The sequence below is a fragment of the Amycolatopsis keratiniphila subsp. keratiniphila genome (assembly GCF_001620365.2).
Classification (GTDB): Bacteria; Actinomycetota; Actinomycetes; order Mycobacteriales; family Pseudonocardiaceae; genus Amycolatopsis; species Amycolatopsis keratiniphila.
Window position 1 is genome coordinate 173015 of sequence record NZ_LQMT02000034.1, and the last position, 52577, is coordinate 225591.

The following is a 52577-nucleotide window of genomic DNA, read 5'->3' on the forward strand; positions in this document are numbered from 1 at the left end:
CACGGTCCTCGTACACCGGCAGCAGTTTGAAGACCGCGAGGCACACCTCTTGCGCGACGTCGTCGGCCGACAGGTAGGAGAGGTCGCGCCCGCCCATCCGCGCGCGGCAATAGCGCACCAGCATCGGTTTCACGACGGCCAGCAACGCGTCGATCGCGTCCTCGTCACCGGTCTTCGCCGCCATGACAAGCGGATCGAGCATCTCTTTGGTCAGCCGGCCGGACGGACGCGGGAAGGTGTCCAAAGTGCGGTATCCCCGGACTTCGCCGCCGATCGGGCGGGTCTCGATGGTAGGCATCGGATCAGCCCATCACTTTCGCGGTGGAATCGAGCCGCCGGACCTGCGCGATGAATCCGTTCATCCGCCATCGCAGGCTGTACGCCTTGGCCGTGTCGCCGAAGATCTTCTTCTTGTGCAGTATCGCGGCCAGTTCACCGACGGTCCGTCCACCCGACTCGGAGATCTTGAGGGAGATCCCCAGCCGGACCCCGTCGATTTCCGCGGAACGGGCGATCATCGGGTTGCCGTCGTCCGCGACGGACCAGCCCCTGCCCGCGATCTTCTTCTTGAAAACCTGCCGCAGCTGCTGCCCGGTCAGGGTGGTTTCCACGCGCCGCGGCCGGAATCCGTGTCTCTTGAAGGCGACATAGCCCAGGTACAGAACGGCGATCACGACGAGGATCAGGGCACCGGCCGTGCCGTTTCCCTCGGTCGTGGTGTCACTGGCGATTCCCATGTTCCCTCTCCCGGGCGTTCGCGGTCCGAATGCCCGATAATCGAGGAAATCGGGGGCCGCGTTGCGAACCGGGGATTGTTGTCCTGGTTTTGTCCGTTGCCGTTCGCCGGAAAGCGGGCAGATCAAGGACAGCTTTCGCCACGGCGCGATCCTCGGTAGCGAAACCGTTCCCTGGATCGATCCCTGCCCTGTCGGATCGCCACGATCACGGGGAGAGCGCGAATGACGGATCGTTTCGATGTCCTGTTGTGTTTCACGCCGGCCGCCCCGGACGGCGCGGCGCTGATGGACGAGTGGGAAACCGCTCTGCGCGACGTGGGGCTCCGTGTCCTCCGGGACACCGCCGTCGACGAATCCGCCGACGCGCTCGCGAACTCACGTGTCGTGCTGGTCCTGTGTTCGCGTGCCGACCGGGTCCTGGTCGTGGATCCGGGAGCGGACGGCGAACACGCGGTCGATCCGCGGAATCTGCCCGCCTTTGTCGGGCTCGTACGGCGTAAGGTGGCCGACTCCCGCCGAGGACGTGCCCGGATGGTCGGGCGGTATCGCGAACTCCTGGCGCTCCATCGTGGCCTGCACGCCCACCCGGTGCTGATGGTGCGAGGCCTGCCGGGTGTCGGCAAGACCGTGCTGGCCGAGCAGTACGCCCGCCTCTTCCAGGACACGTTCGACGGCGGCGTCCTGCGGCTGGGCCCGTTCGGGCAGCACGCGCCGGAAGAGGTCCTGTCCCAGTTCCACCTCGCGCTGGCCCGCGCGGCCGGGGACCTGCTGGGCGCCGACCTGGCGGGCATCGACTTCGACCGGCTGCGCGACCACGTCGCCGACCGGATCGGCACCGACGGGCGTCGCGTGCTCGTCCTCGTCGACGACGTACCGCCGGGGCTCCCGCCGGACGCCCTCGAGCGGCTGCTCCTCCCCACGTCCGCCGTGTCCACGGTGCTCGTCAGCCGGGTGGGGAATTCTCCGTGGGACGTCGCGACGCTGGACCTCGCCGGGTTGTCACGGGCCGAAGGGCTCAGGTTGTTCAGCGAGTTCCGCGCTCCGGCCGACGAAGCCGAACGAGAAGCGGTGCTCCGTCTCGTCGAACAGTGCGGCGGGCATCCGATCACGCTGCGCGCCAACACTTCGGCCGCGCCACCCGCCTCCCGTCCGGACACCGCGCCGCAGGCGATCCGCGACCTGCTCGCCGGCTGCGGTCCGGTCGCCGCCGGGATCGTCCGGCTGGGCGCCATGCTGGCACCGGTTCCCTTTCCGCTCGGCATCGCCCGTGACGTGCTCGGAGCCGGTTTCGCGGACGCCGTCGGCGAACTGGAAGAACGAGGTATGGCGTCGCTTGTGGACGGTGGGTTACGGCTGCAACCCCTGGTGGCGGAGGTGGCCAGGGCCGGGCTCGATCCCGGCGACCTGTCCGAGTCCGCGGCGAAGTCCTTGCTACGGCTGCTTTCCGGCGATCGCACCGCATATCGGGACTTCCTCCTCCAGCATGCCCGCGCTCTCGCCGAGCGCACACCCGCGGCGCTCCGGATCCGGCTGCTTCGTTCGGTCGCGGACGCTCACGAACAGCACCGTGATTTCTTCGCCGCCGGTGAGGTCCACGCCGCGATCTTGTCCACCGAAGGCGCGACGAGCGCGGACTTCGCGAGTGCCGCCCGGGTGGAGATCGCCTGCGGGCTGTACCCCGAGGCCGTGCGGCATGCCCGGCACGCGTTGTCGTCCGCGGCCGACGACGACGAGCGATGCGCCGCCAGTCTGATCGCCGCACAGGCATTCGACTGTCAGGGCGACTACGCCGCCGGCGAGCGGATGTTCTGGAACGGGCTCCCAGGCCGGGGTGAAATCCGGTCACCCGCGATCGCGCAGGCTCTGCGTCTCCGAGGCCGAGCGAGGGAGGCCATCGCCTCGGTCGAGGAGATCCTGCCGGAATTTCGCGACTCGCCGCCCGCGGACCTCCTGCTGGAATACGCCCGCGCTCTGCTTCTCGACGATCGGCCGGGGCGAGCACGTGAAGTCGCGGCCGAGGTGATCGCGGCCTTCCACGCCACCGGCAAAGTGCAGCACTTCCAGTGCACCGAAGCCGAATTGCTGTGGGCGGAGGCGACGGTCACGCTCGACCTCCGGGACCGCTCCGCCGCCGTATTGCGTGAACTCGAAGCCAGGTATGGACGACGTCACGGCCCCGAGAGCCCGCCGGCCTTGACCGCCGCGGCTCTGGCAGGCCGTGCCCTCCTGCTGCGGGGACAGCCGGAGCGGGCCCTGATCGCGTTGAGCGCGACCGAACGGACCGTGCTCCGTGTCTTCGGCGGCGAAAACCGTTTGCGGTACCGGATCAGGCACGGCATGGCCCTGGCGCACGGACAGTTGCGCGACTTCGGTCGCCAAGCCGAAGTTCTCGAGGAGATCCTCCAGCCACAGATCCGTTTGCTGGGCTCGACCCATCCGGAAACCCTCGAAAGCAGGCTCGACCTCGGCCTCGCGCTGGCCTTCAGCGGACGCGACCAGTACCGGCGTGCCACCGAACTGGTGGACGCCGCCGCGGACGACATCGTCGCGACACTCGGCCACGCGACCGAACTGTCCGAGAAGGCGATCGCGGCGAAACGGGTGCTGAGGGGCGCGGCGAGTCAGTTCTCCGACGGCTTCCAGCGCACCCCATAGGCGAAACCCGGTGTCAGGCGCCGGAACTGGACGTGGACCTCGCCCGAAGCGTCCGGTGTCAAGGAGAACCCGCGCGCCGCCTCGTCACTCGCATCGTCCTGGAAGACCCGTTCCAGCAGCACGACCTCCACCGGGATCGGCAGGGCGAACCGGACGTGCAGATCGAACAGGTCGACCGGATGCCGCGGGACGCAGACGAAATGCGGATGCCTGAACTCCGCCCGGAACCGCAAGGCGATCTCATGTTTGCTCAGCCGTTTGAGCGGTCTCGGCAACCGCAACGCCAGCCCGACGCGATCGGTGGACTCCATCACCCGTCCGGTCAGCCGTCCACCGTGGAACACGTCCACGCGGAGATCCTCACTGCCGATGGCCTCGCCCCGGTAGACCGAGTCGGTCAGGGTGAGGGCGAGGTCGAGTTCGGCGATGTCGTCGGCGTCGGCGACGATCCGGCGGGATTCGAGGACCTCCGGCACCGGCTGGTCGAGCGCCACCGCCACCCGCAGTTCCTCCGTGTGCCACCTTCGGCTGGGCAGTGCCGGTTCAGGCTCGTCGGATTCGCTTGTGGTCGCCACGGCGACCTCGGCGAGCCGGTCGATGCCGTCGTCGATCCGGCGGCGGGCGGTCCGCTCGTCGCGCTGCAGATGCCTGGCCAGCCAGCGCACCCGATCCTGGTAGAAGGGATGCACCGCCTCCGGGTGCAGTCCGAGCGCGGCCAGCACGGCGGTGCACAGATCCTCGGGCAGCGAACGCGCCCAGCCGGACAGGCATTCGTTCAGTGTCCGCCGGATCGCCGCGTTCCCGTCGCTGCCGGACGCACCGCAGACCGCGCGTAACGCGGGGCCCGCCCGTTCGGCCAGCTGAGGTGCCGCGATTCCCCGGCCCCTCCGAAGCAGCTTCAATTCGCCGGCCAGATCCGCAGCGCTGACGGTCACCAGTCCTCCCCTAGTGGTTCAAGCACGGTCGTCAATAGTCGCCAGCCCGGCGGCCCGTGTCCAGCCGGTGGCGGCCGGGTATCGCCGATCGTTATTTCGGGTTTCCTTTCCCGCTCATACGGGAAACAGGAAACTCCTTGTCGCTCCCCGACCGGCGACGCATTCTTGGTGAGCCGTCCCAATTCGCGGCGATAACACCTCAACCAGCGGTTTTCCCGCGTTGTCGAGTGCTGCCCTCATGCGCTCACCGAAGGAGTCGGAATGACCGTCAAGTGCTCGCTTTCGCTGCTCTTACGGATCGCTTTCTGGCTGTGGGTGGTCGCGCTCCTCATCGGAGTGGCGCTCGGCAGCGCGGTGGGAACCGCGCCAGCGAACCCGGTCTCCCCCGAGGTCGCCACATACGGAAAGGAGGTGGACTGACCATGCAGACCCACGCCATCGGCCTGATCCTGGCCCTGCTCGGCATCGTGTTCGGCTGAGGACCCCGGCATGAAATGCGCACGCGTCGGCCGGCCGGATCCGCGGATCCGGCCGGCGGACGGAAACCACTGCCGGAACATCGTCCGCACGGCCATACTGATCCTCCGACGAGGATGGGTGCCGATGAACGAGAGAGCCACGTTCGGAGCGGAGTTGCGCCGCCGTCGCAAAGCGGCGGGCCTTTCGCTCACCGAACTCGCCGCCCGCACTCACTACAGCAAGGGTTACCTCAGCAAAGTCGAGACCGGCCTTTCCGCGCCGAACCCGGCACTCGCCGCGTTGTGCGAAACGGAACTCGGCGCGGAAGGAGAACTGAAACCGCTGCTGCCCGGCGAACCCGTGCGGCGCCGGACACGGCCGGACGTCAGACCGTCCGGCCTGCCACCGGCGACCGCCTCCTTCACCGGGCGGACGGCCGAACTGCGCGCGATCCGCGCGGCGCTCGAAGCCGACGGGGGCGTCTGCGTCGTGTCCGGTATGGGCGGTGTCGGCAAAACGGAACTGGCGGTGCGGTGCGCGCACCGGCTGGAATCCGGCTTCGCCGACGGCTGCCTTTTCGTCGACCTGCGCGACGAAGCCGGCGAACCGGCCGCGGTGCACGACAGGCTGCTGCGCGTGCTCGGCGTCCCGGCGGACCGTATCCCGGCCGAACCGGCCGATCGCGCGGCGCTGTACCGGTCCCGGCTTCGCGGCCGCAGCCTGCTGCTGGTGCTCGACAACGCGGTCAGCGCGGCGCAGGTGCGTCCGCTGCTTCCCGCCGAACCGAAATGCCGCGTGCTGATCACCTCCAGGTCCAGGCTGAGCGCGCTCGACGACGCCACGCACGTCTCCTTGGACATGCTCCCGCTCGACACGGCGGTGGACCTCTTCACCACGGTCACCGGCGTCCCCGCCGGGCCCGCGGTCACCAGGGTGGTCCGGCGGTGCGCCCGGCTCCCCCTCGCGATCCGGATCGCGGCGGCGCGGCTTCGCGCGCATGCCGCGTGGGACGTCGTGGAACTCGACCGGCGGCTGGCGGACGAATCGGCCCGCCTCGGCGAGTTGGACGACGGCGAACGCTCGCTCGCCGCCGCGTTCCGGCTGTCCGTCCAGCAGTTGAGCTCCGCCGAGTCGCGACTTTTCGGGCTGCTCACCGTCCATCCCGGAACCGACGTCGACGTCCGTACCGCGAGCGCGTTGAGCGCGCTTCCGTTCCGGGAGGCCGATCGGCTGCTGGACCGTTTGCACGAAGCCCATCTGCTCACCCAGCCGGACTCCGACCGTTACGGATTCCATGACCTGTTGCGCGCGTTCGCCACCGAATTCGTGCTCACCGACGCGGAGGACGGAATGAAAGCCTTCAGCAGACTCGCCGATTTCGCCGTGCGGACCGCCGCGCGAGCCGACCGGGAGCTCACCCCGCACCGCTACGTCCCGGAGATCGTCTTCGACCCCGGCGTGCCGGAACCGGCCAGGCTGGACGACGGCGAGATGGCGATGTCCTGGTTTCGCGCCGAATGGCCCGGCCTGGTGGCCCTGTGCCGGAGGGCGGGTGAACGCGGCGAGCACGAGAGATGCTGGCAGCTCGCCTTCTTCCTCCGCGATTTCTTCTTCGTGGCCAAGCTCTGGGACCCCTGGCTGGCGACCCATCGATGGGCGCGTTCGTCCGCCGAGGCGCTCGGGGACACCTGGGCGCTGGCCACCACCACCGCCAACCTCGGGGTCGCGCACGTCGATCGTGGCGACCTCGACGAGGCCTCGGCGTGCTACGGCGAAGCGCTCGCGCTGTTCCGGCGGATCGGCGACGGGCACGGCGAGACCACCACCCTCGCGCACAACGGCTGGGCCGAGCATTACCGGGGCCACCACGACGACGCCTTGCGGAATCTCCGGCAGGCGCACGCGTCCTACGTCCGCGACGGCAATCGCCGCAACGCCGCGATCACCGAGCGCGGGATCGCGCTGGTGCTGACCGCGCTGGGGCGGTCCGAAGAGGCCGCCGCCATAGCCACCGGGACGCTGGCCGTCTTCGACGAACTGGGGCTGGACCTCGACGCCGCCATGGCGCTCAATTGCCTGGGCTGGGCCTGGTATCACGCCGGGCGCCAGGACCTGGCCGCCTCGGCCTATCGTGCCGCCGCGGACCGGGCGGAGGCCTGCGGAAGCCGGTACGAAGCCGCGCGCGCCTACACCGGCCTCGGCAATGTCGCGGCCGCTGAAGGCTCCGCCGAACTGGCGGCCGGCCTGTGGGATCGCGCCGACGAGAACCATGCCGGCCTCGATCAGGTGATGGTGGGCGAAGCGCGGGTAAGGATGGCGTGACCAGCGAGGCGTCGCTCAACCGGCGTAACGGGCCGCGGGGCTGCTACGGTTGGCCTGTCGCGGTTCAGACACCAGCCGCCGGATCCCTTCATTCGGGTCCGGCATGCCCACGGGCGGCTGCCGGCCCCCGCACCGGCAAGGAGTCAACTTGACCGACTACCGCGCTCCCGCATCCGATCCGCCTCGTTCGACACGAAGGTTCGTGTCCCCGCTCGACATCTCGATCACGGCTTCCGCCACCGACACGGTGGTCACCGTGACCGGCGAAATCGACATCAGCGTCTCCGACGACCTGCGCAGGGCGTTGGACGAGGAGCTGCGCTTCAAGCCGGGGGTGCTGATCGCCGATCTGTCCGCGGTCACTTTCTGTGATTCGTCCGGATTCACCGTCTTCGTGCAGACCCGTGCGAACGCCGAGGAAGCCGGCGTTCCGTTCGTCCTGGTCACCCAGGAGCGGGCCCTGCTGCGCCCAATGTCGCTGCTCGGCCTCGACGCGGTGCTCACCGTGCACCCGACCCTCGATTCGGCACGGGACGTGCTCACGCACTGACCAGCTGTCATGATGGGCGGTTGTGACGGATGACAAGGATCCAGGCTTCCGTATCGGCGGCCGCCCACTGGCGGAGCGGCTGACCGAAGTCCTGCCTTCGCTCGCGAAGACGGTGCTCTCCGAGATCGTCCTCCGGATCCCGGAGTACGGCCTGCTGCCCGCCGAGGAACTCAGCGGCGACATCACACATGTGATCGAGCAGAACCTGCGTTCCTTCATCGACACTCTGCGCACCGGGGCCACGCCGTCACGGCCGGAACTCGACTTCCTCCGCGAATCGGCGGCCCGGCGCGCGGAGGAGGGCATCCCGATCGACATCGTGCTCACCGCGTACCACATCGGCATCCAGGTGGTCTGGGCGTCGCTGACGCCGGACGCGCGGCCGGACGAGGTCGCCGACGTCCTCGCCGTCAACGCGCTCACCCTGCGCTATCTGGAGGTGGTCACGCCCGCGGTCGGCGCGGGTTACCTCGACGAACGCCGGACGATGTTCGACGACGAGCGGTCGGCGCGGCACACGGTGCTCTCCGCGCTGCTCGACGGCGAACCCGCGGAAGTCGCGGCGGGACAGGCGGGCCTGCGGCTGCCGCCGTGCTACATCGTCCTCGCGGCGTCGGTCGGGGCACATCCGGACGAGGAGGTCGACGGGGTCGACCCGCTGGTCGCCGGACGCCGCAAGCTCCGGCGGCTGCGGGTCGAACTGGAGCGCCAGATCCGGGGCACCGTCCTGACTTCGCTGACGCCGGACGGCGGGCTCGCCTTGCTACCGCACGAAACCACGGCCGATGAACTGTCCACAAGGGACTGGGCGCGACTGGAGCGGGTCCTCGCCGACGTCGCCCGTACGGCGGGCGCCGAAGTCATCGCCGGGACCGCCGCGGCCGAGCCGTCCGGTGTGCCCGCCGCGGCGAGGCTCGCACAGGACGTGCTCGCGGTCGCCACCGGATCCGGGCGGCCACCCGGGCTGTACCGGCTCGACGACGTCCTGCTCGAATACCAGCTTTCGCGCCCGGGCCCCGCGCTCGACCGGCTGGCCACCCGGCTGACACCGCTGGACGGCAACGAGGAACTCCTGCAGACGTTGAAGACCTTCCTCGACCGGGGAGGCCGCCGGCAGGCCGCCGCGGCCCTGCACGTGCACCCCAACACCGTCGACTACCGGCTGCGCCGGATCGCCGATCTCACCGGGCTGGACCCCACCCGGCTCGAACACATCGCCCTGCTGAACGCGGCCCTTTCGGCTCGCGCCCTTGTGACGCGTCACAGCACGTGAAGGGTTCCGCTCGGGCAAAGACCGAGCAGGCGGCAGGCGGACCGGCATTCACCCGCGAAGACGAACAGCTCCGTTCCCGTTTCGTCGGCGAGCAACTGCGCCCGTTCGAGCGCCCGGATACCCGACACCCCGAAGAACTCAAGCTCGGACAGGTTGACGATCACCGTGGTGCCGCTGCCGTGCAGCCGCTGGTCGAGCATCTCCCAGAGGCGGGGCGCGGTCCCGAGGTCGACCTGTCCGTTCATCTTGACGACGGTGGTCCCCCTGGTCGGCCTGCTCACGTGCAGCCGCAGGCGTACCCGTTGTTCTTCGAGCGCCCGCCGTTCGGAGGCCGCTGAGAAGGCGCGCTTCTTGTCAAGCGCGCGGGGCGTTGACAGGGAAGTCATACACGAGAGGTACCCAGGCACGCGGACCGGCGAAACGGCGTCCGCTTGAAGCCCCCGGAAAGCGGGTACCACCAGCGGGTCGGAGGTGATGTCCCATGTCCGCTGAACAGACCGGCCACGGGCCGGTGGTGATCGGTTTCGACGGATCGCCCGAGGCCCGCCGTGCCGTCCGCTGGGCGGTCGCCGAGGCGAAGACCCGCGGCCTCGGCGTGATCCTCGCGTACTGCACCCACGACCGGCTTCCCCCACCCGGGTCGGACCCGGTCGCGACACCGCTGAACGAGGCGGTCCCCCAGGCCGCCGACGAAGCCGCGGAAGTAGAACCCTCCCGGCGGCAGCTCGCCTCGATGGCCGAAGCGCTGAAACGCTCCGACCCGGACCTCGACGTCCGCACGGCCGTGCGCGGCGGCATCCCGGAGCAGGTCCTGACCTCGGTCGCCGACGAGGCCGACGCGGCGATGATCGTGCTCGGCGAATCCCATACGGGCTTGTTCACCAGGGCCGTCCTCGGCTCGACGGAATCCGGCGTGACCAAGACCGCCGGACGTCCCGTCGTGGTCGTGCGCGGGGACGAGCCGCCGCCTGGCGGGCCGGTCATCCTCGGCACCGACGGCTCGGAACAGAGCGCGCAGGCGGCCGGGTTCGCGTTCGACTTCGCCGCCCGCCACGGGCTCACCGTGCACGCGGTCCACGTCGCGCGGATGCCGCTGTGGGGTCCCGCGAGCGAGCCGCTGCTCGGCGGGCCGGTGCTGGATCCGGCACCCGGGCTTCCCCAGGAGGTCGCCGACGAACTCGTCGGACGGCAGCTCGAGCCGTGGCGGGAGCGCTACCCGGACGTCGCCGTGGAGATGGTGCACGGGGTGGGGCCCGCCGCGCAGGCGTTGACCGTGCAATCCAGCGAAGCGGCGCTGCTGGTGCTCGGCCGGAGCGATCACGGCGATCTCCGGCGGCTCCTGCTGGGCTCGGTCAGCGACGACGCGCTGCACCACGCGCATTGCCCGGTGGCGGTGGTCCGGGCTCAGCCGGTCGGCTGAGCCCGGCGTCTCACGAAGAAGCGAGTTCTCCGAGCGTGCGCCGCGAAACGCGGAGCTCCGCGGCCATCAGGAGGCCGCCCGTGCGGGCCTGGGCGAGCGCGTAACCGACGTCGGCGACCTTGTCCCAGGCCTCGCCGGCCGTGTCGCCCGCGCCGACGCGGCCGGCCAGCAGGCATTCTTCTAGCTGTCCCTGCAGGCCGGGCAGGACCTGAGTGAGGTCGTCGGCGAGCTGCTGCAACGCCCCGATGGTGCGGCACAGGTCCGCGGGCGAGGCCGGTTCACCCGCGCGCAGGCTGCTCTGCAGGTGACGCACGACCGACCCGGCCTGTGCGGCCAGCAGATACGGAGGCTCCTGCGACTTCGGACTCATTGTCCTGGAATACCCCGTGCGCGACCTGCGAAAACCAAGTTTGTGCCGAACGGGCCGGGGGTATCAGCGGTTGTGGACAAGGACGTACTCACCTTCGGGGTCGAGGAAGAGTTCTTCGTGGTGGACCGGGCCGGTCACCTTTCCCCGGCGGGCGACGCCGTCGTGGACGCAGCGGACGAAGAAGAGGGTGAACTCCAGCAGGAACTCACCCGCTCCCAGGCCGAATCGGCCACCGGTATCTGCACGACCCGCGAGGAGGCCGAGCGGCAGCTGACGACCCTGCGCACCGACCTGGCCGAAGCCGCCGCACGGCGGGGCTGCCGCCTGTTACCCAGCGGTAGTGCACCGCTCGCGGAAACGGTGCTGCCCGCCATCACCCCGAATCCGCGCTACGAACGGATGTCCGAACATTTCGGGGCGACCGCGCGGACCTCGCACACCTGCGGCTGTCACGTCCACATCGCCATCCCCGATCGGGAAACCGGGATCCGGGTGATCGACCACGTGCGGCCCTTCCTGCCCGCGCTGCTGACCGTGACCGCCAATTCCGCGATCTGCGACGGATACGACACCGGGTACGCCAGCTGGCGTTACCAGCAATGGAACCGCTGGCCCTCGGCGGGCGCGCCGCCGCAGTTCGGCTCGCTGGACCACTACGAGAGCATCGTCGATGCCTGGCTCCGGGCGGGCGCCATCCTCGACCGCGCGATGGTCTATTGGGACGTGAGGCTTTCCGAGAAACAGCCGACGGTGGAGTTCCGGCTCGGCGACGTCGCGGCCACCGTCGGCGACGCGGTCCTTTACGGGGTGCTGATCCGCGGCCTGGTCGGCACGATCCTCGCCTTGGAGGAACGCCCTCCGAGGCTGTCCAACGAGGTGCTGCGGGCACAGATCTGGCGCGCGTCGCGCGAAGGACTCTCCGGCCGCTGCCCGCATTTCCGGACCGGCGATCTCGCCCCGGCGAGCGAGGTGCTCGACGACGTCGTCACCTTCGCCGCCGGCGCGCTGGCCGAGACCGGAGATCTCGACTTCGTCCGCGACGGCTGCGCTCGGCTGGCCGCCGAGGGCGGCGGCGCCGATCGGCAACGGGCGCGCTTCGAGAAACGCCGCGCCCCAGAGGACGTGGTGGACCTCCTCGCGGTCCGCCCCACCCGTGCTTGAAGCCGTAACTCGCGTGATCGGAAGCGGAACTCGCGTGATTGGAGCCGTATCTCGTGACTTACGGCTTCAATCACGCGAGTTACGGCCCCAATCACGCGAGTTCGGTTTTCAGGTCCGGCCGAGTTCCGGCGGGCGGCGCAGTGGTCCCCAGTCCGCGTTGTGCTGCGCCCGGTCCCGGAGCAGTTCCCGGGCCTCGCCGAGGACCGAGGTGGAGATGCGTCCGACGGGTTCGGGGTCGGTCAGCAGCGGCTCGTTGTCCGGGCCCGAGCCCACGATCCGGCCCGCCAGCACCCACGGCTTGGTCTCACGACGGCGTTCGTGGCTGAGGTGGCAGTAGTCGTAGAGCCGACGGGCCAGCCAGAGTTCGAGGGGCTGATCCCGCCACCAGGGTTCGGGATCGAGGGGATTCACCGAAAGCCCGGGCAGTTCCGCTCCGGTGAGTTCGTCCCGGCTCGTGCCGGGACGATGCTCGGGAGTCGGCGCCCATCGCACGTACAGGCCTTCCCGCCGCCGGACCAGCGCGGCGAGTTCTCCCAGTGACTCCAACCGTTCCATCGAGCACTCCAGGCGAAAAGTGGACGCGGTGACCGGCGCGCCGGCGTCCCTGCCCCGCCGGGGTTGCCCACGCCGGTCCACCTCACGGACGGCGGACGCACAACCTCGCTACGCCATCCGTTGTCCTCCGGTTACCCCCTCGTCACGCGGCTACACCGATTTCACCAGCGATCGATCCACGAGGTGGGAGATCTCCTCCAAGGCCAGCTTCGCCTCCGGGATCGAGGCCAGCATCCACGCGTGGATCATGCCCTCGTACTCGTGGTAGCTCAGCGGCACTCCTTGCTCAGTGCACAGCGTGTGGAGGCGCCGGGCGTCGGCGAGGAGAACGTCCTTGGTTCCGATGTAGACGGTCAGCGCCCCGAGCCCGGAAAGGTCACCGGACAGGGGACTGAGCCTGGGATCGGTACGCGGCAATGGTCCACTGTAGAGTCTCGCCGCCTCGTTCAAGCCGGTGAGCGCGAGGTACGGGTCGCGTTCGTCCAGCGCGGGTTGCGCCGGGTGGCTCATCGTCAGGTCCAGCCACGGCGACAGCAGGACGGTCTCCTTCGGCACCGGCCTGCCTTCGTCCCGCAACGCCTTGGTGAGCGCCAGCGCGATCCCCGCGCCGGCGGAGTCCCCCATCACGATCTGGTCCCCCGGCTCGACGTCCGCGGCGAACTCGTCGTAGGCGCGGCGCACGAACGCGGTGGTCTCCGGGCATTGATGGTCCGGGGCCAGCGGGTAGATCGGCACGGTGACCGAGCAGCCGGTGCGGTCGATCAGCCGCCCGAAGAACCGCCAGTGGTCGTGCTGGATCTGATGCACGTAAGCACCGCCGTGGAAGTACAGCACGTGCTTGCCGACCCCGCCGCGGCGCGGGCGGATGGTGTAGCACGGTCGTCCGTCCACTTCGGACCGCGTGACGTCGAACCGGCGCCGGATCGAGCGGATCGGCCCCTGGTCGCCCTTCGCCTGGCTGCTCTCGATGCTCCGGCGGAATCGGCCGAGGTCGGCGTACGTCCGCTTCCGCTTGGTGAGGCGCAGCCACGCGAGCAGTGACTTCGCCGTGAGACTCGTCTTAGACCTGATCACGGGGAACCGTCCGATGCCAGTTGCGGGAGAACGTCCTTCGCTCACCTTCGAAAGCGTCGAGCTGCGCGTCGATCACGAACTCGGTGGGAGTGCACGAAACCCGGGTCCGGGTCTCGGACCTTGCCTCCCAGTCCCCGCGGGCGAACGTCATCGACCACGCCGTCTCCGCCACCGGGGAACAGAAGTCGTCGGCCACCCACGAGTACCGCTCGAACACGTTCCTCGTGACGTCGAGGTCGATGTCCTCGAACCGCACCTTGCCCTCGTTCTTCACGATGTCCAGCGCGGAGTGGTAGCCGATCAGGTCACGGGAGACGGTCCAGCGCTGCTCGCCCGGTTCGACCTGCGTGGCGGGCAGTGGTTCCGTGCCTTCGGGTTCACCGAACGGCCGCGCCGGGACCTCGTCCGCTTCCGCCATCGGCCGCACCGGCAGCGTCAGCGTGCTCTGTCCGGTGTGGACGGTCACCCTGGCCGGTTCCGGCGGCGGCCACGCCAGCGGCCAGTACGACGAGGAGATCGACAGCCGGATCCGGTGCCCGGCGGGGAAAGCCTGCGCGACGGCGTTCAACTCGACGCGCACCCGGTATCGCTCGCCCGGTTCGAGCGGCTCCGGATCGTCGTGCCCGTCCCGGTGGGTCAGGTTCAGCAGTCCGTAGGTCACTCGCGTCGCCCGGCCGTCCGGCGCGACGTCGGACAGCCGGACGGCGACCTGCGCCACCGGCTTGTCCGCCGAGACCTCCAGATCCACCACCGGCGAGCCGAGGATCTCGCACGGCTCGGCGAGCTCGTCGGTGTCGAAGACGAGCGAGCCGCCGTCCTCCTCGCGCTGGTCGTACGGCAGGTCGGGCGGAGCGCTGTAGGAAGCCCACTTGCCCGCGAACTGGCCGACCGAAAGCGGCGATTCCACCGGAAGGTCCTCCGCCGGGACCTCCTCGCCGGGCCGGGCGATCCGGTGCCGCGCGAGCCGATGCTCGGACGGGTGCACATGCGGCGAAGGCCAGGACGGCTCCCCCACCCAGCGGCCGGGGCGATCCTCGTACGAGGTCGACGGCGGCACGCTGTCCTGCATCCAGGTCTGCAGCATCGGCACGTCCATGACGCCGTTTTCGACGTCCTTGAGCCAGTGGTCCCACCAGCGGACCAATTCCTGCAGATAGCCGATGGCGGGGCCGGGCCGTCCCAGATGCGGGTACTTGTGCGACCACGGCCCGATCAGCCCGCGCCGCGGCACGTCGAGGTTGGCCAGCAGCCGCGAGACCGCGTTCGAGTACCCGTCCGCCCAGCCGCTGGAGGCCAGGACGGGCACCTGGACGTCGCTGTAGTTCTCGCAGACCGACGCGTGCCGCCAGTATTCGTCGCGCCGCTGATGGCTCAGCCATTCGCCCACCCAGAGACCGCAGTTCTCCAGCCGTTCGTGCCACAGGTCGCGCCACCGCTCCCCCGCCAGCGCCGGGTCGGGCGGCAAGGTGGCGTAGGCGAACATCGTGGAGGCTTCGGCGACGTTGTCCGACAGCAGGCAACCGCCCATGTAGTGCATGTCGTCGGAGTACCGGTCGTCGGTGAACGAGGAGATCGCGATCGCGGTCAGGCTCGGCGGTTTGCGCGCCGCCACCTGCAGGGCGGCGAACCCGCCCCAGGAGATGCCCATCATGCCGGTCCGGCCGGAACACCATGGCTGCGCGGCGATCCATTCGAGGACGTCCTCGGCGTCGAGTTGCTCCCGTTCGAGGTATTCGTCGGCGAGGATCCCCTCCGACTCCCCCGAACCGCGGATGTCGACGCGGACGCACGCGTAGCCGTGCCCGGCGAGGTACGGATGGTGCACCGAGTCCCGCACCGAGGTCAGATCGCGGTGCCGGTACGGGATGTACTCCAGGATCGCGGGGACCGGCTCGCCGTCCGAAGCGACCGGCCGCCAGATACGGGCCGACAGCCGGACGCCGTCGGAGACCGGGATCCAGACATGGTCCTCCTCGGTGATCTCGTACGGCAGCGAAGCCACCGTCCGCATGGGCTATCCCTCCTCGAAGTCGAACCGCAGCGCCTCGGTGCACCGCCGGTACTTGCTCTCCATCTCCCGTTCGGTCTGCGCCGCCACGAAGATGTGCGCGAGTTCGTAGCTGTAGCTGTCCTGTTCGGGCAGATCGGAGAGCCGGACGTCCTTCTCGGCCACCAGTTCGATCTTCACCCCGGGGATCTCCGCCTCGAGGTCGGCGATCTCGGCGCGGGTGGGCACCCGGGTGACCAGGGCGTCGCTGAAGCGGCGGTAGTACCACTTGCCCGCGATCCGGTAGTCGCCCCGGTTCCGTCGCGCTCCGGGATCCTGCCCCAGGCCCAGCCGGACCATGATCTGGTGGTTCGCCACCCCGTCCACGGACTCGAACAGCTCCGCGTGGGACTGCGAATGCCGCGGGTTGATCTCCAGCAGGCAGGCCTGCCCGGATTCGGGATGACAGAAGAACTCGATGCTGAACGTCGCGTTGTCGAAGCCGATCTGCTCCATCACCCGGACGGAGATCTCCTTCATCCGCTCGACGGCGTCCACGGGCAGCTGCGACGGGTACTGATGCCGCAGGAAGGACGTCGAATCGGGATAGTTGATCGAATCGAGCACACCGTAGACGGTGACCTGTCCTTTGTAGACATAGCCTTCGGTCGCGGCCTGCACACCGTTGAGCTCCCCTTCGGCGAGGCACGCCGCTCCACCGGCGTTCGCCACCTCTTCGGGGAGGTCGACCGTGGCGAGGACCCGCTCGAAGGGTTTGCCCACCCGGTCGACACCGGCCCGAATCTCGGCCACGGCCTTGTCGAACTCGTCGTCGTCGGCGACGTGGAAGGCCAGCTCCGAGGAGAACGACTTCACCGGTTTGAGCCACATGGGGTAGTCGACGCCCTCGGGCGGGCGGGGGTCGTCCTCGTCCAGATCGACGATGCCGAACGACGGCACCTCGTCGATCACCTTCGCCTGTTCGAGACGGCTCCAGTACTTGTGCTCGCATTTCAGCACGGCCTCGAGCGAAACACCCGGGAGCCCGTACTTCTCGCACAACATCGCCACCATCGTCGAGGACGGGAAGTCCCAGTAGCTGACGATCGCGTCGATCTGTCCGGAGAAGGCGTCCAATTGGGCCTCCGCCTTCTCCACGAGTTCGACGATGGGGATTTCGCCGTGCTGGAGCTCCTCCGGCGAGAGCAGCGCATGGAAGCGGTACCGGCCGGCGCCGGGGATTCGTCTCAGCACCTCGTCGTTGGAGTCGTCGAGACCGATGACGAAGATGTTCTTTTCCTCTGGGTGCCTGGAGGATGTGGTCATAGGCCAGTGCTACCCGCTCGGATGGGCCGGAAAACCAGCGTTTGCCCGCCCTGTTCCCAGGGAATCCGGCTCGTATGACGGAGTTGCCCGGAACGCGTTCATTGTGGCTCGACACGGCTCCCGCTCCCGATCGCACCGGCACGCCGTTGCCGCCGGAGGTCGACGTCGCCGTGCTCGGCGGCGGCATCGCCGGGCTCACCACGGCGTACCGGCTGGCGAGGGCCGGGCGCTCGGTCCTCGTGCTGGAGGCCGGCCGTGTCGCCGCGGGGGTCTCCGGCCACACCACGGCCAAGATCAGCACCCAGCACGGGCTCAAGTACGCCACGCTGGCCAAGACCAAGGGCACCGAAGCCGCCGCGATGTACGCGTACACGCAGGCGGCCGCCCTCGACTGGATCGCGGCGGCCACCGCCGAACTCGGTATCGACTGCGGGTTCACCCGCTCCGACAGTTTCGTCTACACGACCAGGCCCGAGACCGTCGAAAGCCTCGAACGGGAGGCGGAAGCGGCCGCCGAGGCGGGTCTCCCGGCCACTTACGTCACCGAGGTCGACCTCGACGTACCCGCCGTCGGCGCGGTCAAGTTCGCGTCGCAGGCGCATTTCCACCCGCGCCGCTGGCTGCTCGCGCTGGCCGCCGAAATCGAGCGCGCGGGCGGGACGATCATCGAGGGGGTACGCGCGGAAGGGCTCGACGAACTCGGCGGGACCAAGGTGCGCACCAGTTCGGGTGACGTGCGCGCCGGTGACGTCGTGGTGGCGACCCACTATCCGGTGTTCGACCGCGGCCTGTTCTTCGCCCGGCTCGATCCGGTGCGCGATCTGGTGGTCGCCGGTCCGGTGGCGGGGAACCGCCCGCCTGATGGGATGTACCTGGACGCCGACACCCACCACTCCGTGCGGAGCTACCTCAATGACGGCGTCCCGTACGCGGTCGTGGGCGGCGAGCATTACCGGGTCGGCGACTCCGTCGACGTCGAGAGCCGCTACGAGCGGCTGGCCACGTGGGCCCGCGAGCACGCCGGCGTGCACCGGGTCACCCACCGGTGGTCCGCGCATGATCTGTCCACTTTGGACTCCGTACCGTATGTCGGGCGCTATCACCCGGCGAGCCGTCACCTCTGGGTCGCCACCGGCTTCGGCCAGTGGGGGATGACCGGCGGCACCGCGGCCGGGCTGCTGCTCGCGGATCTGCTCACCGGACGCGACAACCCGTCGGCGGGCCTGTACGACCCGAACCGCTTCGACCTCCGCTCGGCGATCTCGACCGTGGAGAACAACGCCACCGTGGCGAAATTCCTGGTGGGCGACCATCTCAGCGCGTTGCGCAAACCCGCTTCCCTGGACGAGCTCGTGCCCGGCGAGGCGAAGGTGACCCGGGACGGCGGCGAACTCGTCGCCGCCTACCGCGATCCGGGTGGCGAGCTGCACGCCGTCGGCGCCCACTGCACCCATCTCGGCTGCCTCGTCGCGTTCAACAACGCGGAGAAGACCTGGGACTGCCCGTGCCACGGTTCGAGGTTCGGCCTGGACGGGTCGGTGATCCAGGGGCCGGCCGTACGCGCGCTGCCGAAGAAGCGGGAGCGGTGATGACGACCAGTATCGGCATCGAAGAAGAATTCCTGCTGGTCGATCCCAGGACCGGGGTGAGCTGTCCCCGGGCCGACGCCGTACTCGAACGGCACCGGATCTGCTGTCCGCTGCCGGACGGCGCGGCGGTCCACCGGGAACTGCGGCCGACCCAGATCGAGGCCGCCACCGGCGTCTGCGAGACCGCCGACGAGCTGTACGAGCAGCTGACCGCGGGACGCCGCACGCTCGCCGAAGCCGCCGCGGGCGAGGACTGCGCCATCATCGCCGCCGGCACTCCCCCGCGTCCCTCACCCGAGCGCGACCTCGACGCCCCCGACCGGTTCGGCAAGGTCGACGCGCTGTACGCGGGCGTGGTCAAGGCCTACGAAGCCTGCGGATGCCACGTGCACATCGGCGTGCCCGACCGGGAGACCGCGGTCGCCGTGGTGAACCATCTGGGTGAATGGCTGCCCACGCTGCTGGCGTTGTCGGGCAACTCGCCCTTCGACGGCGGCCGCGACACCGGCTACGAGAGCTGGCGGATGGTGGAGCAGAGCCGGTTCCCCGGCTCGGGGGTCGCGCCGTACTTCGCCGACGCCGCCGCTTACGAGGAACAGGTCGGGAAGCTGGTGGACTGCGGGGTCCTGGTGGACGAGAACCAGACCTTCTGGCTCGCCAGGCCGTCCGCGCGGTGGCCGACGGTCGAGGTCCGTGCCGCCGACACCGCGTCCACCGTGGACGAAGCCGTCCTGCAGGGGCTGCTGACGCGCGCTCTGGTGCGCACCGCCCTCGCCGAACTGGACCACGGGGTGGAGGCCACGCCGCTGGATCCGCAGATCGCCGCCGCGGCCGTGTGGTCGGCCGCGCGGCACGGGCTTTCGGGACCGGCCGTCGACCCGGTGGCGGGAAAGCCGGTCCCGGTGGGCGACCGGGTCGCCGCGCTGCTGGCACATACGAGGCAGGCGTTGGCGGACACCGGAGACACGGACCTCGTCCGCACCCTGCTCGGCCGCCTGGAACGGGAGGGCACCGGCGCCGAACGGCAGCGCCGGGCCGCCGCCGACGGCGAGATCGCGGTGTTGCGGATGCTGACCGAAGAGACGGTTCCGCACGCCTAGATCGGGTACCCGCGCGGCATGACGACGATCGACCGTGACGTGGCCGCGAGGCTGCCCGAGATCCGCGGCCCGCTTTCCGCCGCCGTGGTGGACACCCTGGCGGGCGGACGCCGAGACGATTTCGACCCCGAAGTGGCGACCGGCGCCGACCCGTTCGGTGAAGACCTCCAGCTGGCGCTGCACGTCTGCTACGAGCTCCACTACCAGGGTTTCGACGGTGTCGACTCGGAGTGGGAGTGGGATTCCCGGCTCCTCGCCTTCCGATCCGTCCTGGAGCACGTGTTCCTCGACGGTATCCGCGCCGCCGTGCCCGGCGGCGACGACGTCGGAGGGCTGCTGGAGGAGTTGCTCGTCGAACCGGTCGACGGCGGCGGCGTCTCCCACTTCCTGCGCGACGAGGGCGAATGGTGGCACGTCGAGGAGTACTTCGCGCAGCGGTCGATCTACCACCTCAAGGAGGCCGATCCCCACGCGTGGGTGATCCCGCGGCTGCGGGGCAGGGCCAAGGCCGCGCTGGTCGCCGTGGAGTTCGACGAGTTCGGCGGTGGGCGGGCCGATCAGGCGCACTCCCGGCTGTTCGGGGATCTGCTGACCGCCGCCGGCCTGTCGGACGGCTACCTCGCCTACCTCGATCACGTTCCCGCGTGCATGCTCGCGACGGTGAACATGATGTCGCTGTTCGGGCTGCACCGGAGCCTGCGCGGCGCGCTCGTCGGGCATTTCGCCGCCGCCGAGATCACCACCGCGCCCGCCGCCCGGCGGATGGACCAGGCGCTGGAACGTCTCGGCGCGGCACCGGAATGCCGCTACTTCTACACCGAGCACATCGAGGCCGACGCGGTGCACGAACAGGTGCTGCGGCACGACGTCGTCGGCGATCTGCTCGACCGGGAACCTGGACTGGCGGCGGACGTCGCGCTGGGCATCCAGGCCACCGACCTGCTGGAAACCCGGCTGACCGAGCACCTGCTGGGCGCTTGGTCGGCCGGGGAGAGCTCACTGCTCAGGCCGCTGCATCCCTTGCCGTGACCGGCGGCGGTGGCTCGTGTCGCAGAACGGGTAGCGCTTGCTGCGGCGGCAAGCGCAGAGGGCGACCACGAAGCGATCCGAGGTCACCGTCTCGCCGTCGTCGGTGACGACCTCGACCGGCCCCTCCACCAGGAGGGGCCCGCCGGGTTCGAGCCGGACCCTGGTCCTACGGCCGGTCGGCACGGATCACCACCAGCTCCTCATGGCACTGCTCGGCCTCGATCAGGCCCGCCGCTTCGAGGAAGGCCGCCCGCGCCCGCATGACCGGTCCGAAGGGGATCGACCGGGTGGCGACCACCGACGGCGTCATTCCCGCCGCCCGCAACTGCGTCAACGACCTGTCGGGGCCGGAAACCGCGGAGTGGACCATCATCAGGTAGCCGCCCGGCGCCACCAACCGGGCCGCCTGGGCACAGACCTGATCGAGCACGATCCGGCCGTCCGGCCCGGCGTCCCACGCCCGCGCGGCCCCGGTGGCGGGCACGGGCGAGGGCACGTACGGCGGATTCGCCAGCACGACGTCGAACAGTCCGCCGCTCGCCGCCTCGGCCAAACCGCCACGAAGCGGCCGCACCGGGAGACGGCGCAGCCGTGCGTTGACCCAAACCGCGGCCAGCGCCCGCCGGGAGATGTCCACGGCGGTCACCGATCTCGCGCCGTGCGCCGCGGCCGTCAGCGCGAGGGCGCCGGTGCCGGTGCAGAGGTCGAGGACTTTAGCCTCACGGGGCATTCCCGCCGCGCTCAACGCGCTCGCCAGCAGCCACGTGTCGTGCTGCGGGCGGTAGACCCCCGGCGGCCGCAGCAGCCATGGCCGCGCCGGGGAGAGTGGAATCGTTGCTGCCTGGGAGATCGCGGTCATGTCCCCTCCGGTTCGCCGTAGTTGCTCCCGGCTACCCCGGCCGTGCGGCGCCAAACGTCCACAGTGGTCCAGCGGGTCGTGAGTGGCGTTTCGGGTTCTGGCGGACCGGCATTTTTACCTTCGAAATCCTCCCCACTCGGCATGACCTTGGCTGCCCCTCGACGATGTGGGAATTGGGACGTTCAACGTCCCAATTCCCACATCGTCGACACCTGACAACGCCGAGCAGCCAACCCTCGTCCGGGCGCGTGATTCGAGTGTGGAGGAATGGAGACATTCAACGTCCCAAATCCTCCACGCTCGACCGGGCCCCCGGCGAGCGTCCGATGTCATCGAACTCCGAGACCGCCAAGGCCCGGCTTGCGGCACCGCACTCGCGTGATCGAAGCCGTAACTCACGTGATCAGCGGCGGAACACCGAGTGTCGCCTCCAGTCACGCGAGTTACGCGCCTGATCACGCGAGTCACGCCGAGACGCCACTCACGACGTTCGACCGACCATCACTAGAACGCGAGAAAGCGGGTAATCACGAGGAAACCGAGCAAAGGAGACTCTCATGGACACCGGTCCGGCCAAGGGCGATTCCACCGACAGCGAGAAACTGGACCAGGAAGACCGCGAAGAGATCCGGGGCGAGCAAGGCACGTCTTCCGGCGACCCGCACGACGACACCGACCCTCAGTCCGGTGAATGAGGCGTTTCACGGCGGCTCAAAGGGGTACCCGGTCAGCTTGCGGCGAAACGGAGGCTTTCCGATGAACCTACGTACGACTGGCTTCCTACTGCGACCGGTGGTGCTGGTCATCGCGCTGGTCCATCTCGTGTTGGGTGTGCTCGGCTTCTTCTTCCTCCCCGAGGCGAACGAAGTCGGCGAAAACACGGTGTGGATCTTCAGCGCGACAGGCATGCTCGACGTCATCCGCACCGTGATCGGCGTCCTCGGTCTGGTCGCGGCGTTCAAACCGTCCGCGATCCCGGCCTACAGCTGGCTGGTTTTCGTGGCATTCACCGGTTTGACCGCTTTCGGGGTCCTTTCGGCGGGGACCGATTCCGCCGGTGACGCGGTCAACCTCAACTGGGCCGACAACGTCCTCCACGGGGTGACCGCCTTCCTGGCGCTCGTGGTTGGCATCGCCTCCACTCGCGTTTCCCGGCGAAAGCAAAGTAAGACAAGGGAAAACGTTTAGTCCGTCCACAACGGGCAACCTGGCGGGTATGACGAAAACGGCCTCGCTCCGGATTCTCCTGTGGCATGTGCACGGTTCCTGGACCGAGGCTTTCGTCCGGGGTGGCCATCACTGTTTCCTGCCGCTCCTCGACGAAGGCGGACCGTGGGGCCGCGGCCTCAGTGGCCGTGAGTGGCCCTCCGCCCAAGAGGTGCCGGTCGACCAACTGAAGGATCTCGACGTCGACGTCGTGATCCTCCAACGGCCCGAGGAGATCCATCTGGCCGCGCGGTGGCTGCGCCGCCGTCCCGGCAAGGAAGTGCCCGCCGTCTACGTCGAGCACAACACGCCCCGGGAGCACGCGGTCACCACCCGGCATCCGCTGGCCGACCGCGACGACATCCCGCTGGTCCACGTGACCCATTTCAACGAACTGATGTGGGACTCCGGTCTCGCGCCCACGGTGGTCGTCCCGCACGGGATCCCCGATCCCGGTGAGCGGTACACCGGGGAACTGCCCCACGGCGCGGCCTTGATCAACGAGCCCGTGCGGCGGGGCCGGATCACCGGAACCGATCTGCTCCCCGCCTTCGCGGAGATCGCGCCGGTCGACGTGTACGGGATCGGTGCCGAAGAGCTCGACGGCCGCCACCCCGCGGTGCGTCCCGGGGGTGATCTGCGGAGCGAGGAGCTGCACGCCGAAGTGGCCCGGCGACGTGTCTACCTGCACACCGCGCGGTGGACGTCGCTGGGCCTCTCGCTGCTCGAAGCGATGCATCTGGGCATGCCGGTCGTGGCACTGGCCACCACCGAAGCGGTACACGCGGTCCCGCCGGACGCCGGCGCCGTCTCGACCGACATCAAGGCGCTTGCGAAGGCGTACCGCGAGCTCGTCCATGAACCCGATTTCGCCGTGCTGGCAGGGAAAACCGCGCGTGAGTTCGCCGTGAGCCACTACGGGCTCGACGCGTTCCTCACCCGCTGGGACGCCCTGCTGGCCGAGGTGACCGCTTGATTCCGCCGGAGGCGGAGGGAAGGAGCCCGATGAGGATCGCGATGGTTTCCGAGCACGCGAGCCCGCTCGCCGCCATGGGCGGAGCCGACGCCGGGGGTCAGAACGTCCACGTCGCGGCGCTTTCCGCCGCGCTGAGCAGGCAGGGCCACGACGTCACCGTCTACACGCGCCGCGACAACCGCCGTGTCCCCGCGACCGTCGAGACGCCGGACGGCTATCGCGTCGTCCACGTCCCGGCGGGGCCCGCCAAGAAGCTGCCCAAGGACGAGCTGCTGCCGCATATGGGCGAGTTCGGCCGGGTGCTGCGGTCCCGCTGGGCCAAGGACCGGCCGGACGTCGTCCACGCGCATTTCTGGATGTCCGGCCTGGCTTCGATTCTCGCGGCGAAAGATCTCGGGATCCCGGTGACGCAGACCTTTCACGCGCTGGGGGTGGTGAAACGCCGCTATCAAGGCAAGGCCGACACGAGCCCGGCCGAGCGGATCCGGCTGGAGCGGATGATCGCCAAACAGGCCGACCGCGTGATCGCGACGTGCTCGGACGAGGTGTTCGAACTCGTGCGGATGGGGCTGCCGCGTTCGCGTGCTTCCGTCGTCCCCTGTGGAGTCGACCTGACCACGTTCACCCCGGACGGTGAGGTCGCGCACCGGACGGCCCGGCGCCGCATCGTCAGCGTCGGCAGGCTGGTCCCGCGCAAGGGTTTCGACCTCGCCATCGCCGCGCTGCCTTCGCTCCCGGACACGGAACTGGTCATCGTGGGCGGCCCGGACGCCGGTCCGCTCGACAAGGCACCGGAGGTCCGGCGGTTGCGGGCGATCGCCGACCGGGCCGGCGTCGGTGACCGCGTACACCTGCCCGGGCTCGTGTCGCGCGAGCAGATGCCGGCGCTCCTGCGTTCCGCCGACGCGGTGGTCTGCACCCCTTGGTACGAACCGTTCGGCATCGTGCCGCTGGAGGCGATGGCGTGTGGTGTCCCGGTCGTGGCGACCGCCGTCGGCGGGCTGACCGACACCGTCGTCGACGGGGTCACCGGGATGCTGGTCCCTCCGCGCAATCCCGTGGAGCTGGCGGCCGCGTTGCGGCGTCTCCTCGGTGACGCTTCGTTGTGCGAGTCTTTCGGGCTCGCCGGGGCCGATCGGGTGCGGGCGCGGTATTCCTGGGACAGGGTCGCTTCGGATTCCTTGCGCGCTTACAGTCGTGTTCTGACCGGGGAGACGGAAGTCGCGGCCGCTTCACCTTCCTGAGGGTTGTTCTTCGCCGACGTTGCGAAAGCCAAGCCACTTTCGCAACGTTGAAGGTTGCGAAAGTGGCTTTCGCAACCTGCCGGGCCCCGCGAGAAGCGCAGGACGTCACCCGACGTACCGGCGCGCCACCGAGTTCCGTTGCGACTCCTCCAGCATGACCAGCCCGCGCTCGACCGCCGCCGGGACCACCGCGCGTTCCCGCATCACCCACGGCAGCCCCCGGATCGCTTCCGCCACCGCCGCGAACGTCGCCCGGTCGAGGGGCGCCGAACGCAGCACCGTGACCATCCGGCGCAGGACGCTGCCGAGCGGGCGCCGCAGCCACAACGTCCACAGCGTGTTGCGGATGCCGAGCTGACGGCGCCGTCGCGGATCGCGGACGGGTGAGGGAGCGTGGTGGATCACCATCTCCTCGTCCCAGCACATCCACCAGCCCTTGCTCGCGAGGTCGAGGGCGAACAGCTCCTCCTCTCCCCCGAGCCACATCCGGTCGGAGAAGCCGCCGACGTCGTGGAACGCGCGGACGCGGACGGCCGACAGGCCCGCCATGACACCCAGCAGAGCGGGACCGGGCAGCCATTCCGGGCCGGGGACCGGCGAATGGCGCAGTTCGGGGGTGATCGGGTCCTCGGTCAGTGACGGCTCCACCAGGCACCGGCCGGTCACCACGCCCAGTCCCGGAAACGCGTCGAGCCGGTCGGCGGCGCGGCGCAGGGCCCCGGGCTGCCAGCGGGTGTCGTCGTCGCAAAAGGCCACATACGGCGTCTCCACGTCGCGGACGGCGAGATTGCGCGCGACGGCGCCGAGGTTCCGCGGCGCGCGGATCAGCCGGATCGAGGGAAACCGTTCTTCGACGGCGTCCGCGGTGCCGTCGGTGGAAGCGTTGTCCACCACCACGATCGGCGCCGCGTCGGGCAGCGCGGTCATCGAGGCGAGTGTCTCCAGCAGCTGCGCGCGACGGTTGTGCGTGATCACCACGACCGTGATCCGGTCCTGCACTTCATCCTCCATGGGCGTGTTCCAGTACCCGGATCCGGCGTTCCACCGAAGCGGGCAGTCGTTGCCGGTCGGCGAGCGCCCACGGCAAGCGCCGCAGGACACCGGCGAGCGCGGCCAGCACGTGTGGCTCCCGCGGCACCCTGGCCAGCGCGCGGCCGGCCTCGGTGAGGCACCGGCGCACGGGCCGTCTCATGACCGTGATCAGCATGCGGTTGCGGAGTTCGGCACGTTCCCGCCAGGACGGCGACGGCCGCACCGGGGACGGATGATGATGCGCGCGCACCGCCTCCGCGTAGCAGAGCCACCACCCGCGCGCCGCCAGGTCGTAGGACAGCAAGCGCTCCTCGGCACCGAAACGCAGCAGCGGATGGAAGCCGGCGGCCTGCAGATACGCGGTCCGCCGGACGATCGCGGAACAGGCGAGAAAGCCGAGCACGGCCGGTCCGGGTAGTCCCTCGGGCCTGCCGAGCGGGCTCGCGGCCATCAGCGGGACGACCGGATCCTCGCGTTCTTCCTCGCCCACCAGCGTTTTCGCGGCGACCAAGCCGACGTCGTCGTGGGTGTCGAGGATCCGTTCGGCCTCGGCGAGGGCGTCTTCGGCCCACCAGGAGTCGTCGTCGCTGAACGCGACATACGGCGTCCGGGCCACCGCGACGCCGAGATTCCTCGCCGCCACACCGATGTTGCGCGGCAACCGGACCACCCGGACACCGTCGAACGCGGCCGCCGTGGCCGACGTGCCGTCGGACGAACCGTTGTCCACCACGACGATCGGCGGTGGCGGCCGCAACGCGGTCAGCTCTCGCAACGTCCGTTCCAGTTCCGGTGCCCGGTCGCGGGTGGCGATCACCACCGTCGTCGCGGCGCTCATCGCACCGGCCTGGTCTTGAGCGCCTTCACCATGTCACGCAAGAGCCCGTTGTCGGCGGGCAGCGCGCGCAGCGCCGCCACCGCCCGGCCCTGCACCGAAGAACACCAGCGCCACCAGGAGTCGAGCACGTCCCGGTCACCCGCTTCTTCGGCCGGGACGAGCGCGGGCCAGCCGAGCGCGTCGGCCTGGGCGGTGACCTTGCCACCGCCCGCGACCGGATCGATGGCCAGCGCGGGCACCCCCGCCCGGAGGCTCAGCACCAGGCCGTGCAGCCGCGTCGTGACCACGACATCCAGATGCGACAGGATCGAAGAGAACTGGTCCGGTGTCTCGCAGCGTTCCCAATCCGACGACGCCAGCCGCGTGTCGAGCGGCACCCGGGCGCAGTCGACCCCGGCGATCCACTCCCGCACCGACGCGTGCACCTCCGCGTGGCGACCGGAGTCGCCGTACTCCCGTTGCGGCGGTGCCAGGATCACGCCGGTCACCAGCACCTCGTCGGTCGGCGCGCCGAGGGAGAGATCCGGTGTGCCGACCTTGTCCCGATCCCGCGCGAACACCTCGTCGAAGTCCCGGACCGTGTCGTCGTCCGGGTCGATCACCGACACCCCGACCGCGATCCGGCGGCAATGGGCGAACCTCCGGTGCACCTCCCGGACCTGCCATCCGTGCGCCGGTCCGCAGACGAAGACCACGTGGCTGTACCGGGCCGGATCCACCTCTTCGTAGTTGACGTCCCCAGGCCGGTAGACCGGGCTCCACGCCAGATCGTGCGGCAACCCCATGGTGTTCAACGCCTCGTCGACCCTGCGCATGCTGAGCACGTCTCCCGCGGTCGCCTCGCCGTGACGGAAGCTGGCCCAGCCGATAACCAATGCACGCATACCCGGGGCTTACCCGGCTTGTCCCGGTTCACACGGTTTTCCCCGGCCTCACTCCGGGTAGTCCGTCGCCATGGACAGAGCGCTGGTGACCGGGGGCGCGGGTTTCGTCGGTTCGCACCTGTGCGAACGCTTACTGGAGGCGGGCACGGAGGTCGTCGCGGCGGACAATTTCGCCACCGCCGACACCGTCAACGTGGCACATCTGCTCGACCGTCCGGACTTCCGGCTCCTCTCCCGCGACGTCACCGGGCCGATGACCGCGCCGGGCCCCTTCGACGTCGTCTTCCATCTGGCGTCCGCGGCCTCGCCGCGCGACTACCTCCGGCTTCCGCTGGAGACGCTGCGCGCGGGCTCGTACGGAACCGAGCGGGCGTTGGACATCGCCGAACGCGACGGCGCCCGGTTCGTCCTCGCGTCGACGAGCGAGGTCTACGGCGATCCGCGGGAGCATCCGCAGCGCGAGGAATACTGGGGGCACGTGAACCCGATCGGCCCGCGCAGCGTCTACGACGAAGCCAAGCGGTACGCCGAGGCACTCACTTCGGCCATGCGCCGGGAGCGGGACGTGAACACCGGGATCGCGCGGATCTTCAACACCTACGGTCCTCGCATGCGTCCCGACGACGGTCGCATGATCCCGACGTTCATCGGGCAGGCGCTGGCGGGCGCGCCGCTCACCGTGACCGGAACCGGCGGCCAGACCCGTTCGCTCTGCTACGTCGACGACACCGTCCGCGGCCTGATCGCGCTGGCCGGTTCCGATGTGCCCGGCCCGGTGAACCTCGGCAACCCGCACGAGCTCACCGTGCTGCGGATCGCGGAGGAGATCCTGGCCGTCACAGGCAGCGCTTCCCGGATCGAATACATCGACGCCGCGGTCGACGATCCGTCCCGCCGGTGCCCGGACATCTCCCGCGCCCGCCGCGAACTCGGCTGGGAGCCGGAGATCGCGCTGGCGGAAGGACTTCCGCGCACGGTCGCCTGGTTCACGCGGCAGAGGTCGGGTCCTTATCCGGCCGCCGGCGCCTGACCTCGCGAGTCGCGTTTCGGAGGCACTCGCCGCGCCGGGTGGTGACGATGTAGGAATCAGGACGTTGAGTGTCCCAATTCCCACATCGTCAACACCCGGCGCGTGACTGGATGGCCGACACCCGTGATCAGATGGACGACACACGTGTCCAGGCGGACGACACGGGGCCGGGTTCGGATCAGGCGTGTGTCGTCCGTCCAGTCACGCGTGTCGTCCGTCTGATCACACGCGCCGCCTCACCCAAATCCCCCGAGAGACGCTTCGCTCAGTAGCGACGTCCTGGGCTTTTGCGCCGCATCGTTTATCCCCGAACGCACCGGGTAGCGCTACGGGAGTAAGCGCGGGTCACGGCCCGCGGCCCCGACCGGAGAGGTGGCCCGGTGCGCATACTCGGTGTCAACGCCGTCTTCCACGACCCGGCCGCTGCCCTGGTCGTCGATGGCGAAATCGTGGCGGCGGCTGAGGAAGAACGGTTCAGCCGCCGCAAACACGGCAAGCGGCCGGTGCCGTTCTCCGCTTGGGAACAGCCTGCCGAGGCCGCCGCCTGGTGCCTTGCCGAGGCGGGGATCTCCGCCCAGGATCTCGACGCCGTCGGCTATTCCTACGATCCGGCGCTCGTCGAGCCGGGTATGGCGGGCCACGACGGGAAGAACGAATGTCTCCGCACCGACTTCGCCCGCCGGGCCCCAGGGTTCCTCAAGGCGGCCTTGCCGGGGCTGGATCCCGCGATCGTCCGCTTCGTGCGGCACCACGTCGCGCACGCCGCATCGGCCGCGCTCGCCGCGCCGTTCGGCGACTGCGCGGTGCTGGTCGCCGACGGCCGGGGCGAGAGCACGTCCTACCTCGCGGGTGAGTATCGCGACGGCAAATTCGAGGAGCTCGCCGAGCAGCGGCTCCCCCATTCCCTCGGGCTGATGTACGAGGACCTGACCGAACACCTCGGTTTCGCCCGGTCCAGTGACGAGTACAAGGTGATGGCCCTCGCCTCCTACGGCAAGCCCCGCTTCCTCGACCGGATCGCGGAAAGCGTGCACACCAACGGGATGGGGTTCCGCACCGACGAGATCGACTGGGCGTCCTTCGCTCCCGCCGTCGAGCCGGGACAGGAGCCGGGGCAGGTCCACGCCGACCTCACCGCGAGCGTCCAGCGGTGCCTGGAGGACGTGCTGCTCGACCTGACGGCCAAGCTCCACGAGCACACCGGGCACACCGACCTCGCGCTGGCGGGCGGGATCGCGCTCAACTGCGTCGCCAACACGCGGCTCCACGCCGAGGGACCGTTCGACCGGATCTGGGTCCAGCCCGCCGCCGGTGACGCCGGCACCGCGCTCGGCGCCGCCTTGGAGCTCGCCGCGGAGTTCGGCGAGCGCGGTGGCCCGATGACCGGCGCGGATCTCGGTCGCGGCTGGACGGACGACCAGCTGGAGAACGCGCTCAAGACCGCGAGCCTGCGTTACGAGCGGCCGGACGACGTCGCCGAGGCCGTCGCCGAAGCGCTGGCCGAAAACCGGATCGTGGCCTGGTTCCAGGGCCGGTCCGAGTTCGGCCCGCGGGCGCTCGGCCACCGGTCGCTGCTCGCGCATCCCGGACACGAGGCCAATCTGGAACGGCTGAACGACGTGAAGGGCCGCGAACAGTTCCGTCCGGTCGCGCCGATGGTGCTCGCCGAACGCGCGGGCGAGATCTTCTCCCGCGGCCCGCTTCCCAGTCCCTACATGCTTTTCGTGCACGACGTCGCTCCACAATGGAGGGACCGCATCCCGGCCGTCACCCATGTCGACGGTACGGCCCGGGTACAGACGGTCGACGCGGACGCCGAACCGCTCGTGGCGCGGATGCTCGGCGCGTTCGAACGGCGTACCGGCGTGCCCGCCGTGGTCAACACCAGTCTCAACACCGCGGGCAGGCCGATGGTCGATTCGCCAAGGGACGCCCTGGAGTGCTTCGGTTCGGCCCCCATCGACCTGCTCGCCCTCGGACCGTTCGTGGTCCGCCGTCCCTGACCTTTGGAGGTGTGTCGTGATCGAAGAACACTTCGCGGCTTTGAGCGAGGCCGCCGGGAAGTCCGCTTCCTGGTCGCCGAAAATCCGTGGCTGGGGTGACCAGCTCGCCGCCGTGCTGTCCTCAGGCGGACGGCTGCTCGCGTGCGGCAACGGCGGGAGCGCCGCCGAAGCGCAGCATCTCACCGGGGAGCTGGTCGGCCGGTTCCGCAACGACCGGCAGCCGTTCTCGGCGATCGCCCTGCACGCGGAGACCTCGGCCGTGACGGCCATCGTCAACGACTACGGCGAGCACGAGGTGTTCGCCCGGCAGGTGCGCGCGCACGGCCGCTCCGGCGACATCCTCGTCTGCCTTTCCACCAGTGGGAGCAGCCAGAACGTCGTCGCGGCCGCGAAGGCCGCCCACGAACTCGGCATCACCACGTGGGCGATCACCGGCCCCTCCCCCAACCCGCTCGCCGCGCTGTGCTCCGACGCGATCCCGGTGGAGGCGCCCTCGATGGCGACCGTGCAGGAGGTCCACCTCGCTTTGGTGCACGCCCTGTGCACCGCGCTGGACGACGCGCTCGGGGTGCCCACGTGAGGCCGCTGGTGGTGCTGGGCGACGCCTTGCTGGACATCGACGTCGACGGCACGTCGGACCGGCTCTGCCCGGACGCGCCCGTCCCCGTGGTCGACCTGGTCCGGGAATGGCGGCGGCCGGGCGGTGCCGGGCTGGCCGCGTTGCTCGCGGCCCGCTCCACCGCCGAAGTCGTGCTGGTCACCCCGCTGGGTGACGATCAGGCGGGACGGACCCTGAACGGGCTGCTGGAGCGCGAGGTCCGGACGGTGCCGATGCCGTTGCTCGGCACCACCGTCACCAAGAAGCGGGTGCGCGCCGCCGGGCAGTCACTGATCCGTCTCGACAGTGGTGACGGCCGGGCCGAGTTCTCACCGCTCACCTCCGGCGTCCGCGAGGCACTGCGGTCGGCGGGCGCGATCCTCGTCGCCGACTACGGCCGCGGGGTGACCGGCCATCCGGAGATCCGCGCGCTGCTCGCCGAGCTGGCGGGCAGCGTCCCCATCGTCTGGGATCCGCATCCCCGCGGGAGCGAACCGGTCGCGGGAGTCCGGCTGGCCACCCCGAATCTCGCCGAAGCCGAGCAGCTCACCGAGACCCGCGCCGATGCCGGGGACCTGGCGAAGCGGGTGCACGCGCTGTGGAAGGCCGACGCGGTCAGCGTCACCACGGGCGCACACGGCGCGGTGCTGACCGAGGGCGGACCGTGTACGACGTTCCGGCCGCCGTCGGGGGTCGTCGCCAAGGACACGTGCGGCGCGGGTGATCGTTTCGCGTCCGCGGTCGCCGCGGCGTTGCTCGACGGCGCGTCCACCGCCGACGCCGTCGCGGCCGGCGTCGAGACGGCGGCCCGGTTCGTCGCGACCGGCGGTGCCGCCACCCTGTCCACAGTGGACAACGCGCCCGAGCCGGAGTCCCACCACCACGGTACTTCGGCGTTCGACGTCGCGGCCCGGATCCGTGCGCGGGGAGGCAGGCTCGTGGCCACGGGCGGCTGCTTCGATCTGCTGCACCCCGGCCACGCCGCCCTGCTGCGGCAGGCGCGTGCCCTGGGCGACGGTCTCGTCGTCTGCCTCAATTCCGATGCCTCGGTGCGCGGGCTCAAGGGTCCGGGGCGGCCGATCGTGACCGCTCGCGACCGCGCCCGGCTGCTCACCGAACTCGCTTCGGTCGACGCCGTCGTGGTGTTCGACGAACCCGATCCGGCCGCGGTGCTGGACCGCCTGCGCCCGGACGTCTGGGTCAAGGGCGGCGACTACGCCGACACCGAACTCCCCGAAAGCGCCGTGGTGCGACGGCACGGCGGCGAAATCGTCCTGATCCCGACCATCCGCGGCTATTCCACCTCACGGCTGGTGGCCGCGGCGGAAGGAGCATGATGCGCCCTCTCGGCAACGTCCTGATCACCGGCGGCGCCTCCGGCCTCGGTGCCGCGACCGTCGACGCCGTCCGCGAGGCGGGCGGCACCCCTCTCGTCGTCGATCGCGCCGAACCGGCGGCCGACGTCGCGTTCGTCCGGGCCGACCTCTCCGATTCCGCCGCAGCCGCGCGCGCCGTCGACGAACTCGCCGAACGGGCGGGCGGGATCGACGGCGTCTTCACCGCGGCGGGCACCGACGCGTGCGGCCCGCTCGACGAAGTGTCCACTGAGGACTGGGAGCGCGTGATCCGGGTCAACCTGCTCGGCACCGCCGCGGTCGTCCGCGCGGCGCTCCCCCATCTGCGGCTGAGCCGCGGCACGGTGGTGACCTGCGCGTCGACGCTGGGACTGCGGGTGGCCGGGGACGCGAGTGCCTACTGCGCGTCGAAATTCGGCGTCGTCGGTTTCACCAGGGCACTCGCCATGGAGCTCGCGGGCCGGGTCGGGGTGACGCTGCTCGTCCCCGGCGGCATGCACACGGCGTTCTTCGACGACCGGGCCGAGCAGTACAAACCGCCGGCGGACGCGAAACTCAACCAGCCCGAGCACGTCGCGGCCTCCGTGGTGTTCGCGCTGTCCCAGCCGCCGGGTTGCGAGGTCCGCGAGCTCGTGGTGTGCGCTTCGGAAGAAGGGTCCTGGCCGTGACCGGAGGCATCCTCGTGCTGCGCGCCCTCGGCCTGGGAGACCTGCTCACCGCGGTCCCCGCCCTGCGGGCCTTGCGCCGCGCCTTCGACGGCGAACGGCTGGTCCTCGCCGCGCCGGAGAACCTGCGCGACCTCGTCGAGCTGATCGACGCCGTGGACGAGCTGCTCCCGACGGCCGGGCTCGGCGAACTGTCCTGGCCCGGCGAACCGCCGCGGCTGGCGGTGAACCTGCACGGCCGCGGCCCGGAAAGCATCCACGACCTGCTCGCCCAGGATCCGCTCGAACTGATCACCCACCGGCATCCCGACTTTCCCGGCGTCGACGGCCCCGACTGGCCCGCCGAGGCGCACGAAGTCGACCGCTGGTGCCGTCTGCTCGAGGCCGCGCGTATCCCGGCCGACCGCGACGACCTCGCACTGCCCCCGCCGCCCGGTCCCAGCCCGGCGTCGGACTCGGTGGTGATCCACCCCGGCGCCGCCTTCGCCGCCCGGCGCTGGCCGCCGGACCGGTACGCGCGGGTGGCGCGGGAACTCTCCGCCCGGCATCGGGTGGTCGTCACGGGAAGCACGCCGGAGGCACCCCTCGTCCGCGCGGTCGTGGAGGAGGCCGGGCTTTCCGGTGAAGCGGCTCTCGTGGGCGGTGGCCTCGCCGAGCTGGCCGCGACCGTGGCCGAAGCGAAGCTGGTGATCTGCGGTGACACCGGTGTCGGCCACCTCGCGACCGCGTACGGGACGCCGTCGGTGCTGCTGTTCGGGCCGACCCCGCCGCGGCTCTGGGGCCCGCCGGCCGGAGACCGGCGGCATACGGTCCTCTGGGTGGGGGATGTCGGCGACCCGCACGGCGGCGCACCGGATCCGGGGCTGCTGCTGTTGCGCGAGGAACGCGTCCTCACCGCGGCCGAGGATCTGCTCCGGACGGGAGCTCCCCGTGGTTGAGCGGGTGGGGGTGATCGGCGCCGGATACGTCGGGCTCACCAGCGCGGCGTGCTTCACCCATCTGGGACATCAGGTGGTCTGCGTCGACAACGACCTGTCCAAAGTGGACGAGCTGAACCGGGGCGAGGTCACCATCGCCGAACCCGGGCTCACGGAACTGGTCCGGGACGGGCTGGGCTGCGGGCGGCTCCGCTTCACCGGCGCCCCGCCGGAACTGTCCGATGTGGACTTCGTGCTGCTGTGCCTGCCCACGCCGAAGGGGGAGAACGGGGAGGCCGACGTCCGGATGCTGGACGAGGTCGTGGCCACGCTGCCCGGGCTGCTCACGCCCGGCTGCGTCGTCGTCACCAAGTCGACCGTGCCGGTCGGCACCGGGAGCCGGCTGGCGGAGTCGCTCGGGCCGGGCCTGCCTGTGGTGAGCAACCCCGAATTCCTCCGCGAGGGACACGCCGTCGAAGACTTCCTGAATCCCGACCGGGTCGTCCTCGGCTCGCTTCCCGGGAACAGGCCAGCGGCGGAGCGGGTGGCCGCGCTGTACGGGGAGACGAACGCCCCGGTGTGGTTCACCGATCCGGCGAGCGCCGAGCTCGCGAAGTACGCCAGCAACGCGTTCTTGGCGCTCAAGGTGTCCTATGTGAACGTCCTCGCCGAACTCTGCGAGCACTACGGCGCCGACATCCGCGACGTCGGGCGGCTGATGGGGCTCGATTCCCGGATCGGACCGGCCTTCCTCGTCCCCGGCCCCGGCTGGGGCGGCTCGTGCCTGCCCAAGGACACCGCCGCGCTGCTGCGGACCGCCGAGCACGTGGGGGTCGACTTCGGCATCCTCCGTGACGCCATGAAGGCCAACGCCCGTCAGCGGGCGGCCGTGGTGCGGAAGATCCGCCTCGCGATCACCGGGGTTTCGGACGGCTCGCTCTCGGGCATCCGTATCGGGTTGCTCGGACTGGCGTTCAAGGCGGGAACCGGGGATCTGCGCGATTCCCCCGCGCTCGCGGTCGCGCGGGAGCTCGCCAGGAGCGGCGCGGTGCTGACCGCGTACGACCCCGGCGTCGAAGCCGTCGAACCGGACACCGTCCAGGTCGTCGACGACCCGTACCTGGTGGCGAAGGACGCGGCGGCGCTGGTCGTGCTCACCGAGTGGCCCGAGTTCCGCGAGCTCGACTGGGACCGGCTCGCCGCCGCCACCGAACGCGCCGTCGTCGTCGACGCCAGGAATCTCCTGGATCCGGCGATCGTCGGCGAAGCGGGCTTCGTCCACACGGGACTCGGCACCGATCCGAACAGGAGGACAGGATGACCCAGCCGTTGAAGGCCCTCGCACTGGTGTGCTCGCTCAAACCGTCCCCGGCCCCGTCGAGCAGCGCGCTGATCGCGCAGCAGCTCTTGGACGAACTGGCCGGCCACGGCGCCACCGGCGAGCTCGTGCGTGTGGTCGACCACGACGTCAAACCGGGCGTGGAGGCCGACATGGGCGACGGCGACGCCTGGCCGGAGCTCCGCCGCAAGATCGCCGCCGCCGACATCCTGCTGATCTCGACGCCGACCTGGGTCGGCCACATGTCCAGTGTGGCGCAGCGGGTACTGGAACGGCTCGACGCCGAACTGTCCGAAACCGACGACGAGGGCAGGCCCGCGATGTTCGGCAAGGTCGGCGTCACCGCCGTCGTCGGCAACGAGGACGGCGCGCACAAGATCACCGCCGACCTCTTCCAGGCCCTCAACGACGTCGGTTTCACCGTGCCCGCGCAGGGCGGCACCTACTGGAACGGCGAGGCGATGAAGGGCGGGGACTACAACGACCTCGACGAAACGCCGGAAGCGGTCGCGTCGACCAACTCGACCCTGGCACGCAACGCCGTCCACCTGGCGAACCTGCTGCGCGAGCGTCAGTACCCCGCGTCCTGACCGCGAGGTGTAACCGCCGGCCGGACCGGGTACCCGTTTCCCGTGATCGTCAAAGCGCTGGCGTTCGGTACGTGCCTGCTGCTCGCCGGTTGTGCCGGGGCGAGCGGGCAAGAGTCGGTGCGAGAAGCCGCTGGGCGGTTCCTCGGCGCGCTCGCGTCGGGTGATCACCGCTCGGCGTGCGCGCTGCTCGCGCCCCGGGCACGGGAATCCTGGGCGCCGGAGAGCTGCGAACGCGGCCTGGCCGGCGCGAACGTCCCCGACGGCACGCCGGAGACGGTCTCCATCTGGAGCGAAGAAGCCCAGGTGAAGACCGCCCGCGACACGCTGTTCCTGCACGAGTCGTCCACCGGCTGGGTGATCACGGGAGCGGGCTGCCGCCACCGCAACGAACAGGTCTACGACTGCGCGGTGGGTGGCCCATGAGAGCGCGTCCGGTGTTCACCTTGTATCTCGTCTTCGTCGTGGCCGTCCTCGGCTATTGCGTCTTGCTGGGCCTGCTGCACCGGTGAAGGGGCGGATGATGCGAGGTTTTCTTCGGGACAACGCCCTTTCGCTGGGTTTCGGGCTGCTGTTCCTGCTGAGTCTCGCGGGACAGGCGTTCGCCGGTCTCGCGAACTACAACGACGGGCGGCTCAGCCACGCCGCCGAGGCGGTCGGCCTGCTGGACTACCTGGCGTCCGCGGACTTCGCCGTCGACGTCGCCGAAAACTGGCAATCGGAATACCTGCAGTTCTTCCTCTACGTGTTCGCGACCGTGTGGCTGCTGCAACGAGGTTCCCCCGAATCGAAACCGGCCGACCGCGTCGGGCTCGAAACGGACGAGGACCAGCAGGTCGGCCCCCACGCGACGGCCAACTCACCGAAATGGGTGAAGGCGGGCGGCTGGCGCACGGGAATCTTCTCGATGTCACTCGGACTGGTGATGCTGGGGCTGTTCCTGCTGTCGTGGCTCGCCCAGTCCGTGGCCGGGATGAGCGCCTACAACGCCGAACAGCTCACCGAATTCGGCGATCCGGTGCCGTGGTTCGACTATCTGGTGTCTTCGGACTTCTGGAACCGCACCCTGCAGAACTGGCAGTCGGAATTCCTCGCCATCGGCTCGATGGCGGTGTTCAGCGTGTACCTGCGCCAGCGCGGCTCCCCGGAATCCAAACCCGTCGGCGCGCCGCACCGGGCCACGGACGAATCCGGGTGATTGAACCGCGGGGAACGGGTATCCGTCCGGCGTCGGACTGACGACCACGGACAGGAGTGTCCATGACCACCACCACGGAACACGACCTCGTCACGGTGATCACCGAGGATCACCGTGCCTTCGAACGGATCTTCAAGGAACTGGAGTCCGGTAAGGGCGGTGATCGGCACCGCAAGGACCTCGCGGACCACGTGATCGCCGAACTCGTGCGGCATTCGATCGCCGAGGAACAGCACATGTACCCCGCCGCGCGGAAGCACCTCCCCGACGGCGACGAGGTCGCCGACCACGAGATCGAGGAGCACGCCGAAGCCGAACGGGTGATGAACGACCTCATCGGACTGGAGCCGACGGACAAACGGTTCGACGAACTGGTCGGCAAGCTGATCGAGGACGTCCGGCACCACATCGAGGAGGAGGAAAGCGACCTGCTGCCCAAGCTCCAGGCCGCCTGTTCTCCGGAAGACCTGCGGGAGCTGGGCGAGAAGGTGTTGCGGGCCAAGGAGATCGCCCCGACCAGGCCGCATCCCGCCGCGCCGGACCGGCCGCCGGCGAACCGGATCCTGGCGCCGGGGACGGCGTTCATCGACAAGATCCGGGACGCGCTGACGGACCGGGCGACCTGACCTTTCGCGCGGCGCTCACACGCCGGTCAAGTCCGTGAAGGCCTCCTTGAGGGACTCTGGGTCCCTCAAGGAGGCCTTCACGGAATGGCGCCGGCAGTGTGGGGGGTTCAATCGCCAACGCATGTTGCGAAAGCCACTTTCGCAACGCTGAAGGTTGCGAAAGTGGCTTTCGCAACACGGCCGCACCCCTGGCCGTGGGCAGAAACCGGGTCAGGCCACCGCGCGGAGGTACTCGGAAGCGGGCATGGTCATCCGGTTCCCGGCGGAGCTCGGACCGCCCGCGAGGGTGATCGCCATCGGCGCGTCGGTGGGCCGCGGGGCACGCATCGGCATCCTCAGGTGGACCCTCCCGTACCGGGTGATGTCGACGCGGCCGGGCAGCGTGCCCACGGAGAACGAGGAGGCCGCGGTCCCGGCGGCGTGCTCGGCCACCCCGATGACGGTCCATCGTCCCTCAGGGACGTTCTGGATCTCGATGTCCGCGGACAGGACGTTCGCCCTGCCACCGAAGGCGACGGGGCCGCACTGCGGGATCGACTCGGCGAACAGTCCGATGAGGACACTCGCCGGGCCCGCCCCGCGCGGGGTCTCGACCCGCACGCTGATCGTGCCGGTGCCGCTGCGCATCGTGGCGCTGCCCATTCCGGCGCTGTGCAACGCTTCCAGGGTCGGGAGGCGCTGAAAATGCGGGGCCAGCGCGACGAGCAGCTCGCCGACCTCGGGGTCGCGATACTGGGTCGGGGTCATCCCGACCGCACGGGTGAAGCGGCTGGTGAACGTGCCGACACTGCTGTAGCCGACGCTGCACACGATGTCCGACACCGTCAGCGATGTCGTCAGCAGCAGTCGTTTCGCTTCGAAGAGCCGGATCGCGGTGAGGTACCGGCCGGGGGTGACCCCGGTCGCCTTGGTGAAGATCCGCGAGAAGTGGAACGGGCTGACGAAGACTTCCGATGCCAGGTCGCCCAGGGTGATCGGGTCGAAGTACCTCGCGTGCATCGATGAGATGGCCTGCAGCACCGCAGGTTGCAAGGGGGACGCCGGCTCGGGGGGCCGACCGGGTTCGGTGACGCCTTTCTCGTTCGCCGCCATGGCGACTGTTCGTAGCTGCATCAGACCAACCTCGGATTCGCTGTCGCTTTTCCTCTGTACGCCAGCAAACGCGGTGCCGATTTCAGTGCACTCGACGAGCGATCGAGACGCAGGCCACTCAGACCGGGAGGTCGAGGACGCACTCGCCGACGCTGACCTCGGCGGGCCAGTCGAGCTTGAGCGCGCGATCGACGCGGTCGCCGGCGTCCACCGGGACGGCGTGCGCGGCCAGCCCCATGGCGCGGGCGACGAGGTACAGCGTCTGTTGCAGCGCACCGACATGCGCCAGCGTGGTGGCGTACGCGCCGCCCCCGAGGACGGACGCCATCCGCGGCATCCGCGCGGTCACGGTGATCAGTGCGGACGGCCGTCGATGGTTGCCGCCACCGATCATCGCCATGTCGAGCATCGCGTCGAGGTCGGCCTCGTCGGCGTTCACCAGGGCGAGCCGGTGCTCCAGCGGGTCGTAGTGGTAGATCCCGCGATCCAGCCCCGAGCAACGGTTGACCGAGACGTACAACTCGAGCTCGTACAGGCACGCGACGCTGAAATACGGCCGCTGCGAAGCACTGTGCGCGGGCCCGTTCGGCAGGTGCGCGGGCCCGATCGACCGGATTCTCGCGCCACGGAACAGGAACTCGCCGATCTGCTCGGCGGTCAGCACGCCCTCGGTGAATTCGGGGCAGGTGTGGTCGTTCTCCAGCAACGTCGTCAGCGTCGGATCGGTCACCGCGCGGTCGGCCAGATCCGGCCGGTACAGCGGGAGGACCGGCCCCTCGCCGGTGGCGGCCTTGACCACCGGCGGTTTCCCGAGACCGGGCAGATCCGCCGGGCCGCCGGGCCGCCAGGTGCGGCTGGTGATGTGGAACGAGAGTTCGTCCGGCGACCACAAGCCCAGTTCGGGATCGTCGTCCTCGGCGAACCGGCCGTCTTCGCCTGACACCTGCACGACGCCCGCGGCGACCAGATAGGACACGATCGCGCCGACCACCGAGGCGTCGATCCCGGTCGTGGACACGATCTCCCCGACGGATTTCGCCGTCGCCAGTGTCGCCGCGACATGGACCGCCCACGGCTGGGACAGCACGACGCGGTAGCGCGCGGACGGCGACTCCAGCCCCATCCCGTCGGCGTCGGACCGCAGGGAACTGAAGCGGGACAACCGGATCGGACGCGTGGGCGGGATCTCCACCGGTGCGAACACCGGGGCGAGCACGACCGGGATCACCGACAGCAGCGGTCCCCTGCCATCGGCGAGCCCGAGCGAGCGCACCACGGAACCGCCGAGTTCCTTGAGCGCCTGCCGCAGCGCGTCGGCGCCTTCGGCCGTCCAGCTCAGCTCGCCTTCGAGGTCGGGCTCCCGTTCGAAGGGCTCCCACGAAGACGTCACGTTCGCCAGCGAGACCGGGCCCAACGCCATCCGCCGCAACGATTCCAGCACCAGCGGTTCCGGGCGGTCGAACTCGTACTCGCCCCAACGGGTGACGACCACCAGCGAGCCGTCCTCACCGATCTCGACAAGGCTGTCGTCGGTGAGCGACCACAAGGGGATCGTTTCGGCCACTCCGCCGGGGGGATCTGTCGTCAACGGTTGCTCCAGCTTGCTCTACAAGAACATGGGGAATGGGTTGAGCCGGTCGTAGGGGGTCGGCTCGGCGAGCCTGCCCAGCCGCACCGGCACGTCGAACAGGCGGCCGGGGGCGAAGCGGCTCCAGAACGGGCGCAGCCCCGGAACGACCACCCGGACCACCGGGAGATCGATGTCGGGTCTGGTCTGGTCCAGCACGAGCGTCTCCATTCCCAGCGCGGAAAGCTTACGCACCAAGCACTCCACGTCGTCACGGACATCGGGCCGCCGGACGAACTTGAAGTCCGCGGCGCGTTTCGCCGACCGTCCCGGCGCAGGCAGCAGATACGGCTGGTTCCCGACGGTCGCGTACTTGAGCCACGCCGACGCGTCGGGATCGTCGAGTTCGACGTCGTTCGCGAGCACCGCCGGGAGCATCTGGTTGAGCTCGCTGACCGCCCTCCGCAACGCCGTCCTGGGGTCCAGGTGGGCGCCGAAGCCCATCATGACGTTCTCGCGCGGCCCGGCGATACTCCTGGACAGCGCGACCATCACCGGCACACCGAGGTCCGCGGTCAGGTCGAGCACCCACAGCTCCCGGCCGGCCCGCGCGTACTGGCCGACCATCTCCTCGGCCCACGGGTCGTCGAACGACGCGATGTCGACGCCGGGCACGGGAAGCCGGTTGTACCACCACATCGCGACGGCGTCGCGTTCCACGAGTTCGAGCAGGCCCTGCAGGATCGCGTCCTCGACGCTGCTGCCGGCCGCGCAGCCGTTGGAGTCCGCGCGCATCCCGGTGAGCCCGCACTCCGGCGGCACCCCGTAGTAGAGGTACGCCGTCGGCATCAGCTTCCGCCGCTGCTGCGAGAGCGACCACAGCGGGGTCCAGTCGACGGCCGCCTCGGTGTCGAACCGGTCGGGGACGTGCTGGAAGTTCGCGTGCCTGGCGTTCCATTCGACCCGCGTCTCGTACTGGCGCTCGTCGAAGAGCATGCACGAGTTCGGGTGGACGGCGTCGTCGCCGAGCGCGCGGAAGGTGTCGCGGATCCGCAGTTCGTCGCCCTGGTAGTTCGCCGAGAACCGTTCGATCGCCTCGCACAGCGCGCCGACCTCGGCGTCGATCGGGCTCGCGCCCTTGCCGCCGTTGTCCCCGCGCAGCCCGGCCTGCAATCCCGCCTCGCCGCGCACGCGGCGGGCGACGTTCAGCCCGGAGCGGTACGCGTTCACGAACGCGGGCGCCCTCGGGTCGCGGGCGATCTCCTTGACGATGCCGGTGACCGGGCTGACCAGATGGCCGTAGCGGTCGAGCACCTCGACCGGGGTGAGCGTCCGGTGCCCGCCACCGCCCGACGTCGCCTTCTTCGCCTCCCGCAGCACGACCGGCTCGGCCGTCCGCGCTGCGACGATGCCTTCGTCACCGCATTCGGGGCATTGCGGACGGCGCCGCAGTTCGTGCAGCCGTCCCTGCAGGTCGAGGGTGTCGAGGATCCACACGGCCTGCTGCCCCGGATAGCGGTGCCCCGCCAGCCATTTGGACGCTTCGAGGGAGATCAGCTGCGACGCGGCCGCGGTCAGCGGCGGCACGGCGGGCATCGGGAACGGCGCGGGACCGTCGTGCCCCAATACCTCCTGCACACAGGCCTCGGCGTGCCGGTGCCCCCACAACCGGTTCGTCAGGCAGTGCCAGCAACCGGACCGGCGGGGCTGCATGATCGGGCCGATCCACACCTGGGATCCCGAAGGCCGCGCCAACAGCCAGGGCCGGCCGGTGCGCCGGTGCTCGGCGTCGATCCCGGCCAGCCTCGGGTCGAGGTAGTCGTCGCACAGCACGATGGCCAGCTCGGACGCCGTCTCGACCACTTCGATCCCGCTCGCGGCCAGCGCGTTCGCCACCTGCGACGTGTCGACGCCGCGGCCGATCGCGGTCAGGCTCGCCGTCGCCGGCTTCTGACGGCAGGCCACCGCGGAGGCGTCGAGCCCGCACGCGTCCCAGTACGCGAGCGCGCGCTCGTCCCCGCTGAACTCGTCCGGGACGCGGACCGTCACCAGACCGGCCTCGACCAGCCGGGCCACCACACCGGTGACCTGTTCGGCGTTCATTCCCTCCGGGCAGGCGGACAGGAGCCCGTCGAGGTCACGGGTGCCGTCGAGCAGGGCGGCCACCGACGCGACCTGCGCGCCGCGGATGGCGATGACCCCTTGTTCGGAGAACAGGTAGGCACCGTTGCCCTCGCTGATCTCCGCACGCAGATGCCGTTTGAATCCCAGTCCGCCGATCGTGGTGGGCGTGGTCGATGCCTCGCGCATGATGACCCCCAGTAGGTCGGTTCGATTCTCGAATCCTGCTGTGTGGGGCCGGTGAGCGGCCAGTGTGCGATTCACGCGTCGGACGTGAAAAACCCATGTTCTTCCGGGAGACACGCATGCGGGCCCTGGTGGACGGCTCACTGGCCCGGCGACCGGCCGCTCTGTCACTGTCGAAGCACTGGGATTCAGGTCACGACGCGTATCGAGCTGGAGGGCGCTTGCGATGTACACCGGATCACGAGTAGCGGACAAGCACCACGGCTCGGCACCCAACCCGATTCCGGCCCCGCCCGCAAGCCCCGTCCGGTTCAGCCTGCTCGGCCCGCTCGAACTCGTGCGGGACGGGATCGACTACGCGCCGACGACGCCGAAGCTGCTGCAGGTGCTCGCCATGTTGGTCATGAGCCCGGGGAAGATCGTGCACATCGACACGATCGTGCAGGAACTGTGGGCCAACGACCCGCCGCGCAGCGTCCGCACCACCATGCACACCTACGTCTACCAGCTGCGCAAGTGCATCGACGAGAACGAGCTGGCCCCGTACGGCGAGACCATGCTGGCGACGAAACCGCCGGGGTACGTGTTCCGCATCGCGCCGGAGCAGGTGGACGTCTTCGAGTTCCAGGAGCTGCAGCACAAGGGCCGCGAACTGCACCTGCGCGGCGAGCACATCGAAGCGGCGAAGGCCTTCCGGTCCGCGCTCGACCTGTGGTCCGGGCCGCCGCTCGCGAACGTCCACTGTGGACCGGTGCTGTCGGCGTACGCGGTCGACCTCGTCGAGCAGCGGCGCAGCACGCTGCATCTGCGGATCGAGGCGGACATCGCGGCCGGGATGCGGCACGAGCTGATCGGCGAGCTGCGTTCCCTGGTCACCGCGAACCCGCTCGACGAGGCCCTGCACGGGCAGCTGATCCGCGTGCTCGGCCGCAGCGGGCGGCGCTCCGACGCGCTCGCCACGTACCGTCAGGTGCGGGCGAGACTCAACAACGAACTGGGCGTGGAACCCTGTGACGAACTGCAGGTCCTGCACCACGACCTGCTTTCCGAAGGTGAACCCGCGTGAACCCCGCCACGGAAACGAAAGTGAGGATCGACGGATGAGCAGTCGTACCTATGGACAGTTCTGCGGGCTGGCCCGCGCGCTGGAGATCATCGGCGAACGCTGGTCGCTGCTGATCGTCCGCGACCTCGTCCTCGGCCCGAAGCGGTTCACCGAACTGCAGGCGGGCCTGCCCAAGATCCCGGCGAGCACGCTGTCCGCGCGGCTCAACGAACTCGAGCAGTCCGGTGTGCTCCGCCGCCGCCTGCTCCCCCAGCTCGACGCCGCGGTGGTCTACGAGCTCACCGAATACGGCAGCGAACTCGACCAGATCGTGCTGGACCTCGGGCTCTGGGGTGCGCGATCGCTCGGGCAGCCCGCCGCCGAGGACGTCTTCACCCTGGATTCGGCGATCCTTTCGCTGTACACGACCTTCCGGAGTGAAAAGGCCAAGGGCGTCCAGGTCACCTACGAGCTGCGCTATCCGGGCGAGATGGTCCTGCACGCGATCGTCGAGGACGGCGCGCTCAAGGTCGCGGAGGGCGCGCACCCCGGCGCCGACGCGGTCATCGAACCGCTGGGCCCGTTCATCAAGGACCTGCTGAGCGGGGATCTCGCCGCCGCCGACGCGACCCGTACCGGGAAGATCCGCATCGAGGGCGACTTCGAGTATCTGGAGCTGTTCACGGAATTGTTCCACATTCCCGCCGCTCCGAAAATGCCTGACGGAATCGTCGTCCGCTGATCCATCCGGCGTAACACCGCTGTTCGGATCAGCAATCCGGAGTAACGGAAATCCTCGGAACGCGGGATATCGTCGACATCCGTCACCGGTCGGTCTTTCGCCCTAGGAGCCCTTTCATGGCCGCACTCGATTCTCCTCGTCCGGGTCTGCTCGCCTCGCTCAACGGGAAATACCACCGCGCGGCGCTCCTCACCTTCGCGGTGGTCGTCGTGGCCCACTGGGCGGAACACCTCGTGCAGGCCTTCCAGATCTACGCGCTCGGCTGGAAGACCCCGGACGCCCGCGGCGTACTCGGCATCCCGTTCCCCAAACTGATCAGCTCCGAATGGCTGCACTACGGCTACGCCATCGTCATGCTGATCTTCCTGTTCGCCCTGCGCAAGGGTTTCGCCGGCCGCTCGCGGCAGTGGTGGAACCTGGCGCTCGGCCTGCAGTTCTGGCACCACATCGAGCATCTGCTCCTGCTGATCCAGGCGCAGACCGGCTGGCGGCTCGGCGGCGGCACCGCGCCGAGCAGCATCATCCAGCTGTTCATCCCGCGCGTGGAACTGCACCTGTTCTACAACACGATCGTCACCATCCCGATGATCATCGCGATGCTGGTGCACCGGAAGGCCTCCGCCGCCGAGCGGGAGCTGACCGGCTGCACGTGCTCGCCCGTCAGCCGGCGTGAGCTGGCGACCGCGGCGTCGTGACCGGGAGACTCTGCGCACTCCTGGCCCTCGTGGCGGCGTGGTTCGGGGTCGCGGTGCTCACCGCGGCCCCGGCCTCGGCCCACGTGGAACTCCTCTCCTCGAATCCCGCCGACGGCGCCCGGCTCACCTCGGCGCCGGCGCGGGTCTCGCTCACCCTGTCGGAGAACATCGGCATCCAGCCGAACTCGATCAAGGTCGTCGACCAGCAGGGCACCGACGTGGTGTCCGGCCCGGTGTTCCAACCCGGTGAAGTCGCCGAAGAGGTCGCCGTCGCGCTCGAACCGGACCTTCCCGACGGCAGCTATCTCGTCGAGTACGCCTTCGTCTCGGCCGACTCGCATCCGGTGCGCGGCACGATCGCGTTCGTGATCGGCACCGGTCCCCTGATCACCTCGGCGGGCGCGGTGTCCGCCTCCACCGGGACCGATCCGGTGACCGACGCGCTGTTCACCACGTTCCGCTGGGGGTCCTTCGGCGGGGTCGCGCTGCTCGGCGGGCTGGTGTTCCTGCTGGTCTGCCGTCCGGGCGGCCGGACCGACCCGGCGGCACGGAAGCTGATCACCGCGGGCCTGTGGCTCTCCGGTGTCACGGCCGTGGCCGGGTTCCTGCTGCAAGGCCCGTACGTCGCGGGCCGCGGGGTCGGCGCGGTCTTCGACGGCGCGCTGATCGAGGCGACCCTGCGGGTGGCCTACGGGAAACTCCTGCTCCTGCGCCTGGCCGCGATCGTCGCGCTCGCCGTGATCGTGCGGCGGCTGCTGACCGGCGACCTGCCGGACCGGCTGCGATCGCGCTACGAGAACCTCGGCATCGCGGCCGGGTTCATCGTGATGCTGAGCTTCTCCGCGACCGGGCACGCGGTGGCCGACAAGATCATGTTCCTCTCGGTCAGCGCGGACCTGGCGCATTTCGGCGCGATGGCCGTCTGGGTGGGCGGGCTGATCCAGCTGGCCGTGCTCCTGCGCGGCCGGTATTCGGCGTCGGAGGCCGAGCCCGCGCTGGCGCGGTTCCACCCGATCGCCACCCGGTCGATCGTGATCATGGTGGTCAGCGGCGCCTACCTGGGCTTCCGGCTCGTCCCCTCGGTGGAGGCTCTCTGGACGTCGGCCTACGGCATCGTCTTCGTGCTGAAGCTGACCGGGTTCGCCGCGTTGCTGCTGGTGGCGAACCTGAGCCGCACCGCCGTGCGGCGTGGGATCTCCGGGCGCGGCGGCACCGGAGTGGTGACCGCCGACCTGCGGAAACTGCGGGTCAGCGTCGGGGTCGAAGTGCTGATCGTGGCCGTGGTGCTGGCGCTGGCCGCGGCGCTGTCCTCGATGTCCCCGGCCGGCTGATCACCGCTCGATCTCCTCCTCCGGCGGAGTGAACGGACCCCAGGTGAAGGCCCGGAGCCACGGCTCGGGATCGCCTAGCCAGTCCATGGCGGTGATCTGGGCCGGGCTCCGGCGCCCGGCGAGCGTCCGGTACAGGTCGACGGGCGCGCCCGAGAGCACCGCGGCGACCGGTTCGGTGCCGGCGATCCAGGTCGCGCCCTCGGTCTCGATCCGCATCCCCGGCAGCCCGTGCCTGCCCAGCGAGGCGCCGAGCCCGCTGACGAGCACCTCGAATCCCCGGAGCCAGGCCGCGTGCGCTTCGGGCGGCGGAGCGCCGAGCGCGTACCGGATGTCGAGTTCGTGGGTGAAGGCGTCCATCACCATGATGTCGCCGCGGCTCTTCCCGTCGCCGTCGGCGGCGAGGATGGTGTCGGCCTCGGGACCGCGTTCGAGCCAGAGTTTCAGCAATTCGACGGCGGACGCCGACTCCGGAATCGGGCAGGCCTCGCCACCGAACCGGGTGATCACCCGATCGCAGATCTCGGTCAGATGCGCGATCAGCTCGCGCACGGTCCACTGTGGACAAGCCGGGACGGGGCGCTCGCCCGCCCCCGCGTGATCGGTGACCAAGATCGCGATGTTCTCCCTGACCTGCCGATATCCTTCGGCCGCTGTCGCCGTATTCCAGCCAGGGACCCGAATTCGGCTGCTCGTCACGCGGCCACCTCCCGTGGGGTATGCGATGGTCGTCCATTCTCCCATCGCCGGGGAGCTTCACCCTTCTTCCCGCTTGCGGCGGACCGTTCACCGCAAAGACCACCCACCCGTGGCGCGTGTCGCCGCGGCTTCAGGCACACTGGTCGTTGAAAGCCCCGTGTGGCAAAGAAAAGCGCCCAACGGTGACACATCGACCACTGTGGAGGTGACCAATGGAGATGCCCGGCTTCGATCTGGCGTGGCGCGGTTTCAATCGCGCGCAGGTCCGGGAATTCGTCCGCGAGGTGGAAGCCGAACTACGACGAGTGGAAGCCGAACGCGACGACGCGATCCGCCGTGGACAAGCTCTCGCCGGCGAGCTCGCCGCCACACAAGAGGAAAATCGCGAACTGAAGGCCAGCGTCGACCGGATCAGCCGCGTGCCGATCGCGCCGGACGCGTTGCAGGAGCGCTCGCGCCGGATGCTCGAACTCACCCGCGAGGAAGCCGACGACATCGCCGCGCGAGCCGCCGAAGAAGCCGCGAAGGCCGAAGAAGAACGGAAGCGGGTCGCCGAAGACTTCGAGCGCGCCATGACGCTGCGCCGCGCGGAGGCGATGCGCGCGCTCGCCGCGCGGGACGAAGCCGCGCAGGCGAAGGCGCGGAAATTGCTCGACGACGCCGCAGCGGAGGGCGAGCGCCTGGTCGCCGAAGCGCGACAGAAGGCCGATGTGGCCCTCCGCCTGCGCGACGACGTGCTGAAACAGCTGGTCGGTTGCCGCGAACTGCTCACCGAAGCCGGTCTGGTGCTGGCCGTGCCGGACTCACCGAAGCCCGAAGTGCCCGTTCAGCGCCGGAGCAGGCCCGAAGCCCGCACCGGCACCGAAGCCGCCGCCACCTGACTAAGCGTTGTCGCCGGACGAGAAGACCACCGGCCGGATCTCCATCGCGTTGACATGCGCGTCCGGGATCTGGCCCGCGATCTCGATCGCCCGCTCCTTGCTGTCGCATTCGACCAGGTAGAAGCCGGCCAGGTACTCCTTCGACTCCGCGAACGGACCGTCGGTGACCACCGGGACGCCGTCACGCACCCGGACCACCGTGCTCTCCTTCGGCTCCGCCAGCGCCTGCGTCCCGAGCAGCTCGCCGCTCTCGGTGAGCTTCTTCATGAAAGGGTCGATGCGGGCGACCACCTCGTTGCGCTCCTCTTCGGGGAGGGCGTCCCAGGCGGTGGGGTTCATCGTGATCATGATCATGTACTTCATCGGTGTTCCTCCTGGTCGTGCGGCCGGCGCCCGGCCGCTCACGCAGGAGTCGGAGCGGCCGGATCGTCCTCGACATCCTGGCACCCGCTTCTTTCCGCTCTCCGGCCGCATACGTGGGGAGGGTATAGTGGGAAGGCGACAGGGAACGACGAGAGAACGGGTGCGGGAATGACGGGCTACGGCACCGAGCGGGAGGCCTACCTCAAGCGCCTGCGCCGGATCGAGGGGCAGATCCGCGGTTTGCAGCGGATGGTGGAAGAGGACAAGTACTGCATCGACATCCTGACACAGGTGTCCGCGGCCACGAAGGCGCTGCAGTCGTTCTCCCTCGAACTGCTGGACGAGCACCTCGCCACCTGCGTGGTCCACGCCGCCGCCGCGGGCGGTGAAGAGGCCGACCTCAAGGTCCGGGAGGCGTCCGACGCCATCGCCCGGCTGGTCCGGTCCTGAACCGTCGCAGCCGCAGGCTGTTGGTGACGACGAACACCGAGGAGAACGCCATCGCGGCCCCGGCGATCATGGGGTTGAGCAGGCCGAGCGCGGCCAGCGGCAGCGCGGCGACGTTGTAGGCGAACGCCCAGAACAGGTTGCCCTTGATCGTGCCGAGCGTGCGGCGGGCGAGCCGGATGGCGTCCACGGCCGCGCGCAGGTCGCCGCGCACGAGGGTGAGGTCGCCCGCTTCGATGGCGGCGTCGGTCCCGGTCCCCATGGAGAGGCCGAGGTCGGCCTGCGCGAGCGCGGCCGCGTCGTTGACGCCGTCGCCGACCATGGCGACCACCCGGCCTTCGGCTTGCAGCCGCTTGACGACGTCGACCTTGCCGGCCGGCAGCACCTCCGCGACGACCTCGTCGATCCCCACCTCGGCGGCGGCGGCCGCCGCGGCACCGGCGTTGTCCCCGGTCAGCAGGACCGGCCGGAGCCCGAGTGCCTTCAACCCGGCCACGGCCTCGGCCGACGTCGGCTTGACCGTGTCGGCGACGACGACCACCCCGCGTGCCTCGCCGTCCCAGGCGACGACGACCGCGGTCGCGCCGCGTTCCTCGGCGACCTTCTTGGCCTGGGTGAACTCGTCGCCGACGGCGATACCGTGCTGGTCGAGGAGTGCGGACCGCCCGGCCAGGACGGTCTTGCCCTCGACCTCGCCGACGACACCCAGGCCCTCGACGTTGCGGAACCCACCGGCCTGCGGCAGTTCGCCCAGCCGCTCCTCGGCGGCCGCGACGATGGCGCGGGCGATCGGATGCTCGGAATGGTGCTCGACCGCCGCGGCCAGGCGCAGGACCTCGGTCTCGTCCTCGCCGAACAGGTCCGTGAGACTCATCTTCCCCGCGGTCACCGTGCCGGTCTTGTCGAGCACGACGGTGTCGACCGCGCGAGTGGACTCGAGCACCTCCGGGCCCTTGATGAGGATGCCCAGCTGCGCGCCGCGGCCGGTGCCGACCAGCAGCGCCGTCGGCGTGGCCAGCCCCAGCGCGCAGGGGCAGGCGATGATCAGGACCGCGACGGCGGCGGTGAAGGCGGCGTCGGCTCCGCTGCCCGCGCCGAGCCAGAAGCCGAGCGTGCCGACCGCGAGGGCGATCACCACCGGGACGAACACCGCGGACACCCGGTCGGCGAGCCGCTGGACCCGCGCCTTGCCGTTCTGCGCGTCCTCGACCAGCCGCGCCATCTGCGCGAGCCGCGTGTCGGCGCCGATCCGGGTGGCGCGGACGACGAGCCTGCCGCTCGCGTTGACCGTCCCGCCGACGACGGCGTCCCCGGCCACCACCTCGACCGGGACGGCCTCACCCGTCAGCATGCTCAGGTCGACGGCCGAGCCGCCGTCGGTCACCACGCCGTCGGTGGCGATCTTCTCCCCCGGCCGCACGACGAACTCGTCGCCCGTCCTCAGCTCGCCGATCGGGACACGGCTCTCGATGCCGTCCTTCAGGAGCGCGACGTCCTTCGCGCCGAGTTCGAGCAGTGCCCGCAGCGCGGCGCCGGAGCGGCGCTTGGACCGGGCCTCGAAGTAGCGGCCGGCGAGGAGGAACGTGGTCACCCCGGCGGCGACCTCGAGATAGACGTTGCCCGCGCCGTGCCCGCGTTCCATGGTCAGCTCGAAGCCGTGGCGCATGCCGGGTGTCCCGGCGGTGCCGAACAGCAGCGCGTACAGCGACCAGAGCGTGGCGGCGACGACGCCGAGCGAGATCAGGGTGTCCATGGTGGCGGCACCATGGCGGAGGTTCGTCCAGGCCGGGCGGTGGAACGGCCACGCGCCCCAGGTGACGACCGGCGCGGCCAAGACCAGCGAGACCCACTGCCAGTAGGTGAACTGCCAGGCCGGGACCATCGCCAGCACGATCACGGGCACGGCGAGCACGGCGGAAACCACGAGACGGGTTCTCAAGGAGCCGGTCTGCTCCGCGTCTTCGTCGGGCTTGGGCGGCTGGGCCGTGTAGCCGGCGGACTCGACGACGCCGACGAGGTCTTCCACCGAGACCGCGGTGGGGAAGTCGACCTGCGCCTTCTCGGTGGCGTAGTTGACCGTGGCGGAGACGCCGTCGACCTTGTTCAGTTTGCGTTCGACCCGCGCGGCGCAGGACGCGCAGGTCATCCCGCCGATGGCCAGTTCGACCCGCTGGGATGTCACGGCGTACCTCCCGGGTGGTGCCCGTGGTGCTCGCTGGTCGGCGCCGGCGGGGGCGGGTCCTCGTCCAGCGGCCCGACGGCGGAACCGATCGCCCAGGCGACGGCGAACACCGCGACCAGAGCCGCGGCGAACGCCGACACCTTGACGGCGGTGCTCACGAGACGAGCTGGTAACCGGCCTCGGTGACGGCCGCGTCGACGGCTTGGACGTCCAGCGGTGCTTCGCTGGTGACGGTGACCTTGCCGCTGGCGACGTCCACGTTCACGCCGCTGACGCCCGCGATCCCGCTGACCTCTTCGGTGACGGAGGAGGCGCAGTGCCCGCAGGACATGCCCTTGACGGTGTAGGTGGTTTCGGCCATCGGTTCGAACTCCTCTACAGGACAGGTGGAGCGATCACTTCCTTTATACCCCGTGGGGGTAGGGGTGTGCACAGAGGGTGCGGGGACACTGCGGAAATGAGGAAGATCTCCGCCATCGGCATCGGCGCCGGCGACCCGGACCACCTGACCGTCCAGGCGATCCGGCGGCTGAACGAGACCGATGTGTTCTTCGTGCTCGACAAGGGCTCGGAAAAGCAGGACCTGGTGGCCCTGCGCCAGGAGATCCTCGACCGCTTCGTCGAGCAGCCCGGCTACCGCGTCGTGCGGGCGCCGGACCCCGAACGCGACCGTACTCCCGACGACTACCGGAAGGCCGTCTCCGACTGGCACCGGCTCCGCACCGACGTCTACGAGAACATGATCGCGTCCCTGGGTCCCGACGAGCGGGGCGCGTTCCTCGTCTGGGGTGACCCGGCGCTCTACGACTCGACCCTGACCCTGCTGGACGCGGTGCTCGACCGGGGGAACGTCGAGTTCGAGTACGACGTCATCCCCGGGGTCAGCAGCGTGGCCACGCTGACCTCACGGCACCGGACCACGATGAACCAGATCGGCCGGCCGGTGCTCGTCACCACCGGCCGCCGCCTCGAGGCCGGCTGGCCCGCGGACGCCGACGACGTCTTCGTCATGCTGGACGCTGGGTGCACGTTCTCCCAGTTCGTGGACACGGGCCTGGAGATCTACTGGGGCGCGTACCTCGGCACCCCCGACGAGCTCCTGCTCTCCGGCCCGCTGACCGCGGACCTCGCCGAAGAAATCCGCTCCGTCCGCGCCTCCGCCCGTTCCCGCAAGGGCTGGATCATGGACATCTACCACCTGCGCCGCCCCGCCCCTTCCCGCATTTAGTCCTCTAAATGCGCTCGGCCGCGCTTCTCGTCACGTGCCTGCCCCCGTCACTCGCGTGATCGGAGCCGTGACTCGCGTGATTGGGGGCGGATCTCGCGTGAT

54 protein-coding genes (1 of these 54 cut by a window edge) are annotated in these 52577 nt (G+C 70.0%); 32 read left to right on the forward strand and 22 right to left on the reverse strand.

Annotated elements, in window-relative coordinates:
- Window positions 1–298, reverse strand: the 5' portion of a protein-coding gene (shbA, locus tag AVR91_RS32700) for an RNA polymerase sigma factor ShbA (protein WP_063271508.1). Its footprint begins 356 nt before the window's first position; only the first 298 of its 654 coding nucleotides appear in the window; the start codon lies at window positions 296–298; the stop codon falls past the left edge of the window.
- Between the two features lie 4 nt (window positions 299–302).
- On the reverse strand, window positions 303–737 hold the full coding sequence (locus AVR91_RS32705) for a hypothetical protein (protein ID WP_063271507.1): 435 nt from the start codon (window positions 735–737) through the stop codon (window positions 303–305).
- A 222-nt stretch (window positions 738–959) separates the two neighbouring features.
- Between AVR91_RS32705 and AVR91_RS32710 the strand changes: the two genes are divergently transcribed.
- Window positions 960–3392, forward strand: coding sequence for a hypothetical protein (locus tag AVR91_RS32710; RefSeq protein WP_063271506.1), 2433 nt, complete (start codon window positions 960–962; stop codon window positions 3390–3392).
- On the opposite strand, the gene AVR91_RS32715 is transcribed toward AVR91_RS32710, so the two are convergent.
- Window positions 3359–4327, reverse strand: a complete 969-nt coding sequence (locus AVR91_RS32715) for a hypothetical protein (protein WP_143254175.1) — start codon at window positions 4325–4327, stop codon at window positions 3359–3361. The genes AVR91_RS32710 and AVR91_RS32715 overlap by 34 nt on opposite strands.
- A gap of 261 nt (window positions 4328–4588) precedes the next feature.
- On the opposite strand from AVR91_RS32715, the gene AVR91_RS43215 reads away from it, so the two are divergent.
- The 4 genes from AVR91_RS43215 to AVR91_RS32730 all read left to right on the forward strand — a co-directional run bounded on the left by AVR91_RS43215 (window position 4589) and on the right by AVR91_RS32730 (window position 8931).
- Window positions 4589–4747 carry a hypothetical protein gene (locus tag AVR91_RS43215; RefSeq protein ID WP_157376246.1) on the forward strand — a complete coding sequence of 53 codons (159 nt, stop codon included), beginning with the start codon at window positions 4589–4591 and terminating at the stop codon, window positions 4745–4747.
- 183 nt (window positions 4748–4930) lie between these two features.
- Complete coding sequence (locus AVR91_RS32720; protein WP_063271515.1) at window positions 4931–7108, forward strand: ATP-binding protein; 2178 nt, start codon at window positions 4931–4933, stop codon at window positions 7106–7108.
- Between the two features lie 148 nt (window positions 7109–7256).
- Window positions 7257–7658 carry an STAS domain-containing protein gene (locus tag AVR91_RS32725; protein ID WP_063271505.1) on the forward strand — a complete coding sequence of 134 codons (402 nt, stop codon included), beginning with the start codon at window positions 7257–7259 and terminating at the stop codon, window positions 7656–7658.
- A 22-nt stretch (window positions 7659–7680) separates the two neighbouring features.
- Window positions 7681–8931 carry a PucR family transcriptional regulator gene (locus tag AVR91_RS32730; protein WP_063271504.1) on the forward strand — a complete coding sequence of 417 codons (1251 nt, stop codon included), beginning with the start codon at window positions 7681–7683 and terminating at the stop codon, window positions 8929–8931.
- On the opposite strand, the gene AVR91_RS32735 is transcribed toward AVR91_RS32730, so the two are convergent.
- Window positions 8919–9317, reverse strand: a complete 399-nt coding sequence (locus AVR91_RS32735; RefSeq protein WP_228708317.1) for an STAS domain-containing protein — start codon at window positions 9315–9317, stop codon at window positions 8919–8921. The genes AVR91_RS32730 and AVR91_RS32735 overlap by 13 nt on opposite strands.
- A gap of 95 nt (window positions 9318–9412) precedes the next feature.
- On the opposite strand from AVR91_RS32735, the gene AVR91_RS32740 reads away from it, so the two are divergent.
- Window positions 9413–10351 carry a universal stress protein gene (locus AVR91_RS32740; RefSeq protein WP_063271502.1) on the forward strand — a complete coding sequence of 313 codons (939 nt, stop codon included), beginning with the start codon at window positions 9413–9415 and terminating at the stop codon, window positions 10349–10351.
- 10 nt (window positions 10352–10361) lie between these two features.
- Here the strand turns inward: AVR91_RS32740 and AVR91_RS32745 are convergent, their stop codons facing one another.
- Window positions 10362–10721 (reverse strand): hypothetical protein, encoded by a 360-nt coding sequence (locus tag AVR91_RS32745; protein WP_063271501.1) that lies wholly within the window; start codon window positions 10719–10721, stop codon window positions 10362–10364.
- A gap of 72 nt (window positions 10722–10793) precedes the next feature.
- On the opposite strand from AVR91_RS32745, the gene AVR91_RS32750 reads away from it, so the two are divergent.
- The gene (locus AVR91_RS32750) at window positions 10794–11882 is read left to right on the forward strand and encodes a carboxylate-amine ligase (protein WP_063271500.1); all 1089 of its coding nucleotides are present in this window, start codon (window positions 10794–10796) and stop codon (window positions 11880–11882) included.
- A gap of 108 nt (window positions 11883–11990) precedes the next feature.
- Here AVR91_RS32750 and AVR91_RS32755 read toward each other — a convergent pair whose 3' ends face one another.
- The 4 genes from AVR91_RS32755 to AVR91_RS32770 form a co-directional block, all read right to left on the reverse strand.
- Window positions 11991–12437, reverse strand: a complete 447-nt coding sequence (locus AVR91_RS32755; protein ID WP_063271499.1) for a DUF6098 family protein — start codon at window positions 12435–12437, stop codon at window positions 11991–11993.
- 150 nt (window positions 12438–12587) lie between these two features.
- Window positions 12588–13511: an alpha/beta hydrolase gene (locus tag AVR91_RS32760; protein WP_063271498.1), complete on the reverse strand. Its 924-nt coding sequence runs from the start codon at window positions 13509–13511 to the stop codon at window positions 12588–12590.
- Window positions 13498–15522 (reverse strand): CocE/NonD family hydrolase, encoded by a 2025-nt coding sequence (locus tag AVR91_RS32765; RefSeq protein WP_063271497.1) that lies wholly within the window; start codon window positions 15520–15522, stop codon window positions 13498–13500. The genes AVR91_RS32760 and AVR91_RS32765 overlap by 14 nt, the downstream gene beginning before the upstream one ends.
- Before the next feature lie 3 nt (window positions 15523–15525).
- Window positions 15526–16824 carry an ATP-grasp domain-containing protein gene (locus AVR91_RS32770; RefSeq protein WP_063271496.1) on the reverse strand — a complete coding sequence of 433 codons (1299 nt, stop codon included), beginning with the start codon at window positions 16822–16824 and terminating at the stop codon, window positions 15526–15528.
- Window positions 16825–16898: 74 nt separating this feature from the next.
- Between AVR91_RS32770 and AVR91_RS32775 the strand changes: the two genes are divergently transcribed.
- The 3 genes from AVR91_RS32775 to AVR91_RS32785 are packed head-to-tail and all read left to right on the forward strand — an operon-like array spanning window position 16899 to window position 20542.
- The gene (locus tag AVR91_RS32775; protein WP_076857484.1) at window positions 16899–18413 is read left to right on the forward strand and encodes an FAD-dependent oxidoreductase; all 1515 of its coding nucleotides are present in this window, start codon (window positions 16899–16901) and stop codon (window positions 18411–18413) included.
- Window positions 18413–19513 (forward strand): carboxylate-amine ligase, encoded by a 1101-nt coding sequence (locus AVR91_RS32780; RefSeq protein WP_063271494.1) that lies wholly within the window; start codon window positions 18413–18415, stop codon window positions 19511–19513. Before AVR91_RS32775 ends, AVR91_RS32780 begins: the two co-directional genes overlap by 1 nt.
- Window positions 19514–19531: 18 nt before the next feature.
- Complete coding sequence (locus AVR91_RS32785) at window positions 19532–20542, forward strand: iron-containing redox enzyme family protein (protein WP_063271493.1); 1011 nt, start codon at window positions 19532–19534, stop codon at window positions 20540–20542.
- Here AVR91_RS32785 and AVR91_RS32790 read toward each other — a convergent pair.
- Window positions 20510–20725: a CDGSH iron-sulfur domain-containing protein gene (locus AVR91_RS32790; RefSeq protein ID WP_016333547.1), complete on the reverse strand. Its 216-nt coding sequence runs from the start codon at window positions 20723–20725 to the stop codon at window positions 20510–20512. The two genes, AVR91_RS32785 and AVR91_RS32790, sit on opposite strands and share 33 nt — an antisense overlap.
- On the reverse strand, window positions 20709–21401 hold the full coding sequence (locus tag AVR91_RS32795; protein ID WP_063271492.1) for a methyltransferase: 693 nt from the start codon (window positions 21399–21401) through the stop codon (window positions 20709–20711). The genes AVR91_RS32790 and AVR91_RS32795 overlap by 17 nt, the downstream gene beginning before the upstream one ends.
- 557 nt (window positions 21402–21958) lie before the next feature.
- Here AVR91_RS32795 and AVR91_RS43440 point away from each other — a divergent pair.
- The 4 genes from AVR91_RS43440 to AVR91_RS32810 all read left to right on the forward strand — a co-directional run bounded on the left by AVR91_RS43440 (window position 21959) and on the right by AVR91_RS32810 (window position 24827).
- Complete coding sequence (locus AVR91_RS43440; protein ID WP_167337769.1) at window positions 21959–22096, forward strand: hypothetical protein; 138 nt, start codon at window positions 21959–21961, stop codon at window positions 22094–22096.
- A gap of 61 nt (window positions 22097–22157) precedes the next feature.
- Complete coding sequence (locus AVR91_RS32800) at window positions 22158–22589, forward strand: DUF4383 domain-containing protein (RefSeq protein ID WP_063271491.1); 432 nt, start codon at window positions 22158–22160, stop codon at window positions 22587–22589.
- Window positions 22590–22617: 28 nt separating this feature from the next.
- Window positions 22618–23583 (forward strand): glycosyltransferase, encoded by a 966-nt coding sequence (locus AVR91_RS32805; protein WP_063271490.1) that lies wholly within the window; start codon window positions 22618–22620, stop codon window positions 23581–23583.
- A 29-nt stretch (window positions 23584–23612) separates the two neighbouring features.
- Window positions 23613–24827, forward strand: a complete 1215-nt coding sequence (locus AVR91_RS32810) for a glycosyltransferase (RefSeq protein ID WP_063271489.1) — start codon at window positions 23613–23615, stop codon at window positions 24825–24827.
- Between the two features lie 105 nt (window positions 24828–24932).
- Here the strand turns inward: AVR91_RS32810 and AVR91_RS32815 are convergent, their stop codons facing one another.
- The 3 genes from AVR91_RS32815 to AVR91_RS32825 are packed head-to-tail and all read right to left on the reverse strand — an operon-like array spanning window position 24933 to window position 27581.
- Window positions 24933–25838 carry a glycosyltransferase family 2 protein gene (locus AVR91_RS32815; RefSeq protein ID WP_063276794.1) on the reverse strand — a complete coding sequence of 302 codons (906 nt, stop codon included), beginning with the start codon at window positions 25836–25838 and terminating at the stop codon, window positions 24933–24935.
- Window positions 25828–26697, reverse strand: coding sequence for a glycosyltransferase family 2 protein (locus AVR91_RS32820; protein ID WP_063276795.1), 870 nt, complete (start codon window positions 26695–26697; stop codon window positions 25828–25830). Before AVR91_RS32820 ends, AVR91_RS32815 begins: the two co-directional genes overlap by 11 nt.
- On the reverse strand, window positions 26694–27581 hold the full coding sequence (locus AVR91_RS32825) for a polysaccharide pyruvyl transferase family protein (RefSeq protein ID WP_063276796.1): 888 nt from the start codon (window positions 27579–27581) through the stop codon (window positions 26694–26696). The genes AVR91_RS32820 and AVR91_RS32825 overlap by 4 nt, the downstream gene beginning before the upstream one ends.
- Before the next feature lie 70 nt (window positions 27582–27651).
- Here AVR91_RS32825 and AVR91_RS32830 point away from each other — a divergent pair, with 70 nt between their 5' ends.
- The 11 genes from AVR91_RS32830 (at window position 27652) to AVR91_RS32880 (ending at window position 37899) form a co-directional block, all read left to right on the forward strand.
- Window positions 27652–28611, forward strand: a complete 960-nt coding sequence (locus AVR91_RS32830) for an NAD-dependent epimerase/dehydratase family protein (protein WP_063276797.1) — start codon at window positions 27652–27654, stop codon at window positions 28609–28611.
- Between the two features lie 380 nt (window positions 28612–28991).
- Window positions 28992–30614: a carbamoyltransferase family protein gene (locus AVR91_RS32835; protein ID WP_063276798.1), complete on the forward strand. Its 1623-nt coding sequence runs from the start codon at window positions 28992–28994 to the stop codon at window positions 30612–30614.
- Window positions 30615–30630: 16 nt separating this feature from the next.
- A complete protein-coding gene (locus tag AVR91_RS32840; RefSeq protein WP_063276799.1) occupies window positions 30631–31194 on the forward strand; it encodes a D-sedoheptulose-7-phosphate isomerase in 564 nt (187 codons plus the stop codon).
- Window positions 31191–32549, forward strand: a complete 1359-nt coding sequence (locus AVR91_RS32845) for a PfkB family carbohydrate kinase (RefSeq protein WP_063276800.1) — start codon at window positions 31191–31193, stop codon at window positions 32547–32549. The genes AVR91_RS32840 and AVR91_RS32845 overlap by 4 nt, the downstream gene beginning before the upstream one ends.
- Window positions 32549–33235: an SDR family oxidoreductase gene (locus AVR91_RS32850; protein WP_063276801.1), complete on the forward strand. Its 687-nt coding sequence runs from the start codon at window positions 32549–32551 to the stop codon at window positions 33233–33235. The genes AVR91_RS32845 and AVR91_RS32850 overlap by 1 nt, the downstream gene beginning before the upstream one ends.
- Entirely contained in the window at window positions 33232–34170 is a 939-nt protein-coding gene (locus AVR91_RS32855) for a glycosyltransferase family 9 protein (protein WP_394329976.1), read from the forward strand. Before AVR91_RS32850 ends, AVR91_RS32855 begins: the two co-directional genes overlap by 4 nt.
- The gene (locus AVR91_RS32860) at window positions 34163–35470 is read left to right on the forward strand and encodes a UDP-glucose dehydrogenase family protein (protein WP_063276802.1); all 1308 of its coding nucleotides are present in this window, start codon (window positions 34163–34165) and stop codon (window positions 35468–35470) included. Before AVR91_RS32855 ends, AVR91_RS32860 begins: the two co-directional genes overlap by 8 nt.
- Window positions 35467–36078 (forward strand): flavodoxin family protein, encoded by a 612-nt coding sequence (locus AVR91_RS32865; RefSeq protein ID WP_063276803.1) that lies wholly within the window; start codon window positions 35467–35469, stop codon window positions 36076–36078. Before AVR91_RS32860 ends, AVR91_RS32865 begins: the two co-directional genes overlap by 4 nt.
- Window positions 36079–36120: 42 nt before the next feature.
- Window positions 36121–36501: a hypothetical protein gene (locus tag AVR91_RS32870; protein ID WP_063276804.1), complete on the forward strand. Its 381-nt coding sequence runs from the start codon at window positions 36121–36123 to the stop codon at window positions 36499–36501.
- A 97-nt stretch (window positions 36502–36598) separates the two neighbouring features.
- Window positions 36599–37273 carry a DUF6766 family protein gene (locus AVR91_RS32875; protein ID WP_170064574.1) on the forward strand — a complete coding sequence of 225 codons (675 nt, stop codon included), beginning with the start codon at window positions 36599–36601 and terminating at the stop codon, window positions 37271–37273.
- A gap of 62 nt (window positions 37274–37335) precedes the next feature.
- Entirely contained in the window at window positions 37336–37899 is a 564-nt protein-coding gene (locus AVR91_RS32880; protein WP_063276806.1) for a hemerythrin domain-containing protein, read from the forward strand.
- A 210-nt stretch (window positions 37900–38109) separates the two neighbouring features.
- Here the strand turns inward: AVR91_RS32880 and AVR91_RS32885 are convergent, their stop codons facing one another.
- The 3 genes from AVR91_RS32885 to AVR91_RS32895 form a co-directional block, all read right to left on the reverse strand.
- Window positions 38110–39012: a helix-turn-helix domain-containing protein gene (locus AVR91_RS32885; RefSeq protein ID WP_394329704.1), complete on the reverse strand. Its 903-nt coding sequence runs from the start codon at window positions 39010–39012 to the stop codon at window positions 38110–38112.
- A gap of 97 nt (window positions 39013–39109) precedes the next feature.
- Complete coding sequence (locus tag AVR91_RS32890) at window positions 39110–40555, reverse strand: SagB family peptide dehydrogenase (RefSeq protein WP_063273563.1); 1446 nt, start codon at window positions 40553–40555, stop codon at window positions 39110–39112.
- A gap of 42 nt (window positions 40556–40597) precedes the next feature.
- Complete coding sequence (locus tag AVR91_RS32895; protein WP_063273564.1) at window positions 40598–42868, reverse strand: TOMM precursor leader peptide-binding protein; 2271 nt, start codon at window positions 42866–42868, stop codon at window positions 40598–40600.
- Between the two features lie 223 nt (window positions 42869–43091).
- Between AVR91_RS32895 and AVR91_RS32900 the strand changes: the two genes are divergently transcribed.
- From AVR91_RS32900 to AVR91_RS32915, 4 genes are all read left to right on the forward strand, one after another.
- Window positions 43092–43931 (forward strand): AfsR/SARP family transcriptional regulator, encoded by an 840-nt coding sequence (locus tag AVR91_RS32900; protein ID WP_197684789.1) that lies wholly within the window; start codon window positions 43092–43094, stop codon window positions 43929–43931.
- A 34-nt stretch (window positions 43932–43965) separates the two neighbouring features.
- On the forward strand, window positions 43966–44652 hold the full coding sequence (locus AVR91_RS32905; RefSeq protein WP_063273565.1) for a winged helix-turn-helix transcriptional regulator: 687 nt from the start codon (window positions 43966–43968) through the stop codon (window positions 44650–44652).
- 116 nt (window positions 44653–44768) lie between these two features.
- Complete coding sequence (locus AVR91_RS32910; RefSeq protein ID WP_016332218.1) at window positions 44769–45347, forward strand: hypothetical protein; 579 nt, start codon at window positions 44769–44771, stop codon at window positions 45345–45347.
- Window positions 45344–46678, forward strand: coding sequence for a copper resistance CopC/CopD family protein (locus AVR91_RS32915; RefSeq protein ID WP_063273566.1), 1335 nt, complete (start codon window positions 45344–45346; stop codon window positions 46676–46678). Before AVR91_RS32910 ends, AVR91_RS32915 begins: the two co-directional genes overlap by 4 nt.
- Here the strand turns inward: AVR91_RS32915 and AVR91_RS32920 are convergent, their stop codons facing one another.
- Window positions 46679–47287, reverse strand: coding sequence for a maleylpyruvate isomerase family mycothiol-dependent enzyme (locus tag AVR91_RS32920; RefSeq protein WP_083715724.1), 609 nt, complete (start codon window positions 47285–47287; stop codon window positions 46679–46681). It abuts the gene before it with no gap.
- Window positions 47288–47586: 299 nt separating this feature from the next.
- Between AVR91_RS32920 and AVR91_RS32925 the strand changes: the two genes are divergently transcribed.
- Window positions 47587–48255: a hypothetical protein gene (locus tag AVR91_RS32925; protein WP_063273568.1), complete on the forward strand. Its 669-nt coding sequence runs from the start codon at window positions 47587–47589 to the stop codon at window positions 48253–48255.
- On the opposite strand, the gene AVR91_RS32930 is transcribed toward AVR91_RS32925, so the two are convergent.
- A complete protein-coding gene (locus AVR91_RS32930; protein WP_063273569.1) occupies window positions 48256–48618 on the reverse strand; it encodes a YciI family protein in 363 nt (120 codons plus the stop codon).
- A 168-nt stretch (window positions 48619–48786) separates the two neighbouring features.
- On the opposite strand from AVR91_RS32930, the gene AVR91_RS32935 reads away from it, so the two are divergent.
- Entirely contained in the window at window positions 48787–49068 is a 282-nt protein-coding gene (locus AVR91_RS32935; protein WP_007034631.1) for a metal-sensitive transcriptional regulator, read from the forward strand.
- Here AVR91_RS32935 and AVR91_RS32940 read toward each other — a convergent pair.
- Genes AVR91_RS32940 through AVR91_RS32945 form a run of 3 tightly spaced genes read right to left on the reverse strand, consistent with a single transcriptional unit; the run spans window position 49019 to window position 51608 of the window.
- Entirely contained in the window at window positions 49019–51211 is a 2193-nt protein-coding gene (locus AVR91_RS32940; RefSeq protein WP_063273573.1) for a heavy metal translocating P-type ATPase, read from the reverse strand. The genes AVR91_RS32935 and AVR91_RS32940 overlap by 50 nt on opposite strands.
- A gap of 32 nt (window positions 51212–51243) precedes the next feature.
- Window positions 51244–51405, reverse strand: a complete 162-nt coding sequence (locus tag AVR91_RS43445) for a hypothetical protein (RefSeq protein ID WP_170064575.1) — start codon at window positions 51403–51405, stop codon at window positions 51244–51246.
- Entirely contained in the window at window positions 51402–51608 is a 207-nt protein-coding gene (locus AVR91_RS32945; RefSeq protein WP_063273570.1) for a heavy-metal-associated domain-containing protein, read from the reverse strand. The genes AVR91_RS43445 and AVR91_RS32945 overlap by 4 nt, the downstream gene beginning before the upstream one ends.
- Before the next feature lie 96 nt (window positions 51609–51704).
- Between AVR91_RS32945 and cobF the strand changes: the two genes are divergently transcribed.
- Window positions 51705–52475: a precorrin-6A synthase (deacetylating) gene (cobF, locus tag AVR91_RS32950; RefSeq protein WP_063273571.1), complete on the forward strand. Its 771-nt coding sequence runs from the start codon at window positions 51705–51707 to the stop codon at window positions 52473–52475.
- Window positions 52476–52577 lie beyond the last annotated feature (102 nt).

Coding starts and splice junctions, on each gene's coding strand:
- AVR91_RS32710 (WP_063271506.1), top strand. CDS start 960: ATGACGGATCGTTTCGATGTCCTGTTGTGTTTCACGCCGGCCGCCCCG.
- AVR91_RS32945 (WP_063273570.1), bottom strand. CDS start 51,608: ATGGCCGAAACCACCTACACCGTCAAGGGCATGTCCTGCGGGCACTGC.
- AVR91_RS32775 (WP_076857484.1), top strand. CDS start 16,899: ATGACGGAGTTGCCCGGAACGCGTTCATTGTGGCTCGACACGGCTCCC.
- AVR91_RS32770 (WP_063271496.1), bottom strand. CDS start 16,824: ATGACCACATCCTCCAGGCACCCAGAGGAAAAGAACATCTTCGTCATC.
- AVR91_RS32810 (WP_063271489.1), top strand. CDS start 23,613: ATGAGGATCGCGATGGTTTCCGAGCACGCGAGCCCGCTCGCCGCCATG.
- AVR91_RS32755 (WP_063271499.1), bottom strand. CDS start 12,437: ATGGAACGGTTGGAGTCACTGGGAGAACTCGCCGCGCTGGTCCGGCGG.
- AVR91_RS32705 (WP_063271507.1), bottom strand. CDS start 737: ATGGGAATCGCCAGTGACACCACGACCGAGGGAAACGGCACGGCCGGT.
- AVR91_RS32785 (WP_063271493.1), top strand. CDS start 19,532: ATGACGACGATCGACCGTGACGTGGCCGCGAGGCTGCCCGAGATCCGC.
- AVR91_RS32895 (WP_063273564.1), bottom strand. CDS start 42,868: ATGCGCGAGGCATCGACCACGCCCACCACGATCGGCGGACTGGGATTC.
- AVR91_RS32905 (WP_063273565.1), top strand. CDS start 43,966: ATGAGCAGTCGTACCTATGGACAGTTCTGCGGGCTGGCCCGCGCGCTG.
- AVR91_RS43215 (WP_157376246.1), top strand. CDS start 4,589: ATGACCGTCAAGTGCTCGCTTTCGCTGCTCTTACGGATCGCTTTCTGG.
- AVR91_RS32745 (WP_063271501.1), bottom strand. CDS start 10,721: ATGAGTCCGAAGTCGCAGGAGCCTCCGTATCTGCTGGCCGCACAGGCC.
- AVR91_RS32825 (WP_063276796.1), bottom strand. CDS start 27,581: ATGCGTGCATTGGTTATCGGCTGGGCCAGCTTCCGTCACGGCGAGGCG.
- AVR91_RS32935 (WP_007034631.1), top strand. CDS start 48,787: ATGACGGGCTACGGCACCGAGCGGGAGGCCTACCTCAAGCGCCTGCGC.
- AVR91_RS32900 (WP_197684789.1), top strand. CDS start 43,092: ATGTACACCGGATCACGAGTAGCGGACAAGCACCACGGCTCGGCACCC.
- AVR91_RS32940 (WP_063273573.1), bottom strand. CDS start 51,211: ATGACCTGCGCGTCCTGCGCCGCGCGGGTCGAACGCAAACTGAACAAG.
- AVR91_RS32765 (WP_063271497.1), bottom strand. CDS start 15,522: ATGCGGACGGTGGCTTCGCTGCCGTACGAGATCACCGAGGAGGACCAT.
- AVR91_RS32815 (WP_063276794.1), bottom strand. CDS start 25,838: ATGGAGGATGAAGTGCAGGACCGGATCACGGTCGTGGTGATCACGCAC.
- AVR91_RS32820 (WP_063276795.1), bottom strand. CDS start 26,697: ATGAGCGCCGCGACGACGGTGGTGATCGCCACCCGCGACCGGGCACCG.
- AVR91_RS32865 (WP_063276803.1), top strand. CDS start 35,467: ATGACCCAGCCGTTGAAGGCCCTCGCACTGGTGTGCTCGCTCAAACCG.
- AVR91_RS32740 (WP_063271502.1), top strand. CDS start 9,413: ATGTCCGCTGAACAGACCGGCCACGGGCCGGTGGTGATCGGTTTCGAC.
- AVR91_RS32720 (WP_063271515.1), top strand. CDS start 4,931: ATGAACGAGAGAGCCACGTTCGGAGCGGAGTTGCGCCGCCGTCGCAAA.
- AVR91_RS32830 (WP_063276797.1), top strand. CDS start 27,652: ATGGACAGAGCGCTGGTGACCGGGGGCGCGGGTTTCGTCGGTTCGCAC.
- AVR91_RS32885 (WP_394329704.1), bottom strand. CDS start 39,012: ATGCAGCTACGAACAGTCGCCATGGCGGCGAACGAGAAAGGCGTCACC.
- AVR91_RS32805 (WP_063271490.1), top strand. CDS start 22,618: ATGACGAAAACGGCCTCGCTCCGGATTCTCCTGTGGCATGTGCACGGT.
- AVR91_RS32795 (WP_063271492.1), bottom strand. CDS start 21,401: ATGACCGCGATCTCCCAGGCAGCAACGATTCCACTCTCCCCGGCGCGG.
- AVR91_RS32850 (WP_063276801.1), top strand. CDS start 32,549: ATGCGCCCTCTCGGCAACGTCCTGATCACCGGCGGCGCCTCCGGCCTC.
- AVR91_RS32880 (WP_063276806.1), top strand. CDS start 37,336: ATGACCACCACCACGGAACACGACCTCGTCACGGTGATCACCGAGGAT.
- AVR91_RS32800 (WP_063271491.1), top strand. CDS start 22,158: ATGAACCTACGTACGACTGGCTTCCTACTGCGACCGGTGGTGCTGGTC.
- AVR91_RS32875 (WP_170064574.1), top strand. CDS start 36,599: ATGCGAGGTTTTCTTCGGGACAACGCCCTTTCGCTGGGTTTCGGGCTG.
- AVR91_RS43440 (WP_167337769.1), top strand. CDS start 21,959: ATGGACACCGGTCCGGCCAAGGGCGATTCCACCGACAGCGAGAAACTG.
- cobF (WP_063273571.1), top strand. CDS start 51,705: ATGAGGAAGATCTCCGCCATCGGCATCGGCGCCGGCGACCCGGACCAC.
- AVR91_RS32910 (WP_016332218.1), top strand. CDS start 44,769: ATGGCCGCACTCGATTCTCCTCGTCCGGGTCTGCTCGCCTCGCTCAAC.
- AVR91_RS32735 (WP_228708317.1), bottom strand. CDS start 9,317: ATGACTTCCCTGTCAACGCCCCGCGCGCTTGACAAGAAGCGCGCCTTC.
- AVR91_RS32930 (WP_063273569.1), bottom strand. CDS start 48,618: ATGAAGTACATGATCATGATCACGATGAACCCCACCGCCTGGGACGCC.
- AVR91_RS32925 (WP_063273568.1), top strand. CDS start 47,587: ATGGAGATGCCCGGCTTCGATCTGGCGTGGCGCGGTTTCAATCGCGCG.
- AVR91_RS32780 (WP_063271494.1), top strand. CDS start 18,413: ATGACGACCAGTATCGGCATCGAAGAAGAATTCCTGCTGGTCGATCCC.